The sequence below is a fragment of the Vibrio aquaticus genome, from assembly GCF_003970385.1.
Classification (GTDB): Bacteria; Pseudomonadota; Gammaproteobacteria; order Enterobacterales; family Vibrionaceae; genus Vibrio; species Vibrio aquaticus.
Genome location: NZ_RXZH01000001.1, coordinates 1,323,843 through 1,378,065, shown reverse-complemented (window position 1 = coordinate 1,378,065; position 54,223 = coordinate 1,323,843). Strand labels below are relative to the sequence as shown.

The following is a 54,223-nucleotide window of genomic DNA, read 5'->3' as shown; positions in this document are numbered from 1 at the left end:
TTCTCGAATTTTTCCATCATCGGTTGTCAGAACAGCACTACAGCAAACTTTGTAAGACCATCAGAACCAAGTCAGCAGCTTACATCGAAATAGCGGTTGAATCAGATGGTATCGATAAGACCATTCGGCTCCATGTAGAGCCAATGTATCGGCCCGATGGTTCAATGAACTACCTAGTGATTACACACTCAGATATCACTTCTGCCCAGCAAACAAAACTCGCTTTACATGAGAGCAATCAGAAACTTAAGTCACTCATTGCCGCTCAGTCTCAACGAATCAACGAACATGAAATGCAAATCGGGGTCATTTTTGATCAAGCGATGGATCCTATGATTTTGCTCAATGAAACGAATCAGATCCTAGACGCCAATGATGCAACTCTATCTATGTTTGCGCTGGAAAGAACTGACTTGCTCGGGTTAAACCTCACCTCAATATTTAGTGAACTAGACCCAACATTACTCACAGATCTACTCAATCAAATCCCACTGTATCAAGAAGTTCAACTGCGCGACCCACTCACCTTTGCACAGAATAATAGTTCGCTACTCCTCAATGGAGCGATTCGCTATATCTCCCTGAAGCATCACAAATACATACTCCTTACCCTTCGTGACCGAAGCTCAGAACATTTCGCCAAAATCGAAATAAAGAGACAGCAAAATGAGCTCGAAGAAGTGGTTAGAAACTTGAACTTGGCCACCCAAGCCGGCGGGATCGGCATCTGGAGCTGGGATTTTGAGTCTAACGAGGTGACTTGGGATGAGCGAATGTACTCCATTTATGGTGTTCATCCCGACGAATGTGACAACAACTACGCAATGTGGCAAGAACGGGTTCATCCTGATGATATCGAGCACGCAGAGCAATCACTCCTTCATGCACGAGAAACATTAAGCCAGTTTAACTCAGAGTTTAGAATCCTACTCCCGAGTGGTGATATTCGTTGGGTAAAAGCCGCTGCAGACGTGATTTTTGCTGCTGATTCAACCACTGCTATTGCAATGGGCGGCGTCAACATCGACATCACCAAAGAAAAGAACGCCCAAGACTTGCTGCGTAACGAAAGCGAAGCCGCACAAGCAGCAAGTGAAGCGAAATCGATGTTTCTCGCCAATATGAGCCATGAAATTCGGACGCCGATGAACGGTGTGGTCGGAATGTTAAGCCTATTAAGTGAAACCGAGCTAAATTCCGAACAGTCGACAATGATCAATACCATTAAAGACTCCGCACTCACGCTCTTACACATCATCAACGACATCCTCGACTTTTCAAAGATTGAAGCCGGTCAAATGTCGTTGGAGAGTGTCCCTGTTGAGCTGCAAACCTTACTAGAGCGCACGATGGATGTCCTTCATTTGCAGGCCAATAATAAAGGTATTGAAATGTACCTCAATTACGACCCGAGCTTGCCGAAGATGATCATGAGTGATGGTGTTCGATTAAGCCAAGTTATCCTCAACCTACTTGGTAACGCAGTCAAATTCACAGAAAGCCATGACAACATTACCGGGAAGATTTCAATCTCAGCGTCTTTGAGCTTTGATGGCATAGCACCCTGTATTCAACTCAGAGTTCAAGACAACGGAATCGGGATGAGTGAAAAGCAACAGAAAAACCTGTTCAAGGCTTTTTCTCAAGCGGACAGCAGCACAACCCGACTCTACGGCGGCACCGGATTAGGGCTGTCGATCACACAGTCGCTTTTGTCAATGATGGGTGGATCGATAACAGTAGATAGCCACTTGGGAAGCGGCAGCTGTTTTTCCGTCGAACTGCCGTTTATCGCGGTTGAAAACTCGATTGAAGACTCACTATCGGAACCGCTTTCAAATATACGCGTTCTAATGGTTACTAACGACAAAGACTTTTCGACCTTCTGTGATTTTAACTTGCAGAATATCAACAATAAACGACACAGCGTTTCGTCACTCAGTCGTGCCATTGCAGTCATCAAACATGCGCTCTCTGCCAATATCGAAATTGGAACAATCATCTTAGGTCCAGACGTTTACCAAGGTGCAGAATATCAACATTTATCAAGTCAGGACTTGGATCTCCTCAAACAGTTCAAGCTTGTCAAATACTCAAGCGACGGCAACCAACTGTCAGGCCCTAACTCAACCAACAGCTACACGGTAAAAGCAGGTCCGTTCAAGGCAAGTGAGCTGTCCAAAGCGATTGGTGTACTGAATGGATTAATCAGCCCTCACGTTGAGGTAGATGACACTAAAGAGCTCGTCGGTAACGAACACAAAGAAAAGTCAGGATACATTCTAGTCATTGATGACCAAGCGACTAACCGTGATGTATTGCAGCGCCAGCTTTCCCATTTTGGCTACCAATGTGAATTAGCTGTTCACGGCCAAGAGGCGTTGAGAAAATGGAAAAATGGAAACTTCGATTTGATCTTGACTGACTGTCACATGCCAGTGATGGATGGCTATGAACTTACCAAGCAGATAAGGCAGTTAGAGCGTCAAGATAACAGTAAAGGTCACATTCCTATTATCGCGATTACCGCGAACGCCATGAAAGAGTCTTCAGAGCAATGCATGTCATCTGGGATGGACGATTTTTTAACCAAGCCTGTCGAATTAGCAACTCTTGGGCGGGTTGTTGAGAAATGGTTGAAGCTTTCCCCATTAGTCGCAAACAATAACCCAAACAACAGCGATTCAAAACGCCACGAGCTAGAGATGTCTGAGCCCACGCCAATTTGTATGAAAAGCTTAGAAAATATTCTCGGCACGACCGAGCTGTCTATCATTGGTCCTCTGCTCGCGGGTTATTGGGAATCAGTCAGTGAAGACATTGAAATGGCGACTGAAGCGCTATCTCAACGAAACGAACACAATCTTCAACAAATCGCCCATGCCGCCAAAGGGGCCGCGAAATCTGCGGGCGCAGAACAGATCGCCTCCATTTTTGAATCTATCCAGAATACCGCGATGGATAAAGACTGGCAGTACCTTTCCGATTCTCTTCAACGAAGCCGCACAGAGTCAAATAGGTTAAAGAGCTACTTGCTCGAAAAGTCGATCATAACGGACACGGAGGTCTCATTATGAATACGTATGACCCGAGCCAATTCACAATATTGGTTGTCGAAGACCACAAGTTTTCACGAAAAGCGTTATTAAATATGCTGCTACAAACCGGTTACGAGAACATCTTAAGTGCAAAGAATGGTAATGAAGCCATTGAGAAAATAAGGCAAAACAATATCGACCTAGTCATCACCGATATCAACATGCCATTATGCAATGGCTTAGAACTCATCAAGCATATCCGTGAAAATACAGACCACAAAACTCAAGTCACCAGCATTATTGCGGTAACCACACTTTCAGATACAGACACTATCGCTTCATGCATGACCCTTGAGGTGGATGCGTTCTTAGTGAAACCCATTACAGTGCAAAACACACAAGATCAAATAAAGAGTGCAATGACAGAACCAAAAAGGTTGTATCAACAGCACTTATATTGTGATGTTAAGACTGATGTTCAGCTCCCAACGGGTAAGAAGACAGACAAACAGGGTGAACCGAGGATTAGGGAGGTTTCCTCTCATGTGATTCACATATCTTCCCTCGCCGATCTGCAAGATGGCATGGTTATTTTGGATAATATTGTGGCAACAACTGGAGGGTGTTTGTTAAAGGCAGGCACTCGCCTCAATAAAAAGTTGCTAAGGCGACTCAACGAACTGAGCAGTATCATTGATGTTCACCCTTTTTATGCAAGGATGGACGAAACGCAGCTGGCCTCTTAATGGCCAGCTAAACAGTCATTAACGCTATGAGGGTTGCTTATCGTATGTAGGAACGCCTTCAGGGACCTGATACCAATCTTGCTTTTCGCTCACCCAAACGTGTGCCTGAGGTTCAAATACGGAGTGATCCTCCTCTGAGCTGGCTTTTAATTTAAGCTTAAGCGTACTGAGCTCATCAGGGTTGTAATGGTACACTCGATTACCACAATCCGGGCAAAACTTAGCGACGTTTTTGTTGCCACTTTCAGCCAGCCTTCCCCACTCTTTTAACTCGCCATCAATGTCGATATCTTCCGTGCGTACAATTGCTGTGACGCTAAATGGCGCCGTTGAGAGCTTCTGACATTCGATACAGTGACAAGCGAATACTGCAATAGGCGGCTTGTTCAATTTATAACTGACTTGTCCACATTGGCACGCGCCTTCTACCAGGTAACTCATGCTACGCCTCCTAATCCTTGTTTGGGTAGTTCTTGTTCTGTTATTAGCGAACTAATGTTATAAACGTCAATTGAACAAATAACAACCAGTAGTGCTTTTTTTGGCGCGAGTTTCCATTTCCAACAGGCATAAAAAAGCCCCTAGTATTAGGAGCTTATCCTATTTTAAACGCTTATTTTTCTTCAAATCGCTGCGCGAGCTGGTAAAACTCCACCACTTTCTCTTTGAGATCATTGGAACCATCATTCACGGTGTGCGTCGCTTCTAGATTATGCTCTGCTGCTTGAGCTATCGAATGAATATGCTGACTCACTTCACTTGTTAGCTCTCGTTGTTGATGAGCCGACTGTTCAACCGCGTTGATCAGTTGATTCATTTAGTTGTCTTTCAAGAACAAAGTTTAGACCACCGCTCCAACATTGTCCGATCTAATACGCTCTGAACTCTCTTCGCGGTTAACCTTAATCGCCTTTTACGCTTTACTCTTCCCTTTTTCCCCTTACAATTGTCGCAAGTTTCAATTTCAAGGTTAAATCCTATGTCTATCCAATGGTTTCCAGGGCACATGCACAAAGCCCAAAAAGAGATTGCTGAAGCGATCCCTCAAATTGATGTGATTATTGAGGTGCTTGACGCTCGTATCCCTTTTAGTAGTGAAAACCCAATGATTGCTGAGTTAAAAGGCGATAAGCCCGTGGTTAAAGTGCTCAACAAGCGTGATCTTGCTGATCCTGAACTGACTCAGCTTTGGATTGAGCATTTTGAAAAAGAGCATAATGTGAAAGCCATTGCCATAACGACTTCTCAACAGAACGAAGTGAATCTGATCATGGAGTTGGTGCGCAAGCTCGCTCCGCATCGTGAAGAGATCGGCAAAAACATTCGCACCATGATTATGGGCATTCCTAACGTTGGAAAATCGACCATCATCAATGCACTTGCAGGCCGCACAATTGCGGTAACAGGCAACCAACCAGCTGTGACTCGTCGCCAGCAGCGCATTAACCTACAAAACGGTATTGTTCTTAGTGATACTCCAGGGATTCTGTGGCCTAAAGTAGAAAACCCGCACAGTGGTTTCCGTTTAGCCGCAACGGGCGCGGTAAAAGATACCGCTATGGAATACGATGAAGTGGCTTTCTACACGGTAGAGTACTTAGCCCAAGCTTACCCTGAACGCTTAAAAGAGCGTTATTCACTGGACGAGATTCCAAAATCTGACATTGAAATCATGGAAGCAATTGGTCGTAAACGCGGTGCACTGAGTGCTGGTGGCCGTATAAACCTGCACAAAACCTCTGAGATCCTACTCCACGAGCTACGTAACGGAACGCTTGGTCAGGTGACTCTTGAGCGACCTGAGATGATCACTCAAGAGCTGATCGAAGTGGAAATAGAAGCGGCACGTAAGCTTGAAGAGAAGATTAAGAAAAAAGAAGAACGCCGTAAGCGCTACCTAAAAAATAAACGCTAACCCGATACCTTCTGAAAATGGCAGCCACTGAGCTGCCATTTTTGTCTCCCTTCCATGGATCTTTTGTTATAGTGTAACAAAAGTAATTACGAGACACTGTTCATGGGCATTCCAACTAATATTATTACTGGTTTTCTTGGTACCGGTAAAACCACCGCAATACTTAACCTTCTTAAAGAAAAGCCTGAAGACGAAAACTGGGCAGTTCTAGTCAATGAATTTGGTGAGATCGGCATTGATGGCGCTATCTTGACTGATCAAGGTGCACTTATTAAAGAAGTACCCGGTGGCTGTATGTGTTGCGCGGCAGGTGTTCCGATGTCCGTTGCCGTCACTGCACTTCTAAGAACGAAACCGGATAGATTGATTGTTGAGCCCACCGGTCTTGGCCATGCACATAAAGTGATTGCGACCCTCACGTCGAGCCAGTTTACGGATTACATCGATTTACACGCGACCATTGGCTTAGTTGATCCTCGTAACTTGAGCAACGAAAAGTACACGACCAATCAAAACTTTATCGATCAGCTCGCCATCTCTGACATCATAATCGGTAACAAAGTCGATCAGTGCCATGTCAGCGATGTTGATGCATTCAACGATTGGGTAACGGACCAAACGCCACCTAAAATTTTCAGTCAGCTTGTGAAGCAAGGCCAGTTCCCTATTGATCTGCTTGATATTCCTCGTCGCGATCAGTCACCATCAACAGAAGTGGCAGCCCATCACCATGAGCATGCCGAGCAAGAACCTCAGTTTGAGTTACCGCCTAATCAAACTCACATCCGAAAAGAGAATCGTGGTCAAGGCTACTTCAGTTGTGGTTGGATATTTGGGTCAGAAGTCGTCTTCGACTTTGACGATTTATTTTCTGTGCTGTCAGACATCACGGCAGAACGTGTAAAAGGCGTGATGAACACCACTAACGGCTGCTACGCGTTTAACGTCAGTCATGGTGTTGTCTCGGTCAATGAAACGTCGTTAGAAGGGTTCGAAAGCCGTATCGAAGTGATCGATAGCCAGTTACTTCCTTGGGAGCAACTAGAAGACGTATTGATAAAGATTTCTAACCTCAATCAACCAAGTTAAAGAAACCCATCAGCGCGATAACGAAGAACGAAGATAATAGAAGCCCAAAACGACAGAAGGCGCACCAATAAGTGCGCCCTATCCCTCGTTACTCAATCGTGAGCTTGCGAATCAGGAGGTCATGTTGTTGCGACCTGATCATATACGAGGCGTTTCAATATTTTTGTTTGAATCCATCCAAATTGTAGGTAAGGCGAATTTTCCTCCATGCGGGTCGGTCCAGATTGCCTTACCCTTTAACTATGGCCTATAAACGCTAATTTGCAAGCAAGACAACCCTAGCTTAATCTCAGAATTGTGACTTGTGTGGCGCAATCGTCAACCTATCTGCCCTTTTCTTACCTCTCTCAATTTTGAAATTCAATATTTCATTCTTATCGCTATGGTTACAGTTCAGCGAGCGTATAATTTACTTATAACCTATTGTTGACGCCCATTGTACCGAGGTCCCTCCATTCATGACCAAGAGAGAAAAAATCAAACAATCCCTACTCGCAGCCGTCCCTAAAGATGCGATCAACCAATTTCTCTCTAAAGATAAAACACCTTTCTCTGTTCTTGTACTCTCGTTGATTGTCGGTGTGCTCGCTGGGCTGGTCGGCACCTACTTTGAAATCGCGGTTCACTTTGTGTCTGAAACGCGAACCGACTGGCTAAAAAATGAAATCGGTGGGGCGCTTCCCCTCTGGTTGGCCGCATTCTTAATCAGTGCGACACTCGCCTTTATCGGCTATTTCTTAGTACACAAGTTTGCGCCAGAAGCTGCTGGATCCGGCATTCCCGAAATAGAAGGCGCAATGGATGGCATTCGCCCAGTGCGTTGGTGGCGCGTGATTCCAGTTAAATTCTTTGGAGGTATGGGTGCACTGGGTTCTGGTATGGTGTTAGGTCGAGAAGGCCCTACTGTTCAAATGGGTGGGGCGATCGGTCGTATGGTTACCGACATCTTTAAAGTAAAAGATGATGATACTCGACATTCTTTGCTTGCCTCGGGGGCAGCGGGTGGCTTGGCAGCGGCGTTCAACGCTCCTTTAGCCGGTATTATGTTCGTCGTTGAAGAGATGCGACCTCAATTCCGCTACTCTTTGATTTCGATTCGTGCAGTCATCATTTCAGCCGTTTCCGCTAACATTGTTTTTCGCTACATCAACGGACAAGATGCCGTCATCACAATGCCTCAATACCAAGCACCTGAGCTTGAAACACTTTGGTTATTTTTGCTGCTTGGTGGGTTGTTTGGCGTTTTCGGCGTGCTGTTCAATAGCCTAGTGACCTTGTCTCAGGATCTCTTTGTACGTATTCACAATAACGATCGTAAACGCTATTTGATAACAGGGACATTGATCGGTGGCTTCTTTGGTTTGATGCTGCTCTACCTGCCAGAAGTGACTGGTGGTGGTATCGGTTTGATTCCGACCATCACGAATGGCGGCTACAGCGCAACCGTCTTGTTGATGCTCTTTTTGGCGCGCATTGTTACGACCATGATCTGTTTTGGTTCTGGTGCACCTGGTGGCATTTTTGCACCCATGCTCGCTTTAGGCACACTGTTTGGTTATGCATTTGGCCTTATCGCTCAGAGCGTCTTTCCTGAGTTGAATATCGACCCAGGGATGTTTGCCATCGCGGGTATGGGGGCGTTATTCGCTGCGACCGTTCGAGCGCCTATCACCGGGATTTTACTCGTTATTGAAATGACCAATAACTACTACCTAATTTTACCGTTGATCATTACCAGTCTGGGTGCAGTGATTTTTGCTCAATTATTTGGTGGTCAGCCGATCTACAGTCAATTACTCCATCGAACACTTAAAAATGAGAAGTTAAGACAGAAAGAGTTGCCTCGCGGCAGTGACTAAGTTTGCGAATAGCCCTATTCCCTTGCTATGATCAGCGGCGCTTATTTACTGAGCACATGGACATGACTCACTCGAAGTAGAGTATTCACTTTACTAGTAAACTAAGGATTCTATCGCATTGAACTGGAGACGTTTTACTCAATTTCAGAGTGTCCCCCCTTCACAAGCCGCATTAGCTCTCGGCATCATCGGCCTTGGACACGCTTGGGCCCTGTACATTCCTGAAGTTGGTGAGGTAATTCGTCCTTATTTGGCAGGTTTTGGTGCGCTGTTGTTGTTTCCTGTTCTGGTTAAGTACCTAACCAATTACAACACCTTTATCACCGATATACGCCACCCACTAAGCGGAAGTTTAATGGCGCCGATGAGCATGGCTTTACTGATCCTTTGCGATTATTTGGCCGTCATATCCCCCATCATTGCCTACCCGCTTTGGTTTGCAGCCCTTTTACTGCACTTCACTATGATGACGTTGTTTTTTACGTTTCAGCTTACCAACTTCAAGATGTCGAACATTGTACCCAGTTGGTTTCTGTATCCGGTGGGCATGATCAGCAGCTCATTGGCTGGCACACAGTTTGGTCACACGGTGTTTTCTGAAACATTGGTCAATGTCTGTATCACCATCTACTTTTTCATGCTGCCTTTGGTGCTTTATCGATTGGTTTTTGAAGGTATGCTACCCAAAAGAGCCAAACCAACGTTGGCGATTATGGCGGCACCGATTAACCTTACCCTCGCAACATACTTGGTGAACTTCCCTGACCCAGACCCAATCCTTACTGGCGCGTTGGCGGGCATAGCGATCACCATGACAATGCTGATTTACCTTTGCTATATCCGTTTAATGCGTTTGAAATTCCAACCATCCATTGCCGCGGTAACCTTCCCGTCTGTCATCAGTGCAATCGCGATGCACCGTTTAACCACTTTCTTCTCTGAATACCACCCTCATTGGCATTGGCTACATCACTTTGGGCTATTTGAGCTCTCTGTCGCGACAGGATTGGTCGTTTGGGTAACCGTTGGTTACGTGAAGATGTACTGGCCTGAGATCGTAAGTAAAACAATTCATCAATCTTAAATAACTAGGACTGCATTTCTAACAGCCTTAGTACGCCTTATTTTCGGTATTCAAATATAGAAGCCCGAAAATAATCCTTGCGGTCAACTTTGATTAAAAAATTACACTTTCAAAAGCGTAAAGAGTCTTTATAAATATTAAATTGAGTATATTTTTGTTTGCAACATTGCGCAAGAAACCGCCACCCCATATTAGACTAATTTCTTAACAACATTCATATATACCTTGTCAGCTGGCGCTATAGACAACTTACAACTACAAGGCTCACCATTATGAATATGTTAAGAGACTATTCGCGCTTACCTTCTTTTATCAATGAAAGGATCAACGATTATGTGTCTAATTTAATCGATCAAGAGGACAACGGAAAGAACCTCGTATTAGGTGCTAAACCAAACCAAGGGGATATTATCTTACAGAGTAATGATTATCTTTCTTTGGCGCATAACCCTATGATTATCGATGCCCACGTTCAGTCATTACTGGCTAACAAGCAAACTGCGTTTATGTCGAATGTTTTTCTGCAAAATGATGGACTGGATAAGAACGTAGAAGCCAACCTCGCTGAGTTTACTGGTTTTCAAACGTGCACTATTGCTCCGTCTGGTTGGATAGCGAACATTGGCCTATTACAGACCATTTGTGATTCCGACACCAATGTTTATATCGACTTCTTTGCCCACATGTCCCTGTGGGAAGGCGCTCGTATCACAGGGGCAAACATTCACCCATTTATGCATAACAATGTTCGTCATTTGAAACGCACCATCAAACGTAACGGCCCGGGCATCGTCCTTGTTGATTCCATTTACAGCACTATTGGGACCATTGCACCGTTGGTTGACATCGTTGCTACGGCGAAAGAACTTGGCTGCGCTGTGGTCGTGGACGAATCCCATTCATTGGGCACACATGGTACACATGGAGCAGGTCTACTCGAAGCACTTAACCTTACCCATCAAGTTGATTTCATGACGGCGAGCCTTGCCAAGACTTTTGCTTATCGGGCTGGAGCGGTTTGGTGCAACAACGCAACAGGCAAAGTCGTTCCGTACGTCTCATTCCCTTCCATTTTCAGCTCTGCCATGATGACCTGTGAGCTAGACCGAATTAACGCTACCCTAGATGTTATTAAACAGAGTGACCAAACACGAGATAAATTACAAAGTAATAGTAGTAAAGTGATCAAAGGGCTGAAATCCATTGGGTTTAATATTCGTAGTGAGTCTCAAATTATTGGACTAGAGACGGCAGAAAAAACCAATACTAGAAAGGTGCGAGACTTTTTCGAACATGAAGGCATATTTGGATCGGTATTTTGTACACCCGCAACGCCAGACAATAAAAATATTTTGCGTTTATCTTTAAATAGCAGTCTCAATGACAGTGAAATTAATCGCATTTTATCGGTAGCGGATGAAGCGTATCACCACCCCGATCTCTATTTCGTTTAAAAAGAGTAACGCCTCTGGATAAACAGAGGCGTTAATTTCACTACAGGTGTTGAGATAATTTATCCAATAGGTGTGTTTTATCTACAGGTTTAATTAGGTAGTCATTCATCCCAACCTCTCTAATTCGTTTCAATGTCTCTTGGCTATTATCCCCAGTGTGACCCACGATAGGGATAGACGAATAATCTGTTCTAGAGTGTCGGATGACTTCTGTCGCCTCAAAGCCATTCAGTTGCGGCATCTCAATATCCATTAAAATTAAATCTACGCTTTCTTTACTGAGAACATCCAACACTTCATGACCATCGCTTGCGTGGCTGACTTGGTAGCCTTGTTTATTGAGCAAGATTGAGGTTAATTGGCGCATCGATTCGTTATCATCAGCAATCAAGATTGTTTTACCCATTATTTGTGGCTTACTTGGAATCATGCTTCTATCCGCCTCTTCTTGACCAAACATCATTTCAGAAATCACATTAATGGCTTTACCCACCAGCTTGGATTTTTCAACGGCATAGATCGATAAAAAACGACTGAATCGATTGTGGTAGTAGCGGGTCCGATTGTAGAGCACAACAAGTTTGGCTTCAGTAAAGTGCAGCTTTGATTCAAGCTTGAGGTAATCAGATTCACTGCAACTATCAAGATCAATCAGTATCAAGTCATACTCGAACTCGTATTCTTCTTTCTCTAAACTCTGAGCAAAGGTTTCTCCGGTAAACTCGCACCCGGTGTAAAACACTGCTTCAGTGAGCCTACGTTGAATAGTGGGTTCAGACCCTATATACAGAATAGAGCGAGAGCGCATGATTTCTTGTTTAATAGCGGTAACTTGCGGAGAGTGCGCTTTAGGGAACATCAATGAAAAATGCGTCCACTCACCAAGTACAGACTCACACTCTATCTCACCGCCGAAAGCATGCATTACGCGCTGACAGAATGGCAACCCTAAGCCGTAGCTAGATGCCTTACCTGACGTATAGAAATCCTTAAAAATGTGCTCAAGTTTGTCTTCCTCAATGCCAACCCCGTTATCTTCAAAGTACAGATAATTTTTAGTGTCATCGCTATCTAAGGTAATAGTAATTCTGAACTCTTCACTGTTTCTGTAGTACAACGCATTTTTTAGTAAATTGTATAAGGCGTACTTTAATAGCGTATCACTACCAAAATATTCAAAATCAGCGCCGACATTGAGGGTAATGTACTTCGTCGCTTTATCCCCTTTGTAGGCGTAGGTCTCCAGAGAGTCCCTCACCACCTGTTCGATAGAATGTGTTTTAAACGTTGAGTGCGATACTCGGTTTTCGTCAATCGAAGTAAGAAGCAAATCTATGGTTTCATTACCATTTCGGATCACCTCGTCGGCACTCGATAACACTTCATTCATCCGCTCGATATCATGTCGAGTGAGCTCATAGGCCTCCTCTTGGTCTGATTTCGTACTTGGTAATGAAGCGCTCAATACATCGACTGAGGTTTGCAACGCACTCAAAGGGTTACGCATTTCGTGGGCAATGCCAGCACCAAACGACTTCGCGATCGAGACCTTAGATTCATGTTCGACCTGATTGCGGAAATAGAACAAGTTACCAAAGATGTAAGTAAACAAGAAAATGGGAATGTACGGCCAAACGATCGGCACACCGCCGTCTAACAAACGATCGTTAAATCCGTAAGCGAATAAAAACGACAACGACAGTGAACCAACAGCCTGTATCAACATGATGCGTGTTTCATGCACAAGCAATATGTGCAGAAATATCGACGCCATAAATGACATAGCCCAAACCGTGGACCACCCATTCATAAACATCATGAACGAAAAAAAGAACGGCAGACAAAAGGTGATGGTAATAATGTAATAGTGAGGCAAGAAGTGCTTAAGAGCAGCCGGCAAGCGATGTCTAACTGCTAAACCCAGTAATAAAACCGCACACACTACCCTTAGCGCAGCGTTCTCATAAGGCTGAGGATACGCATAGCTCCACACAAAATAATACGCAGGAAAGCCGAGAAAGCCCATCCACCCCACCAAAGAAAGGTTGGGCTCTGCGTATTGATAAATTTTCTTTACTACATCCATGTACTACAGCCGTTATATCGTCAACGTTTCTCGGTTACTGTTTTAACCAAAGCAAATTAGCATATTCTCAGTAGTAACTTTAGCCACACACTTGGAATATTGATCACGCTAGCAGAACCAAGCCATGAATAAGAAACTCACTGCATTTAATAATTTTAGTCGCTTCAACTAGGGATACCAACTACGCGAATCGAACTTCCGACCTTTGACGGTTCAACATCTAGGCGCAACGGCATCTGTTCTTTCAATTCAGAGATATGAGAAATCACCCCAATGGTTCGCCCACTTTGCTGTAAATCGATTAAGATCTGCATCGCGAGATCAAGAGATTCTGGATCTAGGCTGCCAAAGCCTTCGTCAATAAACAGCGTATCAAGGCGAATACCGCCACTGTATGACTGAACAACGTCTGAGAGTCCAAGCGCTAAAGCCAGCGCCGCCATGAAAGATTCACCGCCCGATAGAGTAGCAACATCACGAGTTTTTCCGGTGTAGCCATCTTCAACACTCAGATCGAGGCCGCGCCCAGCAGCCCCTTTAAAGCCTTCTGTTTTACGCACCAATTGGTAACGACCACGGCTCATAATACTCAGTCTTTGTGACGCTTGGATGAGCACATCATCAAGCAATACCCCAAGAACAAAGCGGTGTAGACTAACGCGACTGCCCGTTTTACCACTGGCAACATCATAGAGAGTGCCATAAATACGGTACTCTGCCTCTAGTTTGCTGTTCTTCTCGTGAAGGGTTGCAATATCTTGTTTCACCTTCTCGATTCGGTTGTGCATAGAGCGGGCTTTATCGAGCCTCTCTCTTTTCTGGGCATATCCCGTTTCATGCTGAGCCACCAGCTGCTGCTTCTGCTCAAGGTCTGGTTTTGGCTCTGCTTTAAGTTGTTGTGTCAAATCTGAGATGGTTTGCTCAAGCTGAACGGTGTAACGCTTGTATTGTTCAAGACTCTCAGCCCAACGTTGAATTTTCTCATCCGTACTGCGACTTTGCAGATACTCCTCTAAGCTTTTTAATTCAGTCGACTGTAGAGCACTCAACCAAGTCTGAGAAGCCGACTCTTTTTGAACTTGCGCTTGCTTGAGCAAATCACTGTGGGTTGCGATATTCGATTGAACGGTCGACAGCGTAATACTGGACTGTTGAGAATGGCTTTGAGCTTGCTCTAACGCTACCTTAAGCTGCGCAACCTGGTTCTGGATAGACTTATGTTTATCATCCGCTTGTGCAACGGTTTGTAACTCATCATTTATTGCCGTACATAGCTTCTCTAGCTGAGTGCGGCTGACATTCAGTGCTGACTCACAGGCCGACATGTCTTCCTTAAGCTGCTGGATCTTCGCATCGCCGTTTTGGCAACGCTGAGTAAGCTCCGTGACATTGCGTTGCATCTTGTCCAAATCAATCGCTGCCAGTTGCACCAATCTTGCTTTCTGAGCTGCGAGCGTTTCATTGAGTTCTACGTGGTTTATCGCTGCGTTTTCACCAAGCTCTTGCTGAGCACGATTAATCAGTTGCTGCTGTTGTTCACACTGACTACGGTGCTGCTCAAGAGCATTCACTGACAGGTTTAGCTGCTCTAAGGCTTCTCGCTCTACTAGACGAGCTTGACGTACTTGCTCCTTGGTCACCTCATCGCCGATAAACTGCGCTGGATTTGGATGCTCGCAGCTTCCGCATACTGGACAAGGTTGCTCAGTTTCTAACTTTTGAGCCAGTACCGCAGCTTGAGCGTTGTGCCATTGAAGTTCAGTCTGATCCGCCTGTTTACGCTTCGCATTCCATTCGACTTCTGCTTGTTCCTTAGCAACTTGCTTACTCGGAGACAGTTGCCCTAATTGAATCAGTCCTGATTGCAACTCGGCTAACTTAAGCAGATCCGACAACACGCGCTGATTGACGGTAATGGATGCTTCTAACGCCACTTTTTCTGCGACATCTTGGCGAGCTTGCTCTAGCGCCTGTTCACCGATTTTCGCTTCTTTGTATAACGCCTCTTTGAGCTCTGTGTATTGAGCTAACGTCTTGTTTTGCCCTGTTTGTTGGAGAACTAAAGATTGAACGTTGGCCTCTTGTTCTGCCTTTTCAAGTAACTTTCCTTTCGTCTGTTCAATCGCAAACAGTTGCTCACTCAGCGCAGGAATCTGCTCAGCTTGTTGAGTTGCTAGGCGCAGGGCTTCTTCACTGTTCTTTTGATTATTGAGAGCCTGCTCTTGATCGCTATGCAGTTTAGTTAACTGTCGTTCAAACTCTTCAACCTGCTTACTTAGATTCTGCCATTGTGAATACGGTGCATCCAACTTGCTCGCCTGAGTAGCTAGCTTGAGGCTTGTTTCCCACTCATTGACCAAAGTTTGTTGCTGTTTATGCTGATCCAAGGCCTCTTGGGCTTGTGCTAGCTTAGTGAACTGGTTAGAAAGGTTTAACGCATGTTGCAGTTGTTCTTTCACTTGGTTGAGTTCAACCTGTGCCTGTTTTTCAAGGGTTTGAGTGCTACTCAGTTCACTCTCTGTTTGAATAAACCTCTGTTCGAGTTCAGCTTCGCTCGACACTTCTGCGACTTGCAGTGCGCCTTGAATTTGATTGTCGAACTCACCTTTGGCCTTACTGATGGAGGCTGCTCGATCTTTAAGAGCAAACTCGATTTTCTTGTAGACATCAGTTTGGAACAACTGACCGAAAATGGCTTCACGGTCTTTAGAGCTGGCAAGTAACAACTCACGGAACTTACCTTGCGGCAGCACCATAACTTGGCGGAACTGAGTCTCGTTTAGACCGAGTAATTCAGTAACTTCTGTTTTGACTTGCGCCGTTTTGCTGGTAATTAATCGCTCATCATCGGTGATTTCATACAATGATGCGGTATGTTTACGCGTAGTGGTGCCTTCGCCTCTCGCTTTTGGTGCTTCTTGCTCTGGAGATCTCGTTACGCGGTAACGCCTTTGGTTAAGAGAGAACTCAAGCGAGACCTCTGTTGGTAGGTTCAAGGGCGCCTGATCGCAACGCATTTGCATCCCTTGACGCTCATTACCTGTTGTTTCGCCATACAACGCAAAACAGATTGCATCTAAAATTGAGGTTTTTCCTGCACCGGTTGGACCATTGATTAGAAACAGCGGGTTATTGCCTAGTTCAGAGAAGTCGATCTGTTCTTGGCTTGCAAATGGCCCGAATGCTTGTAACGTTAAAATTTGTGGTTTCATCTCACTCAGACCTTACTGCTGACTCAATTGCTTAATAATGTCGCTGATTGCTTTATCTTGCTCTTCACTCAGTTCGCTGTTTTGCGCTTCCAAGAAGAAATCACGAAACATATCCGTTTCGCTGCGAGCCAGTTTCGCGCTTGCCATCTCTTGTTCCATGCCAATGAGCATTCCCGGCTTTTCTAAATGCAGGACATTTGGGTACACCGCTCTCAGCTTATCCATAGGGTTTAAGATCGCATGTTTGTCCATCAGGCGAACCAGCAGATAATCTTCGTTGTTTGGATCTGTTTTACCTTGTTCAATGATGGTGTCGAGTTCACCTTCAATGATTCGCATCTGATGTGGCGCAACAAGGTCAATATGCGTGGCTGAGCGAAAGCCTTGCTCATCAAACTCTACTAACGTCATGCCTTTCTTTTGATGCTGTTCTGAGAAGCTGTATTTCATCAAGGAACCCGAGTAACGGATGTACTCTTCGCCTTTTTTCTGAGGTTGGTGTAAATGTCCGAGCGCGACGTAGTCAAAATCAACAAAGTGCTCATGGCTAACTCGGTCAGATCCACCGATCGAAAGTGGACGCTCTGACTCTGACTCAATCGCACCATCAACAAAACAGTGGCTGATCAATACGTTTTTGTGCTCAGCATTAAAGTGCGTTTTGATTTCATCACAAAGCAATTTATGAGCGTCATCGTGACTAGAGACTGACTGTTTGAAGTGATGGCGGACAAGCTCTGGGTCGTTGTAAGGCATGCCATAAAAGGCCACAGGCCCAATATCGGACGAAATGATCACTGGCGTCACCATATCGGCAAAATTGGATAGGATATGAAGCCCTGCCCCTTTCATCTGCTTAGAAGCAAAGCCTAATCGTTCAGCACCATCATGGTTGCCCGGGATAAGAATAATTGGTACACCCAATTCACCACACACGGTCTCTACAAACTGGTTCATTAACTCGATGGCGGCCGTTGGCGGAACCGAACGATCGTAAATATCCCCAGCTATTACTACTGCATCAACTTTGTTGTCTTGCAGATAAGCCGTGATTTGGTTAAGTACAACCTTTTGATCATCGAGAAGTGAAACGTTGTGGAACTGACGACCTAAGTGCCAGTCTGAGGTGTGAAGAAATTTCATGGGTGCCTATGAATATCCGATCATTAGGCGAATATAGTAATATCTCTGATAAGGTATTGATATAAAAAGTCGCACCTGAAGTGCGACTCTAATCGGTTATTGACCAAGAGTGATGGTTTACTCAGCTCTTTGCTTACAATGCTCTATGGCAGAAGCAAGCAACTCGAGTGCGCTCTTGTCACTCTCTGGCAATGCAGCATCACTTTGGCCCAATGCCGTGACACGTTCACCCCATTTAATGTGGCCAGCGCCCCATGTTAGACCAGCGCCAAACGCCGCAAGAAGTAAATCATCACCCGGTTGTACTTTGCCTTGCTCTAGCGCCTCACACAGTGCAATCGGCACAGTCGCTGCAGAAGTGTTACCGTAGTTATGAATGTTTACGAACGCTTTCTCTTGATTGATGCCAGACAAATCACACAGGGTTTGAATGATGCGAATGTTCGCTTGGTGAGGAATCACCACGTTAACATCATCAGTTGATAGCTCGCTACGTGCTAATACGTTTTGCGCCGCTGCGCCCATACCTTTCACGGCGCGTTTGAAGATCTCTTTACCGACAAAGTTGAAGTCCCAGTGACCATTATCTGCCGCAAAACGATCCATAGACGTACCAAACTTAGGCACAGCCAAAATGTCACGACCTGCAGAGTCACAGCCTAATTGGGCATGTTGCAAGCCGACTTGGTTTTCTGAGCGGCTCAGTACCACAGCACCAGCACCATCACCAAAAAGAACGGCCGTGTCACGTTTGGTCCAATCAATAAAGAAGGATAAACGTTCGGCACCTACTACAATGGCGTTGCGGTAGTTACCAGACTGCATCAAGCGTGTCGCGGTTTCTAGGCCGTAAACAAAGCCAGTACAAGCCGCATTGAGGTCAAACGCTGCGGCTGCTTTAATGCCCAAATTCTGCGAGACTTTTGATGCCGTGTTAGGAATCAAAGAGTCCGGAGAGCAAGTTGCGATAATGATTAGGTCGATATCATCAGCGGTAAGATTGGCACACGCCAAAGCATGTTGCGCTGCAACGGTCGCCATGTCTGAGGTATTTACATGGCTAATTCGACGATTTTCGATTCCGGTACGAGTACGAATCCACTCGTCGGAAGTGTCTAAAAAAGTACTTAGGTCTTCATTGGAAAGCGTTGCGGGTGGTAGGCATTTTCCCCAACCCGTAATTTCAGCGTAGAAATTGTTCATTCTGAGCCTTTGAATTTGTTATTTGTATCACTCGTTCATTTCAGAGTATAACTAGCCTTGATGGGTAGTGTCATCTTATTGAAAGAATCACTGTCACAGCAATTACAAATAGAAAGAGAAAAGTCATGTCTACATTTAATACACGATGCCCTTCTTGTGCAGGCGTTAATCGAGTTCCCGTTGAGCGAGTGTCTGAAAGCCCAAACTGTGGTAAGTGCCAGCAACCATTGCTCGATGGTGCGCCAATTGAAGGCACTGAGCGAAACATCGAAGCGCTTCTTGCTTCTGATCAACCGGTTGTCATCGATTTTTGGGCGCCGTGGTGTAACCCTTGTGTCGGTTTCGCACCGGTATTTTCTGACGCTGCAACCGAGCGTGCACAAAATGTACGATTCGTAAAAATAAATACGGAAATCGAACAGAATCTCGCAGCGAAGTATCAGATTAGAAGCATCCCAACCGTGATGGTCTTTAAAAATGGTCAAAGAGTAGATGTCATTAACGGCGCCCTTCCAAAGGGTCAGTTTGATCAATGGCTTAATCAGGCTATTACCAAGTAGGCATTTGTTCTAAAAACCCCAATAAAGCAGTCATATAATGCTCATGTGGCTGCTTTTTTTATTGTTTTTTAAGGACTTCGCTTCGATAAAAATAATTTGTCGATAAAGTAAAAACCTTTCGTTTTACCTCCCTCCGCTTTCACTCCATAGTCGCGCCAGAATTTGATTATCAACTACCCAACTTTAGAGGCAAAGACATTGGAAAATACCCTTGTACCACCAACCAAAGCACGCATTTCTGTACCTGTGATTGCGCTAGCTCTTTACGCGGTTGCATCGGGGTATTTGATGAGTCTGATTCCTTTAATGCTGCCTGAGTACAACCTTGATACTTCACTGGCGAGTTGGTTAGCGAGTGTGTTCTACGCGGGGTTGCTGATCGGTGCTGCGGGTGTTGAGCCTCTAGTGAAAAAAGTCGGCCACCGCAACGCGTTCGTTTACTGCTTAATCACCTTTATCTTCACCATCATGATCCTACCTGTAGTGCCTAATGCGGCTGTATGGGTGGCTGCTCGCTTGATTGCTGGTATGGCGGTGGCTGGCGTATTTGTGATTGTTGAATCATGGCTACTGCACGGCGACGAATCGGCACGAGCTCAGCGTCTTGGCCTTTACATGGGCGCACTATATGGCGGCAGCGCGCTAGGTCAGCTTGGTATCGGTGTTATTGGTATTAACGGCGGTGTTCCGTTCATTACGATTGTCACCCTGTTGATTCTTGCTGTGGTTGTGCTTATTTTTGGCGAGAGCGACCAACCACAAAGTGAGCACAGTGAATCTCTGTCTCTGAAACAGATCAGCAAGCTAAACCATGCTGCGATCATTGGTTGTATTGTGTCAGGTTTAACGCTGGGTGCGATTTACGGCTTAATGCCTATCGAACTTCACAACCGTGGTATTGAACACAGTGACATTGGTGGCTTGATGGCCGTAGTGATCTTAGGCGGCATGGCTGTACAGCCAGTAGTTCCTTGGTTATCAAAATACCTAGGTCGTACGTTACTGATGGCGCTATTCTGCCTATTGGGCGTGGCAGCGATTGCGATGACAACAATTGTTGACGGTATGCAAGCTCTCGGTATGGCGTTGTTCTTACTGGGTGTCGCAACATTCGCGCTTTACCCTGTGGCAATCAACTTGGGCTGTGACAAACTTGATGCAAGCTACATTGTCTCAGCGACTCAAGTGATGCTATTTAGCTACAGCATTGGCTCGGTTGCTGGCCCAGTGCTTGCTGACTGGTTTATGTCGGGTTCACAAGGGCTAATGGGCTACTTGTTCGCTGCTTTGCTGGCAACGTGTATCTACATGCTTATCGCGAGCATTAAAGCCAAGCACCAAGCAGTCGCAGGCGAGTAAATCCAGTGCTAACCACCCGGTAAAAGAAAGGGGAATACTCAACCAGTATTCCCCTTTCTGTATTCGTTGTGTGGCGTTGCTAACACCCGTTTTGACGATAGTCACACTGACGCTTCTTGTTCACCCGAATTACAATCACCGCGCTAGAGCTGCCATTTTTGGTTTTCATCAAGTCGATTGGCTGACAAATAACATCAGCTTCAAAACAGGTATCCATGTTGGAAAGTACCGTTATTTTCGCGTGCGTTTCTATACGCTTTTTATTGACGTTAGCTTGATACAACCAGTGAGCAATCCCTGATGTCAGGTCATCTCGTGTTGACACATACATGTCGAGAGGTTGGCCAATAAGTTGCTCTTCTGAAAACCCAAGCCATGTCACTGCCGCGGGGTTAAGGTAGTCGATTTCGCTCTCTTGATTGACAGTAATAATGACATCTCCAATCGCTTCCACTAATAGATCACTGAATCGACTTTGCCTTTCAACGTCCTCATAAAGTGTATTGAACTGGCGGTAAACCCGTTCCAACTCTAAAGGTAATTGTTGTTTAATCTCATCGATCTTTTTCCGGTCATGTTCATTGATCAATCTTAAGAGTTCTAATGAAGGGTGAACCAGTAGCTGTCGGATGATTCCCCACAACATCAAGGTCGTCATAACCATCAGCGCAGAAATGATCACTGGCAGTACCCAGATCTTGTTGTTTGGTTCACTCAGGGGAACATACACTAAGAAGCTCGCGGGTTGAGTTTGGCCGCCGCTATAGGTCACCTGATACTCTATCTTAAAGTTCGATTCGGTATCCGACTGCCCGGTCACACGAATCTCTACACCGTTAAGGTAGCTCACCTTCACTACTCGATGAGAGGCAGAGGTGTACTGGACATCAAACGTAAGGCCATTCGCTTGGCTATGTCTATCAAGCATATCGGACGTCACTTCTCTTAAGACTGTCACTGTACCAAGACTTTTCTGTGCCGATGACTGCTGAATTAAGGCTGTGTTGTATAGAAAGATACGTCCTTCCACAAACACCATGCCGTAATCGACGTGGTTGTCGAACTTAAAACCTTCAACGGTCACAAATCGTTGAGAAACCAACTTGAGCAATCTTGGATTAAACACCGCATTCATAGAAACGGCTTGACCATCGTTGTTCTGAAACAGTACTCCTGACACGTCATGTTTTCTCAGTTTTGTGACCGAGTAGCGCGCGTTCAAAAGCTCAGTGCTAGCATACTCAAGTAGGTCATGATTCTCAGGTGTTTGCGCAATGATTTCATTAACCTTACTCAGCGCTTCAAACTCTTGGTACACCAAGGTCGAGATGTAATGACGATAGTTACTCGTGATCTCAGCTTGCCAATACTCGCGCTCTTCTTTCACCACAATAAAAGCCGCCAGACACATCACTAGCGCAGCCAACATTGCTAAGGCGCCGACACCTAAACGTACCGAGTTATCTATCGAGTAGCGTTGATTCATAGCGACTCGCAGTACAGTTCAATTTCATTCGCCAGCACTTGCAAGTGGCGCTCTATGTATTCGACTCGTTGACCCGCATGCTCCATGTCATTGGCCTCGCTGGCTTTCTCTAGATCTTTCGCCACTGTTGCGATGGCATGGTTACCTAAGTAAAGCGCACTGCCTTTTATTCGATGTGCTACATCCTTTAACCAAGCGTTATCGCCAGATACTCCACTTTCAGAGATTTCGTTCAAATCATTACGATAATTGGCAATAAAGGTATCTAGAATCTCTTTGGCGATCTCCATGTCTCCGCCACTCATTTCAATCACAACCGTGGGTTCAAAGGCGTCATAATCAGGCAAATGTAACGGTGCGCTCGTTGGCTCTGTTGCTTGAAGGAAATCCAACAATTCTTGTTCATTGCTTGCCGTTTGTGGCTCAGACAGGTCTTCCAATTCCGCCAGCAGACTTTCCAATGGAGAATCCACTTTTTCTTGAACCATTGCGTTACGCTGATCGTCAAGCCACGATAAGTCATCTTCCGCCTCTGGCTGAGGCGTGACCGATTCAAACTCATCCAGCCAGCTTAGATCTTCATCAGCCTGTTCGAAAGAAGTGTCATTAAAACGCTCACCGCTCATAATGTCAGTTGGAGATTCATCCACCGACACTGGCTCTGTGGGTATACTTACCGCTTGAGGCGCGAGTTCCTGCACGCCCTGAGAAGGTAACTGACCAGCTGCGACACCGTGTAATTTAGTCTCAAGCACATCAATTGGGCATGGCTTTGAAATGTAGTCGTCAAAGCCAGCTGCTAAACAGCGTTTTGCCGCGCCACTTAGGGCGTCAGCCGTAATCGCAATCAAGTGCGGCTTAGAATCAGGGAACGTTTCACACACTTTGCTTGCCAGTGTAAAACCATCCATTTCGGGCATATGGCAATCAGACAAGATAAGATCGTAGCTTGGATCTGCGGTGTATTTTTCCCACGCCACCAGTCCGTTTTCAGCGGTATCAAAGGTAACCCCAAGGCGTTTAAGCTGACCACCGATTACCTTTCTGTTCACTTCGTTATCTTCAGCAAACAGCACTTTTATACGGCTTAAGTCTCCATTTACGTCAGTCTCGCCGACTTCAGAGACCACTTCTTGAGCTGGCTGTTCAACGTTAGAAACTGGCAACAGGATATTAAATAAACTGCCATGACCAACAACCGAGCTCACTTTGATCTCACCGCCCATCCCATCGACAATCTCTTTACTGATGCTCAAACCAAGCCCAGTACCACCAAATCGGCGAGTGATATCACCATCCGCTTGAACGAATGGGTCAAATAGAGACCGCAGCTTATCTTTCGGTATACCGATACCGCTGTCACGCACTTGTAAGCTGATCAGATCTTTAGATTCACAGCTGTCACCAACTCGATAATCCTTCGTGATCAGCTGAGCTGTCACTTCGACGTACCCTTTTTCGGTAAACTTAACGGAGTTAGAGACCAGGTTATTAAGCACCTGCATTAAGCGCGTCGAGTCACATGAATAAACGCGATTCAGATGGCCATCAATACGACAATTTAATGTTAACCCTTTCGCTTGTGCTTTATGCTTAAAGTTACCAATAACGCCATTGACTAACGATTCTAGGTTGCATTCAATACTCTCTAGCGTCAGCTTTCCTGCATCCATTTTAGAGAAATCCAACACGTCATTGAGCAGCGCCATCAGGTTACGTGCAGACCCATTCAGTGTATTGAGCAGATCCGTCTGTTCTTTATCTAAGCGCGTAAACGAGAGTGCTTCCGCCATGCCTAGTACGCCGTTCATGGGCGTTCGAATCTCGTGACTCATTCGTGCCAAGAAGTCCGATTTAGCTAACGCCATGTTTTCTGCTTGGCTTTTGGCTTCTTCCGCTTCCTTCAAGGCTGCCTTCAAGGAGTTTTGGATTTTGTTCCGACGTACAAGCTGCTGGCGATAAACCACCATCCCAATGATGAACAGCAAACCAAGACCTACACCCAGATACAGAACTTGTTGGTACATTTGTGCGCGTTGCACATCTTGGTAATTTTCTTCGAGCGTGCGGCGCCATTTATTGCCTAGCTCACGTTGAAATGGTTGGCCTAACGAGTAAATGCCCAAGTTCAATAGTTCGACTAACCCTTCTCGCCCCTTTGCAGTGGCAATTCGTGGCCAAAGATCGTCTTCAATATCGAGTGCGTTATGGACTTTTAAACTGTAGAACTTGTGCTTATCAACCAAATAAATGCTGTTGAGTAACTTGCCCACAAAGGCATCGGCTCGGCCTAACGCCACCGCTTTTATCGCTTCTTCCGCGGTATCAAGGTAGATGACTGGGTTATTAGGGATGATGTTCGCCACAAGATCATTTTCATGCAGCCCGCGCACAAGAGCGATGCGTAGCCCTTCTAATTCTCTGATTGAGCTGTATTCTTGTTCGCTGATGATAGCCATAGAGGCTTTATCAATGTCTTTAGTGAAAGAGAGCGTTTCGGTTCGAGCGTCGGTTCGATACACACCCGGAAATATATCCACTTCTCCGCTTGTTGCAGCATCAAGGGCTTCTTGGAATGAGCGGTAAGGTTTGCCTACAAACGTAAGACCAATACGGGAAGAGATGGCGTTCAAAACATCGATCGTATAGCCTTCAATCTCGAAGCCATCACTGATGAAGTAAGGTTCCTCGCCTCGTTCGATGTATGCGTAAGTAATCGTTGGGTTCTCAATCAACTCATGTTCAAGATCTGTCGACAAATTTTGGTAATAGTCGCCAATCACCAGATCAATACTGACATCTTCCGCAACATCAATCGATTCCCACAGATCCTCCACCAAAGCAGGGGAAATGCTTCGAATGCCTTCGTTAATTTTCAGCATGAGGTCAGTACGGTGCAACGCCACCTTGAACCTTAATGGCACCCCGCGCGTTTCGCGCGCTAAAACAAAGTCCTTGCTAACTGGGCTTTTAGCCATCAACTGAGCGAGTTCGTTTGGACCCCATGAATAAATAAAATTTACTTTTTCTGCGTGACGGATAACCTCTTGAATATCATAGCCGTGATAAACCGAAGGTTGAGAGTGGCTGTAGTTTTCTGGGTAAAGAGACGACGGTAAATTCAACGCACTTCCTTGAGCGTCGACCGAATCCGATAGGCGCTCGTAAAGCACGCCCCCCGTATAAGCATAAGGAACGCTGAACAGTGCATTGCTATAGGCGGTGTTAATGGCAGAGACAGCGACGATATCGAGATCGCCATTCATCGCCAGTCGACCTAGTTCTTCATGGGGAGCATAGCGAAAATCGATGTCGTATCCATACGCTTTGCCCCACACTTTCCAATATCGCTCCATAAAGGTTCTGAGCTTATTAAACCCTTGAACTCGAACAATATCTGACTCCGCGTGTGGCTTAGTGGGTAAACCAACACTCAAGCGAGGAAGTTCATCAGCAACACTTAAATTTGCCACCAATAATAGACCACAAATAGCCCATTTTTTTACGCGGAAGGTAAGGCACTCAAATTTCACAAGGCAACACTCAAACAGAAAACAATACGGAGTTCAGTATATTGCCGTCAGTGTCAGGTTTCTGTTCTTTAGAGAACAGACTTCTATATAAAAATAGAAAATAATAGACGGTAAAGAATATGAGGTATTGGTTGAGGTATCGTTAAGTAATGCAAATTGGAACCGTTGACTCTAGTAGACCTGTATTGATTGTCGATGACAGTCCTATGTACAGAACGGCAGCGAAAGGTATGCTGCAACGTTTGGGCTACCCAATTCAAAGGATCGACTTTGCGCAGGATGCTAAAGAAGCGAAAGAGAGGTGTAGAGATCAAAACTACGCTTTGGTTTTGTTCGACTATAACTTGGGCAAAAAAGCGAATGGTTACCAACTTATCGATGAGCTTCAACATAAACAGCTGTTGAGTCCAGACTGTGTCGTGATCATTGTTACCGGCGATGGCACTCCTGAAGTTGTGCGTGGATTTATGGAGCTCGAACCCGACGGTTACCTACTCAAGCCACTAAACTACGCAACTTTGCAAACGCGACTCCCTCAATTTTCAGCGATGAAACGCCAATTGACCGATCTACTGATCATCTATGGTAACAAGCACTATGAAACCGCCATTAAGCATGTCGATGAAGCCATGTACCGTGATGAAGATGTAATTATTAAAAGTCAGCTGATTAAAGCAAAATCACTGGCAGCGCTTGGCCGCTATGACGAATCTCGCAATATCCTTATCAATCTAAAAGGATCGTCAGAAAGCGCCAATGTTCAGCTTGAACTTGCTCGCATCACTCACTTACAGCGCCAATATAAGCAAGCCTTGTATATGGCCTCTGAAGTAAAGAAAGACCCACTTCGCAGCGCAAAAGCATTTGAACTTTGTAGTGAAATTTACTCCGCACAATCTCAATTTGATGAGGCGCTAGAAGAGATTGAATCGGCGATCAAGATCTCGCCAAAACGTTTAGCAAGGCATGAGGCAAGAGTTGCAACCCAACTGGCACTTTTCGATCTTGTGAGTGCAACGGCTAGCTTGAAATCGCTTCAAGCAGAAGCTCGAAATTCGTTTCGTGACTCGGTGCACTACTATCTGTTGCAGGCATCTATTCAAATTGATTTGGCGATTTTTGACTCACCATCAGCGAAAGAGTCTAACATCGCTGGTGTTGCCAGATTAATCGAACAATGGCGACAACTGTATACCCGCGAGCAATACAAAGGCTTTGAGCTTTTGATCATGAGCCGGGTCTTTAAGATTAAAAGTGACTTCAGTAAATCCCGTCATTACTTCGATTCGTACATGCAGCTCCGTAACGAAACGAACAACTACGAGCCGAGCTTGTTTGAACTAATGGAGCTGGCAAAAGCGGCATTAGCCATGAAAGAGCAAGAGATCTATCAAACGGCGGTGGCACAAGCGATAAAGGCACTTAATCAATACCCTAACGTTACCGCACAGAATGGCTTTGCGAGCTATTTCCAGCAGTACCGCACCAAGCGTGAACAGATCGAAGTGCAGCTGAAAAAGATAAAAGAGCGCACTAAAGAGTATGTCGCCCATCACCATTTTGACAAAGCCGCTGTATTGCTCAGCAAGGCCTTGAAAACAAATACGCTCGACAGCGAAGCCTGTTTATTAATGCTTGAAGTGCTTACTCGTTCGTGGCCACCCGCCTGGACTCGCACTCAGGTTTCTAAAATCGCGATGATTTGTAAAGACCATCTCAAAGGCAGCCCGCAAAGTAAATCGCAAGCGTATTTTAGAGCCTGCGAGACGCTCGCCTCACAGCTCAATATGAACGAGCTAAAAGAAACGGCATAAAGTAGTTAAATTATGGCACAAGCAAATATTCTCATCATTGAAGATGACGCGTTTCATGCAAAGATTTTGCAGCGATTCTTGAGCAGTCTATCGTCAGCGCACATTCTGGTAGCCCAAAACGGTCATGAAGCCGTTGAAGCTCTTGAACATCACTGTCCAGATATCATCTTTTGTGACTTGTACATGCCGGATATGGATGGCGTTGAGTTTATTCGTCACTTCTCTAAGACCAACCTATCCGCGTCCCTCGTGCTGACAAGCAGTGTCTCTGATGATGTACAAGAATCGGTCATGGATATGGCTCGATCATACGGACTCGACAACATCAGTAAATTACCAAAGCCGATCAGCAAAGCGGATGTGGCTCAGGTACTGCGTGACCATCAAAGTCCTGCAAAGCACACCATGACGATGATAGAAAACAGTGAAATTACCGCTCAAGAAGTGCGTCATGCTCTATTGCGAGATGAGTTCGAACCCTTTTTCCAGGGTCACTATTGCTCTAAGACTCAGCAGTTGATTGGCGCAGAAGCCCTGGTTCGCTGGAATCATCATAGCCTTGGTTTGCTGACACCTGATAAGTTCTTGCCCGCGGTATTCAAAGGAGGCTTAAGCTACGCGTTAAGTTGTAAGATGCTACGCGCGAGTTTAGAAAACGCGTCAAGCTGGCATACCCTTGGTCATCACATTCAAATTTCGATCAATGTTTCCCCTTCTGATATGGAGCACCCAGACTTTGCCGATAAAGTCATTCAGGCGCTCGACCATGCCAGGTTTCCAGCCAATAAACTCACGCTAGAAGTGACCGAAGTAGAGATTACCCATGATCTTGGTCGGGCACTCGATAATATGTCGCGCCTTAGAATGCGAGGTGTCACTATCTCTATCGATGATTTTGGCACGGGCTATTCGTCAATTAGCCAACTGATCAACAGCCCATTTAGTGAGCTAAAAATAGATCGCCTTTTCATCAGCCGTATGTCGGAAAGCCCAAAACACTTTTCAGCGCTACAGTGCATGATCAACTTGGGTAAAAGCTTGGGGTTAAAGCTGGTCGCGGAAGGAGTTGAAACCCGTATTCAAGCGAAGATGATGGAAAAACTTGGCTGCGATATATTGCAAGGGTTCTATTACAACAAACCGATGAGTTCAGCTGACTTTGTTGAGCGCTGCATGTTGGGTGCCACAGCAAATATGGTGTCAGAAAGCGCCTAAATATTGCGGCTAACCTTATGACGGGTATACACTTACACTGAGTTACATAACGAGGAGTAAGTGTGGATAGTTTACAGGAAGTCATTCAATGGCCGTGCGAATTACCTAACGCGACAAAAGAAGCCATCGTCCTGAATGCTATGCGTATCCAGCAATTTGGATCGGCAGCAGCACCAAACCGAACCATGAAAGGGGTTATCTACATTAAGCGAGGTATCGCTGCTATTGGTCTCACTTCAGAGCATACCAACACGATGAACTCCGGTATTTTTGGTACTGGAAATTGGTTAGGCGGCAGTATGATTAATCATGGCTCTCGCATTCTCGCTAACATCGAACAGATTGAACCTATTGAAGTCATCTTTTTCGCCAAAGACAAGATTGATCACTTAGCGAACCACGACCCCTACATCTATAAATGGCTTTACCACGCCTCGATTTCAACGCAGCAACAATGGCTCAATGCGCAAATTGTTTCTTTGCATGATCGAGAAACTCGCGTCATTTTCGCCTTATTGCAAATAGCCAAATACACCAAACAAGTGAAAGGCAGTAAAACAGCCGTTCATGCCTCTCAGAAACAGCTAAGCATGATCACTGGTATATCCAGACCACGCCTGAATGAAGTGCTTAAAATGCTCGAAGCTAAAGAAGAGATCAGCGTCAGCCGCGGTGTGATTCATTTGCTCGAGCCGATGAGGCTGTCAGAACAGTTACGAAAGCTTGAATCCTCCATCAGTAATGACGCCTAAGGCTCATTACCGTTCACCTTTAGCAATTGATCGACGAGTAAAAAATATCACTTTGGATTGTATGTTCGAAGTGAAACTCTAACGTTTTACCCTGCTCGTCTGTCACTAAGATCGTGAGTTGTTCAGGTGTCACTTTGATCGGAGGGTACTTCGCTTCATACCATGAACGGTAACCGGTGTCTGAATCATAATATTCTGACGTTAATCTCATCTCGCTTGGCGCCGTCATCAACGCACCACTTTCTGTCACTACTTCAGCGTGAACCAACTTACTCTCTTCATTGTCTGATTCAAGTACCGCAACGACGGTAATGCCATTCTCATTATCACGAGATGGGTACACATGGATAGTATGTCCATCATACTGCTGCTGTAGGCCATCATGCTTGGCTTTATGATAACCACAACCCATACTCGCCGCGGGAGTTTGATCCTGCTCGGCTACTGGTTTGTAGTAATCACGAGTCGTCGGGTATAAGACACAGCCACCCAGCGTTAACGTCAATACGGCAATCAGCAAAATTCTGTTCATCATTGTCTCCTGTTTAGGTGGTCATTATGAACAGTGTTTTATTAAAAATCCAGCTTCAATTACAAACGCTTACTTTTCAAAAATGAAAACATAAGTGTCATTACACTTTAAAAATGGAAAGAAAGGAAATTCAGATACAAAAAAACCAGCCTTAAGCTGGTTGATTATAAAATAATGGAGGCGCCTCCCGGAATCGAACCGAGGTCCACGGATTTGCAATCCGCTGCATAGCCACTCTGCCAAGGCGCCGTTATTTTATCTGCTCTAAGAGCTAAGTAGAGATGGTGCCCCGGGCCGGACTTGAACCGGCACAGCGCGAACGCCGAGGGATTTTAAATCCCTTGTGTCTACCAATTCCACCACCAGGGCAACGCATAAAGCGATGGTACACCATCATTCCATTGGGCTTCCCCTTTGGAACGAGGTGTACTTTAACGGATTGAGTTTCTGCGTCAACCAATAAACTCATTCTCTTGAGTTAAGTGCCGAAAAAACCAACTCAAGCGGATAAACTTTGACACAAAGTGTTAGTTTTCAACCGGTTTCCTCTCGTTTAACTCACCACTACCGCCCCACTTTCAACGTCGACCTTCCAACACTTCAGTCGATTTTCTGGTCGTTCAATGCATTCACCATTATCAAGCCTAAAATGCTGCTTATAAAGCGGCGAAGCGACACAAAGATGTCCATTCACATCCCCGACTATGCCTCGACTCATGACATGCGCTTTGCCGATAGGATCCCAATTTTGCACCGCATACACGCCTATGTTTGGCACATTGAACAAGGCGACTTGCTCACCAGAAATGATGGCCGCTCGCCCTTGATAAGGAGGTAAGTCAGACAAGTCGCATACCTTCACTTTCTCTTTAATATCCATTTACACCTCCTCTTTGACAGGGATACGTTGACCACGCACACGCTGGTACGGCAGCGCTTCACTTTCTAAGTGGCTATTGATGAATGGTTTAAAGCGAGCCAATTTCTCCGGTGTTTCAACCGTACTCTTCCATTCACATTGATAAGTATCCACTACGTGCTGCATCTGTTGTTCTAAAGAGTCTGCAAGACTTAACGAGTCTTCTATTACCACTTCTTTCAAGTACTCTAAGCCACCTTCAAGGTTTTCCATCCAAACAGATGTGCGTTGCAGACGATCAGCGGTTCGCACGTAAAACATCAATACTCGGTCAATCAAGGCAATTAGCTCTGGCTTTGATAAGTCTGATGCGAATAGATCAGCGTGGCGGGGACGCATGCCACCATTGCCACAAACATAGAGGTTCCAACCGTTCTCAGTCGCGATCACACCAATGTCTTTGCTTTGAGCCTCAGCACATTCCCGCGTACACCCAGATACGGCAAACTTGATCTTATGTGGCGCTCTTAAGCCTTTGTATCGGTTCTCAAGCTCTATCGCTAATCCGACTGAGTCATCCACACCATATCGGCACCAAGTGGAGCCCACACATGATTTCACCGTACGTAATGATTTGCCGTAGGCATGCCCAGTTTCAAAGCCAGCATCAATCAACGACTGCCAGATGTCTGGTAGCTGCTCGACTTGAGCGCCGAACAGATCAACACGTTGTCCGCCGGTAATTTTGGTGTACAAATCAAACTTCTTAGCCACTTCACCCAACGCAATCAATTTGTCTGGTGTGATTTCACCGCCCGCGACACGAGGTACAACGGAGTATGAACCATCTTTTTGTAAGTTCGCCATAAAGGCATCGTTAGAGTCTTGGAGGCTAGTATGCTGAGGCTCCATGATGTGTTCATTCCACAGCGATGCAAAAATCGAAGCAGCAGTCGGTTTACAAAGATCGCAGCCATGCCCCTGACCATGTTTGTTGAGCAGCGTGTTGAAGTCTTTGATCTCTTCAACTTGGCAGATGTGGAACATCTCTTGGCGCGACAAAGCGAAATGCTCGCAAACGTGATTGTTTACTTCTACGCCCATAGCGCTTAGTTCACCGTCTAACACCGACTTAACCATATTGCTGCAACCACCACAGCCTGTTCCCGCTTTGGTTTGTGATTTGAGGGTATCGAGGTCGTGTGCGCCCGCTTGGATAGCGCTGACTAAGTCTCCTTTCGTGACGTTGTGGCACGAGCAGATCATCGCGCTGTCTGCCATCTCGCCCTGTAGCATTTTAGTATCGAACAACAAGTTAGCGGCGTGATCGGGTAACACGGTTTCATTGAGATAACACTGAAGCAAGGTGTCGTAGTCTGAGTTATCACCGACTAAGATCGCGCCAAGCAGTTTCGTTCCTGTTTCATCCACCACCAGCTTTTTATAAACACCTGCAACCGCATCTTGAAGTACCATTTCTTGAGCGCCTTGAGTCACCTTGTGGGCATCTCCTATTGAAGCCACATCGACGCCAAGTAGTTTGAGCTTGGTACTCATGTCAGCGCCACTAAAACCAGCATTTTCCTTTGATGTGATGGCATCTGCGACCACTCTCGCCATGCTGTAACCAGGCGCAACTAAGCCGAATACTTTCTCTTGCCACAGTGCGCATTCCCCAATAGCGAAAATATTCTCATCGCTGGTTTTACATTGGTTGTCGATAATGATCCCGCCGCGCTCACCCACTCTGATATTGGCCTCTCTTGCCAATGAATCTTGAGGGCGAATACCCGCAGAAAAGACAATCACATCGACTTCCAACGCTGGCTTGTTTTTTAAAACCATGCGATGGCGAGCGCTTTCACCATCACAGATTCTCTCAGTAATAGTGTTGGTATGAACCGTTAGCCCAAATGCTTCTATTTTCTGCTTGAGAACATCACCGGCCCCATCATCCAATTGAACTGGCATTAGACGGGGGGCAAATTCCACTACATGCGTTTTAACCCCTAAGAGCTTTAATGCATTAGCCGCTTCTAAGCCAAGTAGGCCACCACCAATCACCGCGCCTGTTTTCGCACCTTCACAGGCGGTTTTGATTTCTGATAGATCATCGAGTGTGCGATAAACAAAAATGTTGTCACGATCGTTGCCCTCAATAGGAGGAACAAACGGAAATGACCCGGTGGCGAGCACCAATTGGTCATAACCTAACACGCTGTCACCATCGAGTATCAAACGCTTTGAATCTTTATCAATTTGGGTAACTTCGCAACCAAGCATGAGTTCAATACCATGTCTGGCATACCACTCTTCGCTGCTAAGCATGAGATCTTGATGACTATTACCTGAAAAAAGTGAAGAGAGTTGAACTCGGTCATAGGCGATAAATCGCTCTTCACCGATAACGGTAATACGTTTTTCTAAATGTGCGCCTCGCTCTACAAGTTGTGCGACTAAATGATGCCCGACCATTCCATTGCCGACGATAACTATGTGTTCCATCACTTTCTCCTTATGCCGATTTCGCTGGCACACGTTCAGTGCGCTGCTTGCTTGGCTTCTGAGTCATTGCTTTCGACTGCTTCTCGTACAAGAAGCGCAGTACCGACTGGCGATACTTTTGATATTGCGGGTCATCCGCTAACGCCACTCGATCCCGTGGTCTTTCAAGATCCACATTGAGGACTTCACCAATGGTTGCCGCGGGTCCATTGGTCATCATCACGATTTTGTCTGATAGCAGCACGGCTTCATCGACATCATGGGTAATCATGATCACCGTGTTGTTCAACTCAGCTTGTATCTTCATTAGTGAGTCCTGCAAATGTGCACGGGTTAACGCATCAAGTGCTCCGAACGGTTCGTCCATAAGAAGCACTTTGGGTCTTAGCGCTAGCGCACGGGCGATTCCCACTCGCTGCTTCATACCACCAGAAATCTCATCAGGCTTTTTGTCCGAAGCATGAGTCATCTGGATCAAATCTAGATAGTGCTCTACCTGCTCTTTTATCCAGGTTTTCTTGTCACTGCCTTGCGTGTATTGATCAGCAATTTGCTTCACTGCGAGCTCAACATTTTGATACACGGTAAGCCAAGGCAAGAGCGAATGGTTTTGGAATACGACCGCTCGTTCTGGCCCTGGATCTGCGACTTCACGGCCGTCAACAATCACACCACCATCTGTTGGTAAATGTAGGCCTGCAACCAAGTTAAGTACGGTCGATTTGCCACAGCCAGAGTGACCGATCAACGAGACAAACTCCCCTTTTTTGATTTGCAGATTGACGTTTTTAAGGGCGATAAACTCACCATTCGGTGTTGGGAAACGCATCCCCAACTGGGTGAGGTCAAGTAGTGGTTTAGACATGAGAAACTCCTTATCGCAATGCCTGTTGTTTGTTCCATGACAGCCATTTTTGTAGCTGAAGCATGCCTCTATCGAGAAGTAGACCAATCAAGCCAATGGTAATGACCGCCACCATGATTCGCCCAAGAGAGGCAGAACTGCCATTTTGGAACTCATCCCAAACAAACTTTCCTAAGCCCGGGTTTTGCGCCAACATTTCTGCCGCGATAAGCACCATCCATGCGATACCGAGTGAAAGGCGTAAGCCAGTGAAAATCATGGGAATTGCGGAAGGAAGAACGATGACGCGAATATGTTTCCACCAAGATAACTGCAGCACTTTACTCACATTAACCAAGTCTTTGTCGACGCTGGTGACGCCCACTGCGGTATTGATCAACGTTGGCCAAAGGCTGCATAACGCTACCGTAAGCAGTGAGTTAACAAACGACTTAGCGAACATTGGATCATCGCTTACATAAGTCGCACTGACCACCATGGTTACGATTGGGAGCCATGCCAAGGGCGACACCGGTTTTAGCAGCTGAATGATTGGGTTACACGCTTGGTATGCACCCTGATTAAGGCCCAAGACAATACCGAGTGGGATCGCAATCAGTGTCGCCAGCATAAAGCCACTGGTCACGGTAATCAGGCTCGTGACGATTTGGTCAAAGAACGTTGGTTTGCCGGTGTAAGGGCGAATTTTCACTTTCGCCTCAGGATTCTTTGCCAACTTTGCTGCATTACGCTTTTCTTGACGCTCAATGAACGCCACTTCTTTCTCTCGCTCATCAAAATGCTCAACGACGAGATTGCTAAATTGCTGATACGTTTGTGTAGGACCGGGTAACGTCCCCAACGAAGTTTGGACTTGTTTCGCACTCAAGTGCCAAAGCATCAGAAAAAAGAGTATTCCGATCAATGGCAGAAGTAGTACCTTACTTTTATTAGCGACCACTTGTGTGGTGGGGATCAGTGAGATCACATTGCTCGACATAACGACTCCTATGCTTATCGAGGGATCAAGGGCGTTCACCGCCCTTTACTAGAGCTTGGGCTAAACCTTGTCTTTTCCTTTCAGGCCAATCGAAAACTTGCCTAGGTAAGCATTTGGCGTGCGTCCGTCATAAACGATATTGTCGATAAAGTGTTTCTGCGGCGCTCTAAAGCCATCTTCTTGTGTGAAGTTTGGAAAATCACCCGATGTCAGCACACCATCTTCAACCAAGGCTTGAGCCGCCTGTTGGTAGATATCTGGACGGTAGACTTTCTTAGCGATATCCATGTACCAATCGTCCGGTTTTTCTTGCGGGATTTGTCCCCATCGGCGCATTTGGGTTAGATACCAAATCGCATCGCTGTAGTACGGGTAAGTCGCGTTGTAGCGGAAGAACACGTTAAAATCCGGCACTTCTCGTACATCACCTTTTTCATATTCAAACGTGCCTGTCATCGAGTTGGCGATAACTTCGAAATCTGCGCCCACATATTCACTTTTAGCCAACAGTTTCACCGCTTCAACTCGATTCTCGTTGTTATTGGCATCCAACCAATGAGCTGCTCGAATCAACGCTTTCACTACGCGAATATGCGTATTCGGGTACTTCTCTGCCCAAGCCTTAGACACACCGAACACTTTCTCAGGGTTGTTTTTCCAGATTTCGTAATCGGTCACGACTGGCGCTCCAATGCCTTTAAACACCGCTTGTTGGTTCCAGGGTTCACCAACGCAGTAGCCTTCAATGGTTCCCGCTTCCATGGTTGCTGGCATCTGTGGTGGTGGCGTCACACTCAGTAGAACATCCGCATTCACTTGACCACTGTTATCTCCCGATTGTGGTGCGTAATAACCCGGGTGAATGCCACCTGCCGCTAACCAATAGCGAAGCTCATAGTTGTGAGTAGACACGGGAAACACCATCCCCATGTTAAAAGGCTTACCCTCATCTAAATAGCTTTCGACCACTGGCTTCAACGCATCCGCTTTAATCGGGCGAACCAGCTTACCATCCGCTTCTGTCGGAACATTTGGCTTCATCTGCTGCCATGTTTTATTTGAAACCGTAATCGCATTGCCGTTTAAATCCATACTAAAAGCGGTAATGACCTCGGCTTGTGTACCAATACCAATCGTTGCGCCCAGTGGTTGCCCTGACAGCATGTGCGCCCCATCAAGTTCTCCATCAATCACTCGATCTAGCAGCACTTTCCAGTTAGCTTGCGCCTCCAGCGATACGTATAGTCCTTCGTCTTCAAAGAAACCTTTTTCATAGGCCACAGCCAGCGGCGCCATGTCGGTTAGTTTGATAAAGCCAAACTTTAAGTCTTCGATTTCTGGCTCTCCTAATTCGGCCATTGCATTTGGCAAAGAGAGCGCCGAAACGAGGGCAACTGAAGTGCAGGTGGTTTTAATGAGTGACGTCCATTTCATAAACTTTCTCCAATAAAAAAGGCGCTACGACTCAAGTGAGCCGTAGCGCCATTGCATCCTTGTTGATTACCGCCGTTGATAATCTAAGGTCACGATTGAACAACTATTATTTCAAATACTTGTTACTGCATTCTTAATGTTACTTATTCATTTGCCAGTTGCATGCCAACTTATTTAACACAATAAATTCAATAAGATAGATACAAAAGGCTTTAACCATTACTGAGTTTTGCTTGTTATTAGTGCAATACGCACCAATGCGGAATTTTTCGCATAACCCCAAAGTGGTAGAAATGGTCATTTCAATGCTTCGAGAGTTTGCAGTAAATTTCGCGCCACTTGGACCAAAGGTTGGCTCGATTTCATCGCCGACGTTCTCATTGCCTGATAAGCCCCCTCTTCATCCACTTGATGCAGCGTCATCAATAGACCTTTCGCTTTCTCGATCACCTTTCGTTCTTCCAGTTGAGTCGAAAGGCGGTTGATTTCTTGCTCATAGTTCGTGACCGACTGATTAATCTGAGACGCATGCAACAGCCACGGCGCTAAAGAAAGCTCTGAATCAGCAGGTACTAACACATAGTCCATACGTTCAGGTAAACGATTAATATCATTAGAATTTAGCTGTTTAACCACAACCAACAAAGGGTGAGAATTTGCTCGACAAGCTTCAATAATGAGGCGCAATTCCGCACTCGGTTGTAACCAACCAATCACTACGTGCGCACTTGGCTCACGTTGGAGCATCGATTCCAAATGATTTAGCTGACAAGTGAGGATGTTGTCGCAATCCGGCGCAAGCAATGTGGTTAATCGAACCTGCTCTTCAATGCGGTCGCAACAAATAATAATGGGCGTCTTGGAGAGTATTTTTTGCATGTACATTCCTTGTTTTTCTCTCGTATCTACCAGAGACATAACAAGGAATGTGCCAATTAGAGTGTATAAGCTAATTTGGCTGCGTTAGGCGCAGTAGCTTGCCCAGAGCTTATATGCTTTTTCAAAGGCTTGATCGTAATCATTAAGCTCAGCGAACAAGGTAGCGGCCATTGTCGAGACAACCGTATTCGCCATCATATTTAGATCTTTTTCTGCTGTGCCAAAAACACAGACTTTAGGCAGTGGAATGTCTGTCAGCATGCGCTCAGTCCAGTAATGAGATTCCACACCGGTTGGCGTGCTAACCCAAACGGTTTGACTCACTTTCGGGTTATATTCCGACTCACCAGACTGCCCTTTATAGGACACAACCGCATGGCTGGTTAATCCGATTTCACTTTCCACTTCTGCATGAAGCTGCTGGAAACCAGGGTGGAAACTGCCTCTGAGGCCAATTTTCGCGCCGCCAGGATTAAGCGCTCGAACTACCGTATTGATTGGCGTGCGCAACCCGTACCGGTTTTTCCAACCAATCATGGTTTCCGCTTGTGGAGCGAACTGGCTTAACGGCAAATACGCGATGCCTTTCTCTTCAAGTAACGCTTTGGCATGTTCTGGAGAGTTGGCCAACTCGATACCGAGCGATTCTAAGTAATCTTCTGCGTGCAATCGGCCTGCAGGTCTATCGTGATAACCATGAAGCAGCACTTTATAACCGTCATCGGCTAGAAGCTTCGCCGCTAAAAGGTGCCAAGGTTGACCCGCGTTTGGTCGTTTACCTGCGTAGCATGGCCAATCAATGTCTGCGCCTAAATTTGGCACTCGTGATTGAAACGCTTTAACAAAACCGGCGATTTCTTGTTTTGTTTCGTTTTGAACACGGATCAGCATCAACAACATCGCCATTTGATCGTCTTCGGCATGACCATCAAGGTACTCATCCATAACTTTGTATGCTTGGTCAAAAGTCAGCGGTTTGCGTCCACGCTCACCACGGCCTACCGTGCGAATACATTCCAATATAGTGCTCATACTACCTCTTGAGAAACCGCTGTTTGTACGGTCATTTTTAGTTCTTCTCGCAGTTTGACGACTTCCCCTAAGATAATCAATGCCGGACTAACACCTTTTAGCGTTTCTGCCTTGCTGCTAAGATCACTTAAGGTCAGGACATGAACTCGTTGTTGTGGGCTGCAGCCATGGGTAACAATCGCCACAGGGAAATCTTTCCTCAGCCCATGATCAATCAACCCCTGCTGTATATCATTAGCTTTTTCGAGCCCCATATAGAAAACCAGCGTTTGCCCCGCCCCCACAAGCTGTGACCAGGCAGGCAGTGCACCTGTCACGACTTGCCCCGTGACAAAGGTAACACTGCGAGCCACTTTTCGGTGTGTTAAAGGAATACGAGATGAGGCCGCACAACCAATCGCAGCCGTGATGCCGGGAACGACGTCAAACTCGATGCCCTGTTTTGCGAGCGCCAACCCCTCTTCACCGCCACGGCCAAAAATAAATGGATCGCCGCCTTTTAAACGGACCACCTGTTTACCTAACTGGGCGTATTCAACAAGGATTTGGTTAATCTCTAGCTGAGTTAAACTTGGCTGACCACATCGCTTTCCGACATAAATGGTCTGACTCTGAGCAGAGGCAAGCTCCAATATCGTTTGATTAACCAAGCGGTCATACACAATCACGTCAGCTTGTTGTATCAGTTTGAGCGCTTTTACCGTTAATAAATCAGGATCATTAGGCCCAGCCCCAACCAAGAAAACCTTACCCAACGATGAAGTGACTCGTTTTTCTGAGAGTAAAGTGGTGTCGATGGTCATCATTTTATGAGCGCTGAACCCTGCCCCTTTCAATGATGCCTCAGCCCCCTCTCTGCGTAACTTGAACTTGTGCATAACGACTCCTATTTGCTTAAAGTGATGACCGTGGCATGGTCATCGACCAAGCGTTGGATTTGCGGAATACACGACCCGCAGTTGGTGCCACATTTTAATTTGCCTTGAAGCTGCTCAAGGGTTTGGCAAGCGCCCTTTTCTAACTCACGAATGATTTGATTGCTGTTAACTCGAAAGCAGCTACAAATCAGCTCGACGGCTTGTTCTTGAGAAGCAATCGCCAACAACGAGCTAAAGGTGAGTGAGCGACCAACCAACTTCGCTAACTCACTGGCATCCGATACTATCGGCTCACTTGAGGTGATGAATATCGAACGAATGATCCTCGTTTCAGCGACTTCCTCATATCCGACCGTTAACCAACCATTAGACAGTTCAAGCGTCAGTTGCCTTTGGCCTAAGGCCTTTTGCGTCAATAGAGATGTTTGCTTATTCAATAAACAAAAGCCCGCAAGGCGCCAAATCGCCATCGAGCCTTCACTCTGGAAAGATTGATAAGGCCAAAGTGAGTGTTCGAATTGTTCTCCACTCGAAAACAGAGCATTCTCGCCAATGCACATTGCGTAAGCTTTTGCACCCGCATTACTCACTTCAACACGTTGAGATTTAAAAGCAGGCTGGCCAGAAAACGGATCTTGCTGGCGGCTTATAGCAGCATTAACTTCATTACCCATCCCATATTGACCAGCCCAGTGCATCGACATGTAGAGCTGCTTATCGCCTAAGCCATCATCCATCATCGCTTTCGCCAGCACTTTTTTACTTGTCGCTTGATTACTCATCACCACCAGTTGGCCAGGCTTAACGCCTATATAAGCTGCCGAGCGAGTATTCATCGTTACCGTTGGTTCAGGTTCAGTCGCGGCTAGGTGAGCGATGTGGCCTGTTCGTGTCATAGTGTGCCATTGATCTCTTTGACGGCCGCTGTTCAACCACCAGCCTCTACTCTCTGGAACGTCACTCATTTGAGGAACGACAAAACGGGCTTTTCGATCTGGAAAGCTAAATTGACCATCAGCTAATGGCCGATCTCCGCCCCATCGGGTTGGTTGCCAATTCTGATACTCCTCATCACTAATGTTTGAATATTGCGACAAGTCGAGCAGTAGTGTTGAACCTGCATTTAATCCGGTCATTGCCGCATATTCACGAAACACATCGGCTTCATTCGCAAATTCGAACCTGTTCTTTAGTCCAAGTCGCTGACACAACTTCGCACCGACTTCACTTATTGCTCTCCAATCCGGTTTGATCTCCCCCTTGGGCTTAATGAACTGCCTTTGACGAGTCATCATGCGTTCCGAGTTCGTCACCATTCCCTGCTTTTCGCCCCACCCTGCGGCTGGAAGTAATAGATCCGCATACTGGGCAATATCGGCATCGGGGGTGACATCAGACACAATGACAAACGGGCATTTCTTCAGCGCCTGTTTGATGAAGTGGTTGTCCGGCAAGGAAACAACGGGATTGGTCGCCATAATCCAAATGACTTTAATATCACCCCTATCGACCGCTTCAAACATCTCTAGCGCCTTATAGCCTGGCTGTGTGGCAAGACGTGGAGTTTGCCAAAATTCGCTCACTCGATTTATGGAGTCTTGATCAAACCCGCGGTGAATCGCTAATTGATTGGCTAACCCGCCAACTTCTCGGCCTCCCATTGCGTTTGGCTGACCGGTAATCGAGAAAGGCCCTGCGCCCTCATAGCCGATTTTTCCCGTGGCTAAATGAGCATTAATAATCGCGTTGCCTTTATCTGAACCACTTTCCGACTGATTCACGCCTTGGCAAAACAGCGTGATTGCTCTTTTCGATACAGAAAACCAGTGAAAGAAAAGGCGCAGTTGCTCAGTTGTTAACTGTAGCGACTGAGCCAGTGTATCGAGCGAGTATTGCGGTGAGTTAAGCTCTTCAAACAATGACTCAGAGCCATGGGTGTGCTGAGCAATATACTCTTCATCAATGGTATTGGTGTCGATGCAGTATCGAAGTAAACCGTTGAATAGCATTACGTCGCCATCATTGGGGATCGGCAGATGTAAATCGGCTTGTTGCGCTGTGACCGTCTCACGAGGATCGATTACCACTAACTTAAGTTCAGGGTTACGCTCTCTTGCTTGCTGTAAGCGCCTAAACAAGACCGGATGAGTCCAAGCGGTATTAGCGCCACAAATGATAATCAGCTCCGCATGATCGAGGTCGTCATAGTTTACCGGAACAATATCTTCGCCAAATGCTCGGTTATGGGCCACAACCGCTGACGACATACAGAGTCGCGAGTTAGTATCGATGTTAGCGCTGCCAACAAACCCCTTCATAAACTTATTCGCTACGTAATAGTCTTCTGTTAGCAGCTGACCAGAGACATACATTGCCGTTGAGTCAGACCCGTGTTTCTCAATCGCTTGGTGATACGCTTGAGCAATCGCATCAGTGGCTTGTTCCCAACTTATCTCTTCACCATGGAGCTTTGGGTAAAGCAGGCGAGCTGGCATGGCTAAACTCTCTGCTAAAGCCGACCCTTTCACACATAATGACCCATGGTTGGCAGGATGCTGCTTATCACCCACAATCCCTAATTGATTGACTTCAACACCACACCCGACACCACAATAAGGGCAAGCGGTTTTAATACATTCCTTTGTCATTTTGATGTCCTAATCTTTCGCCGCGAAAACAAAAAAAGCCTCTCCCATCAAGGAAGAGGCTTCGTTGCCAATGACGCTGTTATAATATCTGAGCAAGAGTAAAGCCCACGTGATAAAGCAAAATACTCTCTTATTCCATTCAGCAAATCCGATGCCAGACTGAGATATTTTTTATTTTCAATCACTTAGGTTTTGAGCATTTTGCATTCGCACCAGAGACGTGCAAAGACGTGCCGTGAGCGTGCAAAGAGTTCGAGCAGATCAGCAAAATGGGAGCGATAAACGAAAAAAGCCCTGACATTTCTGTCAGGGCTTTCAAATAATGGAGGCGCCTCCCGGAATCGAACCGAGGTCCACGGATTTGCAATCCGCTGCATAGCCACTCTGCCAAGGCGCCATTATTTGTGTTGCTCTTAGAGCGAATTTGAGATGGTGCCCCGGGCCGGACTTGAACCGGCACAACGCGAACGTCGAGGGATTTTAAATCCCTTGTGTCTACCAATTCCACCACCAGGGCACACAAATTTCTTTGTGATGCCGTTTAGAACAATAAACACCATCTAAAATATGGAGCGACACACGAGGTTCCCTTTCTTCAAAGTTTAAGGCGTGACCTCAACCTTGGCAAGGTTGCGCTCTACCAACTGAGCTAGTGTCGCAAATAGGAAAGAAAATGGAGGCGCCTCCCGGAATCGAACCGAGGTCCACGGATTTGCAATCCGCTGCATAGCCACTCTGCCAAGGCGCCCTTTTCTTTCAACGCTTTAGGTTACTCACCGTTGCGTTCGCTGCATACTTTACGGATTGAGCCCATAGAGTCAAACAAAAAAGTGACTTTTTCATTTGTTTGCTGAGTTTTAAAGCGATATGACGATTGTTTGATCGCATTTTACTCTTTTCAAACGAAAAAAGGCTTAACCTCACGATTAAGCCCTCCGAAATTTGTCACAATTAAGCCGCTTGAGGTTGGTATCTACCCGGTTTGTGGTTCATCGCCAAGATCAGGTTAGTTGCGATTGCCCCCCCGATCGAAAGCAGAATCAAGGTAATATCTACGATAAATAGCGACATCACGACAATCGTACAATCTAGCGCCATCTGAACTTTGCCTGCTCGGATGCCGTATCTGTCTTGCAAGAACAGCGCGAGGATATTGAATCCGCCTAAGCTCATCTTGTGACGGAAAATAACCAGCATACCCATACCGATCAAACCACCGCCCAATAAGGCTGCGTAAATCGGTTCGATACGAGCAATCTCGATAACATGGTGAAGATGGTCCACCGCCAAAGAAACGATGCTGACTGCAACAAAGGTGTTTAACGTAAAACGCCAGCCCATACGGGTAACAGACAACACGTAAAAAGGTAAGTTAAGTGCGAAGAAGATTTGCCCGAAACTAAAGTCGCTCACCTTAGTTAAAAAGATCGCTAAACCTGCAGTACCGCCAGTCAGTAGGCCAACTTTATTGAAAAAGATAACGCCAAGAGAAACCAAAGCACTGCCTAATACCAACGCAAGCATATTCTCGCGAAGACTATGTTCCTTATCCATTTAGACTTCCTATCCCTAACGATTCATCAAAAAGGTGTGAATCAAACACAAATAAGATGTCTTTAATTAATAGAAATGTCGATAGATCACAGTAATTCGGCGCAGTTTGTGTCTGTTAAGTAAAGTTTACATTTTATAGAAGGCGATTGATTTTCGTTGACCTAACTCTTTCTATCGTTCGCACTTCTGGTAAGAGCAGCTATGCGTATCCATCCCATGTTAGATCTGGTTTAATGTCGCCGTTTTGGAATAAGTAGGAATACATCGTAATGCAAGAGATCTACTTCGCTGGCGGCTGTTTGTGGGGCGTGCAAGAGTTTTTTAGGCACTTACCCGGCGTTATCTCGACACAAGCTGGCCGAGCGAACGGGACAAGCAACACCACCTCAAGTGAATACGATGGTTACGCAGAGTGTGTAAAAACCCAATTCGATCCTAACCTTGTTTCAGTCGAAGTGCTAGTGGGCTATTTGTTTGAGATCATTGACCCGTACAGCGCCAATCAGCAGGGTGAAGACGTCGGCTATAAATACCGAACAGGTGTGTACAGCTTGGATGAACAGCATTTGTCGCAAGCAACAGAGTTTATCAAACAATACAATGCGACAGGCACGATTGCCGTCGAAGTGAAACCGCTGACGAATTATGTAAAAAGTGATGAAGAACACCAAGACCGTTTAACACGCTTTCCTAACGATTACTGCCATATCCCATTAGATTTGCTGCACAAGTATCGCCAGTAAGTTTACTTGGTTTCGGTCTCTGCTGAATCCCAATCTTCAGGGTTAGTCAGTAAGGTTTTGCCCTCAAAGGTTTCAGCGCGTATATCTTGCGGGTTGTAAATGGCGCAAGATTCCATCGATAAGCAGCCGCAACCAATACAGCCGCCTAAATCTTCTTGTAGAGCTTTCATCTGCTTAATACGGTGTTCTAACAGCGCTTTCCAGCCTGATGCCATTTTCTCCCACTCTTTACGATTCGGAGCGTGATGCTTTGGTAAATAAGCGAGTGAACCAACTATCTCATCCAGTGTTAAGCCCACTTCTTGAGCCGCTTTAATTACCGCAATTCGCCTTAATACACTGCGATCGTAACGGCGTTGATTGCCTTGGTTTCGCCAACTGTGGATCAAACCTTTTTGCTCGTAGAAATGAAGTGCAGACACTTTAACACCCGATCGTTTTGCGACTTCACCAACACTCATTTCCATATACCGACTCCTACAATTAGACCCTAAGTTAACTTGAGGTTTAGAGTAGCAGTGATAGGAATGAAAATTAAGCCGAAGGAGCTGACCTCACTCTCAAAATGAGAAAGACCTAGCAGTTACGCTAGGTCTTTCTCAAGCAAAATGTCTATTTATCGAAAATTCCTTATCGATAAATCAAATCTGCCCAACGTGCTAATCCGGCAGTAACAGAGCCAAAGTAGTTACCACTTACAATCGGTGTATTTGGCAACATCGCTTGTACTGCGCCGGTTAGAATAGGTGAACGAGCCGAACCACCAGTCATGTAAACGACATCAGGTTGAATGCCACTTTGTTTGATCGCTTCATCAACCAAAGCTTGGATCTTCCCGGTTGGAATCGCGATCGCCTCTTCCATTTGAGATTTTAGAACCGGAATCGACACCGTTTCATTCAATAACTGGATTTGCGCTTGGTAACTCTCTTGCTCTCCCAATGCAATTTTCGTTTGTTCCGCTTCACGAATTACCGCATAGCCCATCGTGCCTTGGTGCAATTCTACTAGACGACCTAGCTTGTCAGGCTGCTGAGACTCTTTCACCAAGTTTCTCAAAAGCTTAAGGTTGTCGTGCGCATAGAACTTACGCTGCGCTTGAACGTCATTGATCGCAATTGGGTTCCAAAACTGCGTGGTTGGAATATCAAGCCCACCTAAGGTCTGCGTACCCATACCAAACTCAGACATAAAGCGTTTAAATGCGGTGAAAATATCTAAGTCGTTTCCTCCCACCATTTGGCCAGAGTGCGCCAATAGCGAGTCTTGACGGTCTTGTTTGCCCGCCCAGCCTGGCCCCATGCGCAGGAACGAACAGTCGGTAGTACCACCACCGATATCAACCACTAACACGTTCTTATCTTCTGTCAGTGACGCTTCATATTCTAGACCGGCAGCAACAGGTTCAAACTGAAACTCAACATCCTTAAAGCCCGCTCGATTGGCCGCACGGCGCAAAATACCTTCCGCTTGAATGTTTGACTCTTCACCGCCACGACCCAAAAAGTTCACTGGGCGACCAATGACGGTTTGCGTTACCTCTTGACCAAGCGCTTGTTCTGTTTTCGCTCGAATATTGGCCATCATGGCACAAACGAGATCTTCAAAGAACGTAAGCTGCATGTCTCTTAAACCCATGGCACCCAAGAACGACTTTGGCGACTTCACGTAATAGACATCTTTTGGATCTTCGAGGTACAAGCTCAGCGCTTCATGGCCGAACTTAACGTCGTCAGCTCTGACGTCTATCCCCTCTTCATCGTTCAAGCGAATTGCACGTCTTAAGAAATTTTCTCCCACCGTGTCATGTGGCTTAATGTTCAGAACACGAAAAAGATATTCAGACACCACTTCTGAGGTCGGCGCACACAGCGTTGAAGGAATATAGTAATCATCGCCCACAAGACGGATTGCTTGCACGTCACCATTAACTAGCTTGGCGACTGAACAGTTGGCTGTTCCATAGTCAAAACCTATAGGCATCTCTATTTCCTCATTGTTTACTGCGGCTTTTTTGGGGGCGCATAGTAAAGCCTACACAAGTAGATGGGTCAACCGGTAAGGCGCATTTCTTTTGTAAATCACCAATTTGTTTTAAAGTGCAAAGGCAATCGCAAATGGATGATGAGGTCGAGCGTGAATTTAAGACAACTGGAAGTGTTCTATGCCGTAATGAAATCGGGCACCGTCTCTGGCGCAGCCAAACAGCTTCATGTCTCTCAACCTAATGTCACACGTGTTCTTGCTCATACCGAGCTTCAACTGGGATTCTCTCTATTTGAGCGCATTAAAGGCCGACTGATCCCAACCAAAGAAGCCAACTTGTTACTACCAGAAGCGGAAAAGGTCTATCAACAACTCGGGCAGTTTCGCAACCTTACCAATAAGATCAAAGCTGGCGAGAAGCACCTCACCATCGGTGCGACGCCGATTTTAGCTTCGACTATGCTGGCTTCTGTCATTGCTCAGATATGCCAGCAAAGTGACTACACGATTGAAGTTTCGACTGCGAACCAAGATGAGCTTTGTGATGCACTGATTAAAAACCAACTCGATATGGCTATTTGCTTTGGTGATGATGCCCCTGCTCCACTGGTTCAACGTACTCTGTTAAATACCGAGATGGTGGTGCTGTCACCGAAAGGCAGCTCGCAACCCAGTCCACTGAGTCTAGAATCACTTCTTGCAGATGACCAGACCCTGATCAGCTTAGATACCCGAGATCCATTAGGCATTCAGCTACATCGAGTTATTCACGCTATAGCGCCTGACCATCACCCGCAAATTACCGTGCGTAACTACAGCGCTGCCGCTGAATTAGTTGCTCAAGGAGCCGGTTACGCCATTGTCGACCCTTGGACTGCACAGCAATATGATCAACGAGTTCAATGCCACGTTCTAGAGCCATCTATTGGCGTTTGCGTCTCGTTACTTCATGCCGAGCACTACCCTCTCAGCATTGCTGCTAAATGGTTCGTCGAGCAGCTCGAACAAAGCCTATAACTTAAAGTTATACCCTAACGTCAAATAAGCATTCGAGTCCTTACAACGTTGCCCCTAAAGTGGTTACATTCGCGACGTTACAACAAGGATTTACGATGTCTATTGCTCAACCTTACTTACTTTTTCTCGGTGATGTTACTGACCCTATTGCAGCAAAAACTGCTCGTGGTATTGCCTTATGGCGACCAGCCTCTTGCGTAGGACAGCTACGTTTAACACCAGAAACGGTTTCTCTCGACCTACCAGACCTAACATTAGAACAAGCCAAAGAAAGCGGCGCTAAAACACTTGTGATTGGGACGGCCAATGCAGGTGGCGTTATACCTGCAAACTGGCAAGAGACATTAATCAAAGCGGCGCAAATGGGATTTGAGATCGCTTCTGGTATGCACTCTCGCCTGAATGAAATAGAAGCCTTGGCTCAACTTGAGTCAGAGGGAATCACCCAACTTCACGATGTTCGCCACTTTGATGACACGCTCAAGGTTGGTAATGGTGTTAAGCGCCAAGGTAAGCGCATTCTAACCGTCGGAACAGACTGCTCAGTTGGTAAGATGTTTACCGCTCTTGCGTTGGAGAAAGCCTTAAAGAACAAACAGGTCGATGCGCAGTTTAAAGCGACTGGCCAAACCGGTATCTTAATTGATGGCAAAGGTATTTCTATTGATGCCGTCGTCGCCGATTTTATTTCAGGTGCGGTAGAAGCCATTAGCCCTGACTTTGATGATCATGATTGGGACATCATTGAAGGGCAAGGTTCCCTATTTAATCCATCATTCGCTGGCGTTAGCCTTGGGCTATTGCACGGCGCCCAGGCTGATGCCTTGGTTCTGTGCCATGAAGTCGGCCGTCCACATATTCGTCATTTACCTCATTTCGAGTTACCGTCGATTCAAGCGACGATTGACGCCAATATCGCGGCAGCTCGTTTGACCAACCCAAAGGCCAATCTCGCGGGAATCAGCTTAAACACGTCAGCGTTATCAGAACAAGAGGCTCAAACGCTGTGTGCTGATTGGCAAGAGCAGTTTGGTGTACCAGTGACAGACCCTGTTCGTTTTGGTATCGATGCTATCGCTCAGCAAATCGTTACTCACTTTTAGAAGAGAGTTAGATGATGAAAATAACGGCTTTCCCCTATTCCGTTGAGCTTGCTACCCCTTTTGTCATTTCCCGTGGCGCTCGAACTCATTGCAATATGGTCAGAGTCACCATAGAGCACCTAGATGTCCAAGGGCTTGGTGAATGTACGCCCTATCCTAGATATGGTGAGAGTGTTGAATCTGTCACTGAGCAAATCGAGCTTTGGCAAGCAGAGCTAACGGCAATGACTCCAGAACAAGCAAAACACGCATTACAAGCAAAACCAGCAGGTGCCGCTAGGAATGCTCTAGATTGTGCGTTATGGGACTTAATTGCTAAACAACAAGACGCTGATTTTCCTGCACCTTACTTTGACGTTAAAGCGTCAATCGAGACGGCCATGACGGTGTCCATTGGCAGCGCGGTATCCATGGCGCAACAAGCTAAAAGCTATGTAGAACAAGGGGCGACCTTACTCAAAGTAAAACTTGATGCCGAAGACATTATTGGCCGTGTTACCGCAGTAAGAGAGGCAGCGCCCAACACCAAGATTGTGCTTGATGCCAATGAAGCGTGGCTTGGATTGGATTTGGAGCGTATTTTCAATGACCTCACTCCCCTCAACATCACCATGATTGAACAGCCACTTCCTGCCGGAGCAGATGATGCGCTAAAAGAGTTAGCTCACCCAATTCCGCTCTGTGCTGACGAAAGCTGCCATACCCGAGCAAAGCTTAATCAATTAAAAGACTGCTATGAGATGATTAACATAAAGCTCGATAAAGCCGGCGGGCTGACTGAAGCTTTACTATTAGAGCAACAAGCCAGAGAAATGGGATTTTCGATTATGATGGGCTGCATGTTAGGCACCTCCGTTGCGATGAAAGCCGCCCTTCCGATAGCAACCAATGCCGATGTAGTGGACCTAGATGGCCCTGTTTTGCTTGGCAAAGACGAAGTCGATGGGCTCAACTACCATAGCGGCCAACTTCATCTGGTCTAAAACGCAAAAGGCAGCGTCATGCGCTGCCTTCACTTTTTGTTATGACTGGTTAAACGTCCAACGACATCCCAATCTGGCTCAACTTAGTTCTAAATTCGTCGACACTTGACGCTGAGTAGGTAGGTGAACCATTAAAGTAACGTGGCTTTTCCGGAAGCATCGCATTTTTCAGCGCTTTCTCTTGATCAATATCATCGTGATAGACCGTTACTCTATTCGGGATGTCCTGTTGAAATTTCGCCATTCTGTTCTCCTTTTCATCTGACGTTGTTGCCTTTTAAGCATAGAAAAGCATCCAAAAGAGTCAAAGTTAACTTTTGTGTTAACTATCAAACACCAACAGACAAAAATAAAATAAAAACAACCATTTAGAATCATAATAACCAAAAACAAAGGCCCACACTGTTTGGAATTATGTGAGCCTTTACCCAATATTTTGGTTAGTCGTTACTGAGTTTCAGTGACAAATGCAGGAATAATGTAATCTCGCATCATTTCATGGTTAGGTGTCATGTCATCAAAGTGGGTCGCGGTACGGGCCACAACTAAATCCAACGCTTCAACGACGGCAATCACCTGGCCACCATAACCGAGCCCATACGTCACTGGATAAGTGACTTCATTGACTGAAACTTCTTTGGTCCACCAGTAATAACCGTAGTCATGGCCACCCACTGATGTTGGGACATAGCCTGTCACAGATTCTTCAATCCATTGCTTCGAGACAATCTGCTCACCTTGCCATTCACCTTGTTGTGCAACGAGTTGACCCACTTTAAGCATGTCTCTAGGGCGTAAGTAGCCACCACCTGCCGCATTCGTTACTTCGCCCGCTTGTTTCATGACGTAGGCATCTTTCAAGCAGAGCTTATTGAAATCACTATGACGCAAATAGGCAGCCAAGTTATCTTGACCACTTTTCTCAGCGATTAACTCGCCAACCACCGTCACTAAACCACCATTGTATCGGAAGCTCACTCCCGGTTTCGTCATCAACTCTCGGTCAAGAACAAACTCTGTTGGATCGAGTTTGGTCATCTCTTGCAAGCGCACATTATTTGGGTTTTCGTAGGAAAGCGTCCACTCATCCCAATCAAGACCGGAAGACATGGTCAGAAAATGCTTAAGCGTTAAATCAGACTTATCATCTTGCAGGAAACGTTGATAGTTTGGCAGCAGCTCGGCCATTTTGGATTCTGCGCCCGATATTAGCTGTTTATCAATCGCCACACCCGCCGCAAGAGAAGTAACGGACTTCGTGATGGATTGAATCATGTGAGGGAATTCAGGCTGCCAACCATTGAAATACTCTTCAACGACAAGCTTGCCATCTTTGGCGATCAGCAAGCTGTTGGTATCAGCATATCGAGTCGTGTTGGATTGACTGGCGTTGATAAGGTTTTGGATTAAGTCTTGGTCATAAGTTGCTTTGGTGTTGACCTTCCACAGAGCATTCTCACACTTGTGAGGCGAACTGATCGACTGCCAAAATGGATCATCAAATAAAACCGCAATACGATCGTCATCTTTAAGATCCTGCACACGGCCAAAACTCATCGAAAAACCATTAAAGTTCAATTTGCCAGACTGATATCCCTCATCGTTGGGGTGATAAAACTGCCCACTCAAACCAACGTTAAGATCTACTGCTTGAAACTCAGCCTTGTCATTGACTGTGATAGGCACAACACCCCACACACTGTATAAGTATTGCTGATTGTCCTGCTCGTAGAAATAAACGTTCTGAGCCTCAGACACATTCGCTTCATAAGTGCCGTGATGTAAATTAGGTAGAGCGGCGAAAAGGTGAGAGGGAAGAATCGCACTAGCACTTGCTAATACGATGGCGGTTAGACGGGGGGTTACGTGACATTTTTTTGTAGCCATGTGTCTTACTCCAAATTTAAACCACTCGAGTAGACTCTATAAAATTAGTTATAAATACAACACGTTACATTTACCAATGCGATCTATCCCCCAGCTGATATCATTTGGCGTAATAACCTTCTTAAAAGTGTGACAACTTTTGGCTACATGACGATGTAATGCACGTTTAATCCGTGCTACCAAAGACTGGTAAACTGACTTTGCATCGCTCGACTTACTGCTAGTTTTTCGTTACCAACCACCACCACCATTTTGCCCGTTATCACTCTTTTCACTTTTTCAACAGCAGCAACATTCACAATCGTTGAACGGTGAATTTGCCAGAAGTCATCAGGATTAAGTTGCTGAATCAGCTCCTTTAATGACGTTCTCAATAAATACTCCTGATTGGCTCCCTCCCCTTTTACAAACACAGACACATACTTATCTTCTGCTTTGAAATAGAGCACATCGGACACGGAGACCAGATGAATGTCCTCACCCTTGCTGGCTCTGATCCAACTCAGATAACGAGGCTTTGATTGATTACTTAAGGTTTGGATTTGTTCAAACAATGAAGATACATCAGGGTGCTGAGACTGTTGCTGTTTAGATAGGCGCTTCTTAAGCTTGTCTACGCACTGATCAAGACGAGCTTCTGATAGAGGCTTTAAAAGGTAGTCGACGGCGTTGGCTTCAAACGCTTCAAGTGCGTAGGCATCATAGGCGGTCACAAACACAATGTTGGTGTCACTGCCCTTTTTCGCCAAGGCTTTGGCAGTTGCCATCCCATCGAGCAGTGGCATTTTAATGTCGAGGAAAATCACATCAGGCTGATGCTGCTCAATAAGCTCCAGCGCTTCTTGGCCATGTTTGGCAAGGCCGACAATATCCAATTCAGGCCACGCATCGGCGAGTAACTTACTCAGGTGATGGCGCAATAATGGCTCATCATCTGCGATAACGGCGCAAAATCCTTCTGTGTTCATGCTACCCCTCTAGGTGTAATTTATCGATCGGAATGCGAATGGAGGCTAAAACACCGCCAAGGCTCGACTGCTTAATCTGCAATGAGGCGTCGTTACCATACAAAGCAGTCACTCGATCCCTTGTGTTCTGCAATCCAATGCCATGGCCACTGTTTGGTGATGTTTCACTTAATCCTACCCCAGAATCGCCAATATCAATTGAGATAACCTGTTCATTTTGTGAGACTTTGACAACAATCTCTCCGCCATCCACTTTCGGCTCAATGCCATGTTGAACGGCGTTTTCAACTAAAGGCTGCAACAGCAAAGGAGCAAGCTCAAACGAGCCGTCTAAAGTATTGTCGATGCGATACGTCAGGCGCTCGCCTAATCGGATCTTTTGAATCGCGAGATAGGCATCAATAAGACTCAGCTCACTATCAATGGTAGAGTTCGAAGAACGGCTGTTTACTAACGTCCCCCTAAGCAGCTCTGTGAGCTTTTCTAACATAGCTTGCGCCAATGTTGGATTATCGCTGATCAGCGCATTAACGTTGGCAAGCGTATTAAACAAAAAGTGAGGTTCAATTTGGCTTTGAAGTTGTCGTAACTGGCTCATCAACAACGCTTTTTCTTGTTCAGACTGAATGCGCTTCGCTTTCTCAAGTTCCTTTTGCGCCACCAGCTTCTGCTCATAAGTATAAAAGTAGAAGAAACAGGTCACGGTGAAGATAAAGCCAAGCACCACAATCGGCTTCATTTGGGCCAAGCTGTTGAACTTGTCATAGGTACGCAGCCAAAAATACGCATTGGCCGTACCAAACAGCATGGCAAACACCAGAGAAAATAGATTGATGGCTCGGGTAGGCAGCTCGGGTTTAAAGCGACTGATTGTAATGGCACCGATCACAGAGCTAAAGCCATACCCCAAACTAATGATCAGATGCTCAATATAAGCGCTCGGCCAGATCGTTTGAGTGACTAAGGCAATCACTGCACAGAACGCACCTGTGTAAGCAAAACTTTTCGCAATGTCAGCTTGTGAGTTTTTCTCAGTTGCCATTAGAACTTCCCTTTTAAATTTATAAAAATCATACGACTATCTGCTAGGTTTGCATATAGCGATGAGTCGCTTCCCGTCATAAAACGAGCCGCAAATTCCGCAGAAAAGGATGCTGAACCCGAATCATAGAGTCGATAGTCGATCCATTGAGTGATAATGAGGCCGCCATCTTGCGGTGAGTAAAGCAAATCCAAGGTTGGGGTAAGGTCTTCCAGCCAAAGACGCTCTTGCGACCATTCCCACTGGCTCCAGCTACTGGAATCAAGAGACCAGTGAAACATTAAGTTGTGCTCGACCAAGTTTGAGTGATTAAGCCCCTGAGCGTAGGAATCACTGAGTGAGTCATAAAGTGAAGAACTATTCAGCGTTTCAACTCGTTGGTAGGCATGCTGCCACTCACTGTCGCTCCATCCTCGGTTATCATACCAATACTCTAGAATGACCTGATTTCCATAGGCGTTCGCCCAGTTCAGGCCAACTAACGCTTGGTATCCGTGTTGCTGAGCGTCTAGGTCAACGGGTGAGTCCATATCACCTTGCTCGTAGCCTAAATACTCTCGTTGGTAGACGGCAGAACCATGAGCAGACCAAGAATGGTCAAACACAGTGACAAACGAACCACCAACTAAGCCTTTACGTACATCATCAAAATAGGCGATACCCTGCCACTCGGTATCTCCGGCCATGACATAGCGCCTTACACCGATACCTTGCTGCTCCGACGCTTCTTCCAAGGTGCTGCCATCTTGCTGTGTCCAAGAAGAGTCGCTGTAAACCAAGC

The 54,223-nt window shown here is 45.9% G+C and carries 42 protein-coding genes and 6 tRNA genes (1 of these 48 running past the window's edge); 16 read left to right on the top strand and 32 right to left on the bottom strand.

Annotation, left to right across the window (positions count from 1 at the left end; all coding sequences use genetic code 11):
* Both EJ063_RS05970 and EJ063_RS05965 read left to right on the top strand, forming a co-directional pair.
* A partial coding sequence (locus EJ063_RS05970) for a response regulator (RefSeq protein ID WP_126573072.1) occupies nucleotides 1-3,077 on the top strand: 3,077 nt, incomplete at its 5' end.
* Entirely contained in the window at nucleotides 3,074-3,784 is a 711-nt protein-coding gene (locus tag EJ063_RS05965) for a response regulator (RefSeq protein WP_126573071.1), read from the top strand. The genes EJ063_RS05970 and EJ063_RS05965, both read left to right, overlap by 4 nt.
* A gap of 24 nt (nucleotides 3,785-3,808) precedes the next feature.
* Here the strand turns inward: EJ063_RS05965 and EJ063_RS05960 are convergent, their stop codons facing one another.
* Both EJ063_RS05960 and EJ063_RS05955 read right to left on the bottom strand, forming a co-directional pair.
* Nucleotides 3,809-4,225: a GFA family protein gene (locus tag EJ063_RS05960; RefSeq protein ID WP_126573070.1), complete on the bottom strand. Its 417-nt coding sequence runs from the start codon at nucleotides 4,223-4,225 to the stop codon at nucleotides 3,809-3,811.
* A 172-nt stretch (nucleotides 4,226-4,397) separates the two neighbouring features.
* Nucleotides 4,398-4,601 carry a hypothetical protein gene (locus EJ063_RS05955; RefSeq protein WP_126573069.1) on the bottom strand — a complete coding sequence of 68 codons (204 nt, stop codon included), beginning with the start codon at nucleotides 4,599-4,601 and terminating at the stop codon, nucleotides 4,398-4,400.
* A 162-nt stretch (nucleotides 4,602-4,763) separates the two neighbouring features.
* Between EJ063_RS05955 and ylqF the strand changes: the two genes are divergently transcribed.
* The 5 genes from ylqF to cqsA all read left to right on the top strand — a co-directional run bounded on the left by ylqF (nucleotide 4,764) and on the right by cqsA (nucleotide 11,185).
* Entirely contained in the window at nucleotides 4,764-5,699 is a 936-nt protein-coding gene (gene ylqF / locus EJ063_RS05950) for a ribosome biogenesis GTPase YlqF (protein ID WP_126573068.1), read from the top strand.
* A 102-nt stretch (nucleotides 5,700-5,801) separates the two neighbouring features.
* Entirely contained in the window at nucleotides 5,802-6,788 is a 987-nt protein-coding gene (locus EJ063_RS05945; RefSeq protein WP_126573067.1) for a CobW family GTP-binding protein, read from the top strand.
* A 458-nt stretch (nucleotides 6,789-7,246) separates the two neighbouring features.
* Nucleotides 7,247-8,647 (top strand): H(+)/Cl(-) exchange transporter ClcA, encoded by a 1,401-nt coding sequence (gene clcA, locus EJ063_RS05940; RefSeq protein WP_126573066.1) that lies wholly within the window; start codon nucleotides 7,247-7,249, stop codon nucleotides 8,645-8,647.
* Between the two features lie 118 nt (nucleotides 8,648-8,765).
* Nucleotides 8,766-9,731 carry a TDT family transporter gene (locus EJ063_RS05935; RefSeq protein WP_126573065.1) on the top strand — a complete coding sequence of 322 codons (966 nt, stop codon included), beginning with the start codon at nucleotides 8,766-8,768 and terminating at the stop codon, nucleotides 9,729-9,731.
* A 272-nt stretch (nucleotides 9,732-10,003) separates the two neighbouring features.
* Entirely contained in the window at nucleotides 10,004-11,185 is a 1,182-nt protein-coding gene (gene cqsA, locus EJ063_RS05930; RefSeq protein WP_126573064.1) for an alpha-hydroxyketone-type quorum-sensing autoinducer synthase, read from the top strand.
* Between the two features lie 40 nt (nucleotides 11,186-11,225).
* Here cqsA and EJ063_RS05925 read toward each other — a convergent pair whose 3' ends face one another.
* The 4 genes from EJ063_RS05925 to EJ063_RS05910 form a co-directional block, all read right to left on the bottom strand.
* Complete coding sequence (locus EJ063_RS05925; protein WP_126573063.1) at nucleotides 11,226-13,271, bottom strand: hybrid sensor histidine kinase/response regulator; 2,046 nt, start codon at nucleotides 13,269-13,271, stop codon at nucleotides 11,226-11,228.
* Between the two features lie 164 nt (nucleotides 13,272-13,435).
* Nucleotides 13,436-16,483: an AAA family ATPase gene (locus tag EJ063_RS05920; RefSeq protein WP_126573062.1), complete on the bottom strand. Its 3,048-nt coding sequence runs from the start codon at nucleotides 16,481-16,483 to the stop codon at nucleotides 13,436-13,438.
* A gap of 12 nt (nucleotides 16,484-16,495) precedes the next feature.
* Entirely contained in the window at nucleotides 16,496-17,626 is a 1,131-nt protein-coding gene (locus EJ063_RS05915) for an exonuclease SbcCD subunit D (protein ID WP_126573061.1), read from the bottom strand.
* Nucleotides 17,627-17,743: 117 nt separating this feature from the next.
* Nucleotides 17,744-18,829: a ketoacyl-ACP synthase III gene (locus EJ063_RS05910; RefSeq protein WP_126573060.1), complete on the bottom strand. Its 1,086-nt coding sequence runs from the start codon at nucleotides 18,827-18,829 to the stop codon at nucleotides 17,744-17,746.
* A gap of 125 nt (nucleotides 18,830-18,954) precedes the next feature.
* On the opposite strand from EJ063_RS05910, the gene trxC reads away from it, so the two are divergent.
* Entirely contained in the window at nucleotides 18,955-19,389 is a 435-nt protein-coding gene (gene trxC / locus EJ063_RS05905) for a thioredoxin TrxC (RefSeq protein ID WP_126573059.1), read from the top strand.
* Between the two features lie 198 nt (nucleotides 19,390-19,587).
* Entirely contained in the window at nucleotides 19,588-20,748 is a 1,161-nt protein-coding gene (locus tag EJ063_RS05900; RefSeq protein WP_126573058.1) for an MFS transporter, read from the top strand.
* 79 nt (nucleotides 20,749-20,827) lie between these two features.
* Here the strand turns inward: EJ063_RS05900 and EJ063_RS05895 are convergent, their stop codons facing one another.
* Together EJ063_RS05895 and EJ063_RS05890 are read right to left on the bottom strand one after the other, a co-directional pair.
* A complete protein-coding gene (locus EJ063_RS05895; protein WP_126573057.1) occupies nucleotides 20,828-22,234 on the bottom strand; it encodes a PAS domain-containing protein in 1,407 nt (468 codons plus the stop codon).
* On the bottom strand, nucleotides 22,231-25,707 hold the full coding sequence (locus EJ063_RS05890; protein ID WP_126573056.1) for an ATP-binding protein: 3,477 nt from the start codon (nucleotides 25,705-25,707) through the stop codon (nucleotides 22,231-22,233). The genes EJ063_RS05895 and EJ063_RS05890 overlap by 4 nt, the downstream gene beginning before the upstream one ends.
* Nucleotides 25,708-25,916: 209 nt before the next feature.
* Between EJ063_RS05890 and EJ063_RS05885 the strand changes: the two genes are divergently transcribed.
* The 3 genes from EJ063_RS05885 to EJ063_RS05875 all read left to right on the top strand — a co-directional run bounded on the left by EJ063_RS05885 (nucleotide 25,917) and on the right by EJ063_RS05875 (nucleotide 29,548).
* Complete coding sequence (locus EJ063_RS05885; protein WP_126573055.1) at nucleotides 25,917-27,581, top strand: response regulator; 1,665 nt, start codon at nucleotides 25,917-25,919, stop codon at nucleotides 27,579-27,581.
* Nucleotides 27,582-27,593: 12 nt separating this feature from the next.
* Nucleotides 27,594-28,796, top strand: a complete 1,203-nt coding sequence (locus tag EJ063_RS05880) for an EAL domain-containing response regulator (protein WP_126573054.1) — start codon at nucleotides 27,594-27,596, stop codon at nucleotides 28,794-28,796.
* A 62-nt stretch (nucleotides 28,797-28,858) separates the two neighbouring features.
* Nucleotides 28,859-29,548 carry a Crp/Fnr family transcriptional regulator gene (locus EJ063_RS05875; RefSeq protein WP_126573053.1) on the top strand — a complete coding sequence of 230 codons (690 nt, stop codon included), beginning with the start codon at nucleotides 28,859-28,861 and terminating at the stop codon, nucleotides 29,546-29,548.
* Between the two features lie 19 nt (nucleotides 29,549-29,567).
* On the opposite strand, the gene EJ063_RS05870 is transcribed toward EJ063_RS05875, so the two are convergent.
* The 17 genes from EJ063_RS05870 to EJ063_RS05790 form a co-directional block, all read right to left on the bottom strand.
* The gene (locus EJ063_RS05870; RefSeq protein ID WP_244225142.1) at nucleotides 29,568-30,083 is read right to left on the bottom strand and encodes a hypothetical protein; all 516 of its coding nucleotides are present in this window, start codon (nucleotides 30,081-30,083) and stop codon (nucleotides 29,568-29,570) included.
* Nucleotides 30,084-30,255: 172 nt separating this feature from the next.
* Nucleotides 30,256-30,329: transfer RNA gene (locus EJ063_RS05865), tRNA-Cys, on the bottom strand.
* A 33-nt stretch (nucleotides 30,330-30,362) separates the two neighbouring features.
* A tRNA-Leu gene (locus EJ063_RS05860) sits at nucleotides 30,363-30,449 on the bottom strand.
* A 184-nt stretch (nucleotides 30,450-30,633) separates the two neighbouring features.
* Nucleotides 30,634-30,960, bottom strand: a complete 327-nt coding sequence (nirD, locus tag EJ063_RS05855; protein WP_126573052.1) for a nitrite reductase small subunit NirD — start codon at nucleotides 30,958-30,960, stop codon at nucleotides 30,634-30,636.
* Entirely contained in the window at nucleotides 30,961-33,444 is a 2,484-nt protein-coding gene (nirB, locus tag EJ063_RS05850) for a nitrite reductase large subunit NirB (RefSeq protein ID WP_126573051.1), read from the bottom strand. It abuts the gene before it with no gap.
* A gap of 10 nt (nucleotides 33,445-33,454) precedes the next feature.
* On the bottom strand, nucleotides 33,455-34,309 hold the full coding sequence (locus EJ063_RS05845) for an ABC transporter ATP-binding protein (protein WP_126573050.1): 855 nt from the start codon (nucleotides 34,307-34,309) through the stop codon (nucleotides 33,455-33,457).
* Between the two features lie 10 nt (nucleotides 34,310-34,319).
* Nucleotides 34,320-35,288 carry an ABC transporter permease gene (locus tag EJ063_RS05840; RefSeq protein WP_126573049.1) on the bottom strand — a complete coding sequence of 323 codons (969 nt, stop codon included), beginning with the start codon at nucleotides 35,286-35,288 and terminating at the stop codon, nucleotides 34,320-34,322.
* Between the two features lie 60 nt (nucleotides 35,289-35,348).
* Entirely contained in the window at nucleotides 35,349-36,722 is a 1,374-nt protein-coding gene (locus tag EJ063_RS05835; protein WP_126573048.1) for a CmpA/NrtA family ABC transporter substrate-binding protein, read from the bottom strand.
* 297 nt (nucleotides 36,723-37,019) lie between these two features.
* A complete protein-coding gene (locus EJ063_RS05830; protein WP_126573047.1) occupies nucleotides 37,020-37,601 on the bottom strand; it encodes an ANTAR domain-containing response regulator in 582 nt (193 codons plus the stop codon).
* A gap of 84 nt (nucleotides 37,602-37,685) precedes the next feature.
* Nucleotides 37,686-38,633, bottom strand: coding sequence for a glycosyl transferase family protein (locus tag EJ063_RS05825; RefSeq protein WP_126573046.1), 948 nt, complete (start codon nucleotides 38,631-38,633; stop codon nucleotides 37,686-37,688).
* Nucleotides 38,630-39,511 carry a uroporphyrinogen-III C-methyltransferase gene (gene cobA / locus EJ063_RS05820; RefSeq protein ID WP_126573045.1) on the bottom strand — a complete coding sequence of 294 codons (882 nt, stop codon included), beginning with the start codon at nucleotides 39,509-39,511 and terminating at the stop codon, nucleotides 38,630-38,632. The genes EJ063_RS05825 and cobA overlap by 4 nt, the downstream gene beginning before the upstream one ends.
* Before the next feature lie 8 nt (nucleotides 39,512-39,519).
* Entirely contained in the window at nucleotides 39,520-42,159 is a 2,640-nt protein-coding gene (locus tag EJ063_RS05815; protein ID WP_126573044.1) for a nitrate reductase, read from the bottom strand.
* Between the two features lie 323 nt (nucleotides 42,160-42,482).
* Nucleotides 42,483-42,556: transfer RNA gene (locus EJ063_RS05810), tRNA-Cys, on the bottom strand.
* A 33-nt stretch (nucleotides 42,557-42,589) separates the two neighbouring features.
* Nucleotides 42,590-42,676 (bottom strand) — tRNA-Leu (locus EJ063_RS05805).
* Nucleotides 42,677-42,727: 51 nt separating this feature from the next.
* Nucleotides 42,728-42,818 (bottom strand) — tRNA-Gly (locus EJ063_RS05800).
* Between the two features lie 15 nt (nucleotides 42,819-42,833).
* Nucleotides 42,834-42,907, bottom strand: a tRNA-Cys gene (locus EJ063_RS05795).
* A 203-nt stretch (nucleotides 42,908-43,110) separates the two neighbouring features.
* A complete protein-coding gene (locus tag EJ063_RS05790; protein ID WP_126573043.1) occupies nucleotides 43,111-43,713 on the bottom strand; it encodes a DUF6198 family protein in 603 nt (200 codons plus the stop codon).
* Between the two features lie 269 nt (nucleotides 43,714-43,982).
* On the opposite strand from EJ063_RS05790, the gene EJ063_RS05785 reads away from it, so the two are divergent.
* On the top strand, nucleotides 43,983-44,456 hold the full coding sequence (locus EJ063_RS05785) for a peptide-methionine (S)-S-oxide reductase (RefSeq protein WP_126573042.1): 474 nt from the start codon (nucleotides 43,983-43,985) through the stop codon (nucleotides 44,454-44,456).
* A 2-nt stretch (nucleotides 44,457-44,458) separates the two neighbouring features.
* On the opposite strand, the gene soxR is transcribed toward EJ063_RS05785, so the two are convergent.
* Together soxR and yegD are read right to left on the bottom strand one after the other, a co-directional pair.
* Nucleotides 44,459-44,923 (bottom strand): redox-sensitive transcriptional activator SoxR, encoded by a 465-nt coding sequence (gene soxR / locus EJ063_RS05780; protein WP_126573041.1) that lies wholly within the window; start codon nucleotides 44,921-44,923, stop codon nucleotides 44,459-44,461.
* A gap of 163 nt (nucleotides 44,924-45,086) precedes the next feature.
* Nucleotides 45,087-46,439 carry a molecular chaperone gene (gene yegD / locus EJ063_RS05775; protein WP_126573040.1) on the bottom strand — a complete coding sequence of 451 codons (1,353 nt, stop codon included), beginning with the start codon at nucleotides 46,437-46,439 and terminating at the stop codon, nucleotides 45,087-45,089.
* 153 nt (nucleotides 46,440-46,592) lie between these two features.
* Between yegD and EJ063_RS05770 the strand changes: the two genes are divergently transcribed.
* The 3 genes from EJ063_RS05770 to dgcA all read left to right on the top strand — a co-directional run bounded on the left by EJ063_RS05770 (nucleotide 46,593) and on the right by dgcA (nucleotide 49,545).
* Entirely contained in the window at nucleotides 46,593-47,459 is an 867-nt protein-coding gene (locus EJ063_RS05770; protein WP_126573039.1) for a LysR family transcriptional regulator, read from the top strand.
* A 95-nt stretch (nucleotides 47,460-47,554) separates the two neighbouring features.
* The gene (gene dgcN / locus EJ063_RS05765; protein ID WP_126573038.1) at nucleotides 47,555-48,562 is read left to right on the top strand and encodes an N-acetyltransferase DgcN; all 1,008 of its coding nucleotides are present in this window, start codon (nucleotides 47,555-47,557) and stop codon (nucleotides 48,560-48,562) included.
* Nucleotides 48,563-48,576: 14 nt separating this feature from the next.
* The gene (gene dgcA, locus EJ063_RS05760; RefSeq protein ID WP_126573125.1) at nucleotides 48,577-49,545 is read left to right on the top strand and encodes an N-acetyl-D-Glu racemase DgcA; all 969 of its coding nucleotides are present in this window, start codon (nucleotides 48,577-48,579) and stop codon (nucleotides 49,543-49,545) included.
* Between the two features lie 49 nt (nucleotides 49,546-49,594).
* On the opposite strand, the gene EJ063_RS05755 is transcribed toward dgcA, so the two are convergent.
* The 5 genes from EJ063_RS05755 to EJ063_RS05735 form a co-directional block, all read right to left on the bottom strand.
* The gene (locus EJ063_RS05755; protein WP_126573037.1) at nucleotides 49,595-49,789 is read right to left on the bottom strand and encodes a hypothetical protein; all 195 of its coding nucleotides are present in this window, start codon (nucleotides 49,787-49,789) and stop codon (nucleotides 49,595-49,597) included.
* 203 nt (nucleotides 49,790-49,992) lie between these two features.
* Nucleotides 49,993-51,432: a serine hydrolase domain-containing protein gene (locus EJ063_RS05750; RefSeq protein ID WP_126573036.1), complete on the bottom strand. Its 1,440-nt coding sequence runs from the start codon at nucleotides 51,430-51,432 to the stop codon at nucleotides 49,993-49,995.
* Nucleotides 51,433-51,608: 176 nt separating this feature from the next.
* Complete coding sequence (locus tag EJ063_RS05745) at nucleotides 51,609-52,400, bottom strand: LytR/AlgR family response regulator transcription factor (protein ID WP_126573035.1); 792 nt, start codon at nucleotides 52,398-52,400, stop codon at nucleotides 51,609-51,611.
* Nucleotide 52,401: 1 nt separating this feature from the next.
* Nucleotides 52,402-53,442: a sensor histidine kinase gene (locus EJ063_RS05740; protein WP_126573034.1), complete on the bottom strand. Its 1,041-nt coding sequence runs from the start codon at nucleotides 53,440-53,442 to the stop codon at nucleotides 52,402-52,404.
* On the bottom strand, nucleotides 53,442-54,223 hold the 3' portion of the coding sequence (locus tag EJ063_RS05735; RefSeq protein WP_126573033.1) for a hypothetical protein. The gene runs 481 nt beyond the window's last position; the window shows 782 of its 1,263 coding nt (coding positions 482-1,263); its start codon lies beyond the right edge, outside the window — the gene reads right to left on this strand; it ends in the stop codon at nucleotides 53,442-53,444. The genes EJ063_RS05740 and EJ063_RS05735 overlap by 1 nt, the downstream gene beginning before the upstream one ends.

What these genes read in the sequence shown, in the direction of transcription:
- EJ063_RS05965 (WP_126573071.1), top strand. Translation starts at nt 3,074, where the DNA reads ATGAATACGTATGACCCGAGCCAATTCACAATATTGGTTGTCGAAGAC.
- EJ063_RS05960 (WP_126573070.1), bottom strand. Translation starts at nt 4,225, where the DNA reads ATGAGTTACCTGGTAGAAGGCGCGTGCCAATGTGGACAAGTCAGTTAT.
- EJ063_RS05955 (WP_126573069.1), bottom strand. Translation starts at nt 4,601, where the DNA reads ATGAATCAACTGATCAACGCGGTTGAACAGTCGGCTCATCAACAACGA.
- ylqF (WP_126573068.1), top strand. Translation starts at nt 4,764, where the DNA reads ATGTCTATCCAATGGTTTCCAGGGCACATGCACAAAGCCCAAAAAGAG.
- EJ063_RS05945 (WP_126573067.1), top strand. Translation starts at nt 5,802, where the DNA reads ATGGGCATTCCAACTAATATTATTACTGGTTTTCTTGGTACCGGTAAA.
- clcA (WP_126573066.1), top strand. Translation starts at nt 7,247, where the DNA reads ATGACCAAGAGAGAAAAAATCAAACAATCCCTACTCGCAGCCGTCCCT.
- cqsA (WP_126573064.1), top strand. Translation starts at nt 10,004, where the DNA reads ATGAATATGTTAAGAGACTATTCGCGCTTACCTTCTTTTATCAATGAA.
- EJ063_RS05925 (WP_126573063.1), bottom strand. Translation starts at nt 13,271, where the DNA reads ATGGATGTAGTAAAGAAAATTTATCAATACGCAGAGCCCAACCTTTCT.
- EJ063_RS05920 (WP_126573062.1), bottom strand. Translation starts at nt 16,483, where the DNA reads ATGAAACCACAAATTTTAACGTTACAAGCATTCGGGCCATTTGCAAGC.
- EJ063_RS05915 (WP_126573061.1), bottom strand. Translation starts at nt 17,626, where the DNA reads ATGAAATTTCTTCACACCTCAGACTGGCACTTAGGTCGTCAGTTCCAC.
- EJ063_RS05910 (WP_126573060.1), bottom strand. Translation starts at nt 18,829, where the DNA reads ATGAACAATTTCTACGCTGAAATTACGGGTTGGGGAAAATGCCTACCA.
- trxC (WP_126573059.1), top strand. Translation starts at nt 18,955, where the DNA reads ATGTCTACATTTAATACACGATGCCCTTCTTGTGCAGGCGTTAATCGA.
- EJ063_RS05895 (WP_126573057.1), bottom strand. Translation starts at nt 22,234, where the DNA reads ATGAATCAACGCTACTCGATAGATAACTCGGTACGTTTAGGTGTCGGC.
- EJ063_RS05885 (WP_126573055.1), top strand. Translation starts at nt 25,917, where the DNA reads ATGCAAATTGGAACCGTTGACTCTAGTAGACCTGTATTGATTGTCGAT.
- EJ063_RS05880 (WP_126573054.1), top strand. Translation starts at nt 27,594, where the DNA reads ATGGCACAAGCAAATATTCTCATCATTGAAGATGACGCGTTTCATGCA.
- EJ063_RS05870 (WP_244225142.1), bottom strand. Translation starts at nt 30,083, where the DNA reads ATGATGAACAGAATTTTGCTGATTGCCGTATTGACGTTAACGCTGGGT.
- nirD (WP_126573052.1), bottom strand. Translation starts at nt 30,960, where the DNA reads ATGGATATTAAAGAGAAAGTGAAGGTATGCGACTTGTCTGACTTACCT.
- nirB (WP_126573051.1), bottom strand. Translation starts at nt 33,444, where the DNA reads ATGGAACACATAGTTATCGTCGGCAATGGAATGGTCGGGCATCATTTA.
- EJ063_RS05845 (WP_126573050.1), bottom strand. Translation starts at nt 34,309, where the DNA reads ATGTCTAAACCACTACTTGACCTCACCCAGTTGGGGATGCGTTTCCCA.
- EJ063_RS05840 (WP_126573049.1), bottom strand. Translation starts at nt 35,288, where the DNA reads ATGTCGAGCAATGTGATCTCACTGATCCCCACCACACAAGTGGTCGCT.
- EJ063_RS05835 (WP_126573048.1), bottom strand. Translation starts at nt 36,722, where the DNA reads ATGAAATGGACGTCACTCATTAAAACCACCTGCACTTCAGTTGCCCTC.
- EJ063_RS05830 (WP_126573047.1), bottom strand. Translation starts at nt 37,601, where the DNA reads ATGCAAAAAATACTCTCCAAGACGCCCATTATTATTTGTTGCGACCGC.
- EJ063_RS05825 (WP_126573046.1), bottom strand. Translation starts at nt 38,633, where the DNA reads ATGAGCACTATATTGGAATGTATTCGCACGGTAGGCCGTGGTGAGCGT.
- cobA (WP_126573045.1), bottom strand. Translation starts at nt 39,511, where the DNA reads ATGCACAAGTTCAAGTTACGCAGAGAGGGGGCTGAGGCATCATTGAAA.
- EJ063_RS05815 (WP_126573044.1), bottom strand. Translation starts at nt 42,159, where the DNA reads ATGACAAAGGAATGTATTAAAACCGCTTGCCCTTATTGTGGTGTCGGG.
- EJ063_RS05790 (WP_126573043.1), bottom strand. Translation starts at nt 43,713, where the DNA reads ATGGATAAGGAACATAGTCTTCGCGAGAATATGCTTGCGTTGGTATTA.
- EJ063_RS05785 (WP_126573042.1), top strand. Translation starts at nt 43,983, where the DNA reads ATGCAAGAGATCTACTTCGCTGGCGGCTGTTTGTGGGGCGTGCAAGAG.
- soxR (WP_126573041.1), bottom strand. Translation starts at nt 44,923, where the DNA reads ATGGAAATGAGTGTTGGTGAAGTCGCAAAACGATCGGGTGTTAAAGTG.
- yegD (WP_126573040.1), bottom strand. Translation starts at nt 46,439, where the DNA reads ATGCCTATAGGTTTTGACTATGGAACAGCCAACTGTTCAGTCGCCAAG.
- dgcN (WP_126573038.1), top strand. Translation starts at nt 47,555, where the DNA reads ATGTCTATTGCTCAACCTTACTTACTTTTTCTCGGTGATGTTACTGAC.
- dgcA (WP_126573125.1), top strand. Translation starts at nt 48,577, where the DNA reads ATGAAAATAACGGCTTTCCCCTATTCCGTTGAGCTTGCTACCCCTTTT.
- EJ063_RS05755 (WP_126573037.1), bottom strand. Translation starts at nt 49,789, where the DNA reads ATGGCGAAATTTCAACAGGACATCCCGAATAGAGTAACGGTCTATCAC.
- EJ063_RS05750 (WP_126573036.1), bottom strand. Translation starts at nt 51,432, where the DNA reads ATGGCTACAAAAAAATGTCACGTAACCCCCCGTCTAACCGCCATCGTA.
- EJ063_RS05745 (WP_126573035.1), bottom strand. Translation starts at nt 52,400, where the DNA reads ATGAACACAGAAGGATTTTGCGCCGTTATCGCAGATGATGAGCCATTA.
- EJ063_RS05740 (WP_126573034.1), bottom strand. Translation starts at nt 53,442, where the DNA reads ATGGCAACTGAGAAAAACTCACAAGCTGACATTGCGAAAAGTTTTGCT.